The 57,671-nt window shown below is 25.3% G+C and carries 50 protein-coding genes and 3 pseudogenes (2 of these 53 only partly in view); 26 read left to right on the forward strand and 27 right to left on the reverse strand.

Annotated features, from left to right (window positions below; translation table 4 throughout):
• A pseudogene (locus tag AACK89_RS05775) lies at positions 1-50 on the forward strand (class II fructose-bisphosphate aldolase) (it extends 684 nt beyond the left edge of the window).
• 257 nt (positions 51-307) lie between these two features.
• On the opposite strand, the gene AACK89_RS05780 reads toward AACK89_RS05775, so the two are convergent.
• The 7 genes from AACK89_RS05780 to AACK89_RS05810 form a co-directional block, all read right to left on the reverse strand.
• On the reverse strand, positions 308-1,429 hold the full coding sequence (locus tag AACK89_RS05780; RefSeq protein WP_338977875.1) for a site-2 protease family protein: 1,122 nt from the start codon (positions 1,427-1,429) through the stop codon (positions 308-310).
• Positions 1,430-1,453: 24 nt separating this feature from the next.
• Positions 1,454-2,467: a phosphatidate cytidylyltransferase gene (locus AACK89_RS05785; protein WP_338973363.1), complete on the reverse strand. Its 1,014-nt coding sequence runs from the start codon at positions 2,465-2,467 to the stop codon at positions 1,454-1,456.
• 42 nt (positions 2,468-2,509) lie between these two features.
• Positions 2,510-3,052: a ribosome-recycling factor gene (locus AACK89_RS05790; protein WP_338960208.1), complete on the reverse strand. Its 543-nt coding sequence runs from the start codon at positions 3,050-3,052 to the stop codon at positions 2,510-2,512.
• Positions 3,053-3,187: 135 nt separating this feature from the next.
• Complete coding sequence (locus AACK89_RS05795; protein ID WP_338976266.1) at positions 3,188-3,436, reverse strand: hypothetical protein; 249 nt, start codon at positions 3,434-3,436, stop codon at positions 3,188-3,190.
• Positions 3,437-3,666: 230 nt separating this feature from the next.
• Positions 3,667-4,545 (reverse strand): hypothetical protein, encoded by an 879-nt coding sequence (locus AACK89_RS05800; protein ID WP_338977878.1) that lies wholly within the window; start codon positions 4,543-4,545, stop codon positions 3,667-3,669.
• A 181-nt stretch (positions 4,546-4,726) separates the two neighbouring features.
• Complete coding sequence (locus AACK89_RS05805) at positions 4,727-5,620, reverse strand: hypothetical protein (protein WP_338977880.1); 894 nt, start codon at positions 5,618-5,620, stop codon at positions 4,727-4,729.
• Between the two features lie 385 nt (positions 5,621-6,005).
• On the reverse strand, positions 6,006-6,953 hold the full coding sequence (locus AACK89_RS05810) for a nuclease-related domain-containing protein (RefSeq protein ID WP_338977883.1): 948 nt from the start codon (positions 6,951-6,953) through the stop codon (positions 6,006-6,008).
• Positions 6,954-7,508: 555 nt separating this feature from the next.
• On the opposite strand from AACK89_RS05810, the gene nusA reads away from it, so the two are divergent.
• The 6 genes and pseudogenes from nusA to AACK89_RS05840 all read left to right on the forward strand — a co-directional run bounded on the left by nusA (position 7,509) and on the right by AACK89_RS05840 (position 13,615).
• Positions 7,509-8,684, forward strand: a complete 1,176-nt coding sequence (gene nusA, locus AACK89_RS05815; protein WP_338977886.1) for a transcription termination factor NusA — start codon at positions 7,509-7,511, stop codon at positions 8,682-8,684.
• Positions 8,685-8,702: 18 nt separating this feature from the next.
• On the forward strand, positions 8,703-8,993 hold the full coding sequence (rnpM, locus tag AACK89_RS05820) for an RNase P modulator RnpM (protein WP_338977889.1): 291 nt from the start codon (positions 8,703-8,705) through the stop codon (positions 8,991-8,993).
• A 21-nt stretch (positions 8,994-9,014) separates the two neighbouring features.
• Positions 9,015-10,850, forward strand: coding sequence for a translation initiation factor IF-2 (infB, locus tag AACK89_RS05825; RefSeq protein WP_338977892.1), 1,836 nt, complete (start codon positions 9,015-9,017; stop codon positions 10,848-10,850).
• Between the two features lies 1 nt (position 10,851).
• Positions 10,852-11,211 carry a 30S ribosome-binding factor RbfA gene (gene rbfA / locus AACK89_RS05830; protein ID WP_281747920.1) on the forward strand — a complete coding sequence of 120 codons (360 nt, stop codon included), beginning with the start codon at positions 10,852-10,854 and terminating at the stop codon, positions 11,209-11,211.
• Between the two features lie 96 nt (positions 11,212-11,307).
• Entirely contained in the window at positions 11,308-12,318 is a 1,011-nt protein-coding gene (locus tag AACK89_RS05835) for an agmatine deiminase family protein (protein ID WP_338977895.1), read from the forward strand.
• Between the two features lie 57 nt (positions 12,319-12,375).
• A pseudogene (locus AACK89_RS05840) lies at positions 12,376-13,615 on the forward strand (IS256 family transposase).
• A 163-nt stretch (positions 13,616-13,778) separates the two neighbouring features.
• Here AACK89_RS05840 and AACK89_RS05845 read toward each other — a convergent pair.
• The 3 genes from AACK89_RS05845 to AACK89_RS05855 form a co-directional block, all read right to left on the reverse strand.
• Positions 13,779-14,228, reverse strand: coding sequence for a DxFTY motif-containing membrane protein (locus AACK89_RS05845; RefSeq protein WP_338977897.1), 450 nt, complete (start codon positions 14,226-14,228; stop codon positions 13,779-13,781).
• A gap of 162 nt (positions 14,229-14,390) precedes the next feature.
• Positions 14,391-14,915 (reverse strand): hypothetical protein, encoded by a 525-nt coding sequence (locus tag AACK89_RS05850; protein ID WP_338977898.1) that lies wholly within the window; start codon positions 14,913-14,915, stop codon positions 14,391-14,393.
• Positions 14,916-15,140: 225 nt separating this feature from the next.
• Positions 15,141-16,709, reverse strand: coding sequence for a hypothetical protein (locus AACK89_RS05855; RefSeq protein WP_338976120.1), 1,569 nt, complete (start codon positions 16,707-16,709; stop codon positions 15,141-15,143).
• Positions 16,710-17,036: 327 nt separating this feature from the next.
• Between AACK89_RS05855 and AACK89_RS05860 the strand changes: the two genes are divergently transcribed.
• The 5 genes from AACK89_RS05860 to AACK89_RS05880 all read left to right on the forward strand — a co-directional run bounded on the left by AACK89_RS05860 (position 17,037) and on the right by AACK89_RS05880 (position 23,921).
• Positions 17,037-19,178 carry an ATP-dependent Clp protease ATP-binding subunit gene (locus AACK89_RS05860; RefSeq protein WP_338977901.1) on the forward strand — a complete coding sequence of 714 codons (2,142 nt, stop codon included), beginning with the start codon at positions 17,037-17,039 and terminating at the stop codon, positions 19,176-19,178.
• Between the two features lie 83 nt (positions 19,179-19,261).
• Positions 19,262-20,275 carry a heat-inducible transcriptional repressor HrcA gene (hrcA, locus tag AACK89_RS05865; RefSeq protein WP_338977904.1) on the forward strand — a complete coding sequence of 338 codons (1,014 nt, stop codon included), beginning with the start codon at positions 19,262-19,264 and terminating at the stop codon, positions 20,273-20,275.
• A 15-nt stretch (positions 20,276-20,290) separates the two neighbouring features.
• Positions 20,291-20,935, forward strand: a complete 645-nt coding sequence (locus AACK89_RS05870) for a nucleotide exchange factor GrpE (RefSeq protein WP_281748893.1) — start codon at positions 20,291-20,293, stop codon at positions 20,933-20,935.
• A gap of 14 nt (positions 20,936-20,949) precedes the next feature.
• Positions 20,950-22,797 (forward strand): molecular chaperone DnaK, encoded by a 1,848-nt coding sequence (dnaK, locus tag AACK89_RS05875; RefSeq protein ID WP_338977906.1) that lies wholly within the window; start codon positions 20,950-20,952, stop codon positions 22,795-22,797.
• A gap of 20 nt (positions 22,798-22,817) precedes the next feature.
• Positions 22,818-23,921: a DnaJ C-terminal domain-containing protein gene (locus tag AACK89_RS05880; protein WP_338977908.1), complete on the forward strand. Its 1,104-nt coding sequence runs from the start codon at positions 22,818-22,820 to the stop codon at positions 23,919-23,921.
• Positions 23,922-23,955: 34 nt separating this feature from the next.
• Here AACK89_RS05880 and AACK89_RS05885 read toward each other — a convergent pair whose 3' ends face one another.
• Positions 23,956-24,231, reverse strand: coding sequence for a hypothetical protein (locus AACK89_RS05885; protein ID WP_338977910.1), 276 nt, complete (start codon positions 24,229-24,231; stop codon positions 23,956-23,958).
• Positions 24,232-24,646: 415 nt separating this feature from the next.
• Positions 24,647-25,768 (reverse strand): Mbov_0401 family ICE element transposase-like protein, encoded by a 1,122-nt coding sequence (locus AACK89_RS05890; RefSeq protein WP_338977913.1) that lies wholly within the window; start codon positions 25,766-25,768, stop codon positions 24,647-24,649.
• Between the two features lie 303 nt (positions 25,769-26,071).
• Here AACK89_RS05890 and AACK89_RS05895 point away from each other — a divergent pair, with 303 nt between their 5' ends.
• Positions 26,072-26,437, forward strand: a complete 366-nt coding sequence (locus tag AACK89_RS05895; RefSeq protein ID WP_338977916.1) for a hypothetical protein — start codon at positions 26,072-26,074, stop codon at positions 26,435-26,437.
• 321 nt (positions 26,438-26,758) lie between these two features.
• Entirely contained in the window at positions 26,759-26,929 is a 171-nt protein-coding gene (locus AACK89_RS05900) for a hypothetical protein (protein WP_338977919.1), read from the forward strand.
• Positions 26,930-27,158: 229 nt separating this feature from the next.
• Here the strand turns inward: AACK89_RS05900 and AACK89_RS05905 are convergent, their stop codons facing one another.
• From AACK89_RS05905 to AACK89_RS05925, 5 genes are all read right to left on the reverse strand, one after another.
• Complete coding sequence (locus AACK89_RS05905) at positions 27,159-29,846, reverse strand: Mbov_0397 family ICE element conjugal transfer ATPase (RefSeq protein WP_338960440.1); 2,688 nt, start codon at positions 29,844-29,846, stop codon at positions 27,159-27,161.
• The gene (locus AACK89_RS05910) at positions 29,827-30,078 is read right to left on the reverse strand and encodes a hypothetical protein (protein ID WP_174480064.1); all 252 of its coding nucleotides are present in this window, start codon (positions 30,076-30,078) and stop codon (positions 29,827-29,829) included. The genes AACK89_RS05905 and AACK89_RS05910 overlap by 20 nt, the downstream gene beginning before the upstream one ends.
• A 331-nt stretch (positions 30,079-30,409) precedes the next feature.
• Positions 30,410-31,765: a signal recognition particle protein gene (gene ffh, locus AACK89_RS05915; RefSeq protein WP_338977922.1), complete on the reverse strand. Its 1,356-nt coding sequence runs from the start codon at positions 31,763-31,765 to the stop codon at positions 30,410-30,412.
• Positions 31,766-31,928: 163 nt separating this feature from the next.
• The gene (locus AACK89_RS05920) at positions 31,929-32,432 is read right to left on the reverse strand and encodes an HDIG domain-containing metalloprotein (protein ID WP_338977925.1); all 504 of its coding nucleotides are present in this window, start codon (positions 32,430-32,432) and stop codon (positions 31,929-31,931) included.
• The gene (locus AACK89_RS05925; RefSeq protein WP_338977927.1) at positions 32,423-33,043 is read right to left on the reverse strand and encodes a KH domain-containing protein; all 621 of its coding nucleotides are present in this window, start codon (positions 33,041-33,043) and stop codon (positions 32,423-32,425) included. The genes AACK89_RS05920 and AACK89_RS05925 overlap by 10 nt, the downstream gene beginning before the upstream one ends.
• Between AACK89_RS05925 and AACK89_RS07700 the strand changes: the two are divergent.
• Positions 33,044-33,374, forward strand: a pseudogene (locus AACK89_RS07700) (transposase); the annotation flags it as partial. It abuts the gene before it with no gap.
• A 45-nt stretch (positions 33,375-33,419) separates the two neighbouring features.
• On the opposite strand, the gene AACK89_RS05940 reads toward AACK89_RS07700, so the two are convergent.
• The 5 genes from AACK89_RS05940 to glpO all read right to left on the reverse strand — a co-directional run bounded on the left by AACK89_RS05940 (position 33,420) and on the right by glpO (position 38,805).
• Positions 33,420-33,842 (reverse strand): hypothetical protein, encoded by a 423-nt coding sequence (locus tag AACK89_RS05940; RefSeq protein WP_338977932.1) that lies wholly within the window; start codon positions 33,840-33,842, stop codon positions 33,420-33,422.
• Between the two features lie 100 nt (positions 33,843-33,942).
• On the reverse strand, positions 33,943-35,181 hold the full coding sequence (locus AACK89_RS05945; RefSeq protein WP_338979306.1) for an IS256 family transposase: 1,239 nt from the start codon (positions 35,179-35,181) through the stop codon (positions 33,943-33,945).
• 125 nt (positions 35,182-35,306) lie between these two features.
• A complete protein-coding gene (glpK, locus tag AACK89_RS05950) occupies positions 35,307-36,875 on the reverse strand; it encodes a glycerol kinase GlpK (RefSeq protein WP_338977935.1) in 1,569 nt (522 codons plus the stop codon).
• A 25-nt stretch (positions 36,876-36,900) separates the two neighbouring features.
• Positions 36,901-37,674 carry an MIP/aquaporin family protein gene (locus AACK89_RS05955; protein ID WP_338975066.1) on the reverse strand — a complete coding sequence of 258 codons (774 nt, stop codon included), beginning with the start codon at positions 37,672-37,674 and terminating at the stop codon, positions 36,901-36,903.
• A gap of 18 nt (positions 37,675-37,692) precedes the next feature.
• Positions 37,693-38,805: a type 2 glycerol-3-phosphate oxidase gene (gene glpO, locus AACK89_RS05960; protein ID WP_338977938.1), complete on the reverse strand. Its 1,113-nt coding sequence runs from the start codon at positions 38,803-38,805 to the stop codon at positions 37,693-37,695.
• 284 nt (positions 38,806-39,089) lie between these two features.
• Here glpO and AACK89_RS05965 point away from each other — a divergent pair.
• A protein-coding gene (locus tag AACK89_RS05965; RefSeq protein WP_338977941.1) for an IS3 family transposase occupies positions 39,090-40,210 on the forward strand; the annotation gives its coding sequence in 2 pieces (ribosomal slippage) (positions 39,090-39,333 and positions 39,333-40,210; 1,122 coding nt in all).
• A 265-nt stretch (positions 40,211-40,475) separates the two neighbouring features.
• On the opposite strand, the gene AACK89_RS05970 is transcribed toward AACK89_RS05965, so the two are convergent.
• Positions 40,476-41,300 (reverse strand): HAD family hydrolase, encoded by an 825-nt coding sequence (locus AACK89_RS05970; protein ID WP_338975427.1) that lies wholly within the window; start codon positions 41,298-41,300, stop codon positions 40,476-40,478.
• Between the two features lie 10 nt (positions 41,301-41,310).
• The gene (gene trxA, locus AACK89_RS05975) at positions 41,311-41,652 is read right to left on the reverse strand and encodes a thioredoxin (RefSeq protein WP_338962978.1); all 342 of its coding nucleotides are present in this window, start codon (positions 41,650-41,652) and stop codon (positions 41,311-41,313) included.
• Between the two features lie 522 nt (positions 41,653-42,174).
• On the opposite strand from trxA, the gene AACK89_RS05980 reads away from it, so the two are divergent.
• The 7 genes from AACK89_RS05980 to AACK89_RS06010 all read left to right on the forward strand — a co-directional run bounded on the left by AACK89_RS05980 (position 42,175) and on the right by AACK89_RS06010 (position 48,734).
• On the forward strand, positions 42,175-43,557 hold the full coding sequence (locus AACK89_RS05980) for an MFS transporter (protein ID WP_338977943.1): 1,383 nt from the start codon (positions 42,175-42,177) through the stop codon (positions 43,555-43,557).
• 229 nt (positions 43,558-43,786) lie between these two features.
• Positions 43,787-44,728, forward strand: a complete 942-nt coding sequence (locus tag AACK89_RS05985; RefSeq protein ID WP_338977946.1) for a rolling circle replication-associated protein — start codon at positions 43,787-43,789, stop codon at positions 44,726-44,728.
• A 217-nt stretch (positions 44,729-44,945) separates the two neighbouring features.
• Entirely contained in the window at positions 44,946-45,221 is a 276-nt protein-coding gene (locus tag AACK89_RS05990) for a hypothetical protein (RefSeq protein WP_281748721.1), read from the forward strand.
• A gap of 60 nt (positions 45,222-45,281) precedes the next feature.
• Positions 45,282-45,485, forward strand: coding sequence for a hypothetical protein (locus AACK89_RS05995; protein WP_338977949.1), 204 nt, complete (start codon positions 45,282-45,284; stop codon positions 45,483-45,485).
• A 150-nt stretch (positions 45,486-45,635) separates the two neighbouring features.
• The gene (locus tag AACK89_RS06000) at positions 45,636-46,418 is read left to right on the forward strand and encodes a hypothetical protein (protein WP_338977952.1); all 783 of its coding nucleotides are present in this window, start codon (positions 45,636-45,638) and stop codon (positions 46,416-46,418) included.
• Between the two features lie 69 nt (positions 46,419-46,487).
• A protein-coding gene (locus AACK89_RS06005) for an IS3 family transposase (RefSeq protein WP_338977955.1) occupies positions 46,488-47,587 on the forward strand; the annotation gives its coding sequence in 2 pieces (ribosomal slippage) (positions 46,488-46,731 and positions 46,731-47,587; 1,101 coding nt in all).
• Positions 47,588-47,634: 47 nt separating this feature from the next.
• Positions 47,635-48,734, forward strand: a protein-coding gene (locus AACK89_RS06010; protein ID WP_338977958.1) for an IS3 family transposase whose coding sequence is annotated in 2 segments (ribosomal slippage) — positions 47,635-47,878 and positions 47,878-48,734 — 1,101 coding nt in all. Because the reading frame shifts where the segments join, the coding sequence is not laid out codon by codon here.
• 92 nt (positions 48,735-48,826) lie between these two features.
• Here the strand turns inward: AACK89_RS06010 and AACK89_RS06015 are convergent.
• From AACK89_RS06015 to AACK89_RS06025, 3 genes are all read right to left on the reverse strand, one after another.
• Positions 48,827-50,065 (reverse strand): IS256 family transposase, encoded by a 1,239-nt coding sequence (locus AACK89_RS06015; protein WP_281749630.1) that lies wholly within the window; start codon positions 50,063-50,065, stop codon positions 48,827-48,829.
• 210 nt (positions 50,066-50,275) lie between these two features.
• Complete coding sequence (locus tag AACK89_RS06020) at positions 50,276-53,233, reverse strand: AAA family ATPase (RefSeq protein WP_338977961.1); 2,958 nt, start codon at positions 53,231-53,233, stop codon at positions 50,276-50,278.
• Positions 53,234-53,315: 82 nt separating this feature from the next.
• Positions 53,316-53,639 (reverse strand): hypothetical protein, encoded by a 324-nt coding sequence (locus AACK89_RS06025; RefSeq protein ID WP_338977964.1) that lies wholly within the window; start codon positions 53,637-53,639, stop codon positions 53,316-53,318.
• A gap of 404 nt (positions 53,640-54,043) precedes the next feature.
• On the opposite strand from AACK89_RS06025, the gene AACK89_RS06030 reads away from it, so the two are divergent.
• The 3 genes from AACK89_RS06030 to AACK89_RS06040 form a co-directional block, all read left to right on the forward strand.
• Entirely contained in the window at positions 54,044-55,282 is a 1,239-nt protein-coding gene (locus AACK89_RS06030; RefSeq protein WP_281749630.1) for an IS256 family transposase, read from the forward strand.
• Positions 55,283-55,325: 43 nt separating this feature from the next.
• A complete protein-coding gene (locus AACK89_RS06035; RefSeq protein WP_338977967.1) occupies positions 55,326-57,080 on the forward strand; it encodes an ABC transporter ATP-binding protein in 1,755 nt (584 codons plus the stop codon).
• Between the two features lie 84 nt (positions 57,081-57,164).
• Positions 57,165-57,671, forward strand: the 5' portion of a protein-coding gene (locus tag AACK89_RS06040) for a hypothetical protein (RefSeq protein ID WP_338977970.1). The gene runs 459 nt beyond the window's last position; 507 of the gene's 966 nt are visible here — the first part of the coding sequence; it begins with the start codon at positions 57,165-57,167; its stop codon lies off the right edge, out of view.

Genomic DNA, 57,671 nt, shown 5'->3' on the forward strand with positions numbered 1-57,671 from the left:
TAAAAAAAGTTTGCAAACTAATTCTAATTTGTCTAATCTTAATACATTAACAGAAAATGCAATGATAGCTATTCAGAAATTTGTTGAAGAAAAAATAATTCTCTTAGGAGCAAATAATCGATATAAATTTTAGTTTTTATACTTATAAAGTATATTTCAAAATAAAATAAAAAGTGAACAATATTGTTCACTTAAAATAGTAACTATTTTATTTTTTTAAAATATAAATAATTAAGAAAATTACTCAAAACTTTTTCATTCAAATTTATTATCCTATTTATAATAAGATTTTATTATAAAGTAAAGATTAAAAAAATATATCTTTAATAGTAATAGCAATAAAGATAACTAAAAATAATATAGCTCCAGCAATACTGACAATAATTTTATATTTTTCATTTAATTTTTTTCTTGTTACCGCTTCAACTGCATTTTCAACAAATTTATAACCATCCAATGGCGGAATTGGTAACATATTTAATAAAAATAAATTAGATGATAATAATGCTGCTCAACGAAAATATGTACTTGCTGCTTGTGTTGATGATAAATCAGGATTTAAAAAACTATTAGTTGATTTAACAATACCAACAGGTCCTGATAAATTTTGTCAATGAAAAGTAACTAATTGTCCTAATGCTTGTAAAAGACTGTAACTATCTTTAAAAGTATCAATGATACCATTACTAATAACTTGCCCTGCATTTAAATAATAACTACCTTGACTAACACCAATGAATAGTACACCTTTTTGTTCTACTGGTTTAAAAGTAACAGTTTTATCATTTTTATTATCAAAAGTAATTTCGTAATCAGCAATAACTGTACCATTAGTAGTCTTTTTATTATATTTACTTAATCATGCTTCTAAATCATAATATGATTTAATTGATTGTTTAGATTCAATATCACCAGTATTATAAATACTAGTAATAGCATCAGTATCTAAAATTTTAAAAGTTGGATTATGTTCATTATATTCTTTAACTGCTTCATATAATGGTCCTGTTGTTGCATAAGTTGGTGGCAAGTTAGGATCATATTTATGTGGATAAATTCCATATCCAATCATTAATAAAATAAAAGCTAATAATAAATTCATTAGTGCACCTGCACTAATGAAAGCTGCTTTTTTACCACGTTGCAAGTTTTCCATCATTCGTTTACCATCAATTACTTCATCTTCTCGTCCTTTAGGAGCATCAGCAATTTCTGAAGCAATAGAAACATAACCACCCAATGGTAATAGTCTTAAAGTATAACGTGTTTCTTTTTTACCTCACTGCAAAAGTTTTGGTCCCATACCAATAGCAAATTCATATACATATGCTCCTGATAATTTAGCAATTACAAAATGAGCAAATTCATGCAATGTAATTAAAAATAATATTGTAAATAAACCAATTAAAATGGCTAAAAATATATACATAACTTCATCCTTAAATTTTATATATTAAGCAATAGCTGCTAGAGTAATTAGAGAACCAAAAATAACTACTGTTGAAAATGAATCTAAACGATCTAATAATCCTCCATGTCCAGGTAAAATATTTGAAAAATCCTTAACATGATAATTACGTTTCAAATAAGAAAATAATAAATCACCCATTTGACTAACGATTGAAAGAATAAAACTAGTAGCAAAATAAGCAATATAGATTGGTGCTTTACTATTAACTTCTAAAAAAGGCAATGGATTATAATTACTTGTTTCTAAAAAAACAGTTACTGTTATCATACTTAAAATAACTGCTGTTATTAAACCAGTAATAGCACCTTCTCAAGTTTTATTTGGTGATATACTTGGTGCCATTTTTGTTTTACCATAAATTATACCACCAATAAAAGCACCAACATCATTAGACATAACAATAATGAATAAAAACAATAATGTTGGTCATCCTAGTTTTGAAAGTTTAATTTCTGATAACATTAAAAAATTAACAGCTTTAACAACAAATACTAAATAAATAATTCAAGTAAAAATAAAAATAACATCACTTAATTGAAAATTTTTACTTCGTCAAGCAATTAAAATAAAAATACAAATGAAAAATAATAAAGTTAATAAAGTCATTCAAGTTTCAAATCAATAATGATTATAAATATATGGACCAAAAGTTTCTTTACCAAGCGGAACTCATAAAAGTATGACTCCTGTTAAAATTATAGAAATTTTAAGTACAATTGATCAATTTGATTCTTTTTTTAAATTAATAATTTCTCATAAACAACCAATAAAAATTAAAGTATTAATTATCATAAATGTATAGGCTGATCACTGTGGTTTATTACCAAAAATTGGTTCTAAATAAACTGCCCCAATAAACATTCATAATACACCACAAGCAATTAACATAAAGCTTGTAAGAATACGATTTCGATAGGTTCTAAAAAAATTACTAAGTTTTGCAAAAAAAGAAATTTTAGATTTTATATTTTCTTTATTTATTATCTTTTTTTTCACAATATTTAACCCCTAACTTTTTATTGCTTTATTGCTTTATTGCTAAATTTTCATTAAATCGGCTTTTTTATTGTTTTCTATTAATACAAGTTCTTTAATTTTACTATCAGTTAAATCTTGAATTGTAGTTTCTGCATGCTTTTCTTGATCTTCTGGTAATTTTATTTTTTTCAGATTTTGAACAGCATCACGTCGACAATTACGGATTTTAACTTTATATTCTTCAGTTTTTTTACTCAAATCTTTAACTAAAGATTTACGAACGTCTTCTGTTAATTGTGGGAAAATTAAACGTATATTCTCTGCTTCGCTTTTAATTTGTAATTTCAAATCAGCTTTTGTAACAGCTTCTGTAATGTCTTTAATTAAACTGCGATCATATGGTTTAATTAATAATTGATGTGCTTCTGCTACTTTAACTTGCGCAATATTACTTAAACTATCAACACCACCATAACATTTAACATTAACTCCTTCTAAGATATTAGGATTAGCTCTTCCGGTGCGAATTTTGTTAATTTCATTTTTATAACGTAAAATTATTTCATTCATCAGATTTGTGGCTTCTAAAATAATAACTTCCATATTTGTTTTCCTCCTAGTTAATAATTTTAATTTGTTTTTAAATCAAACTATAAAAATTATATAATAATTTTTATTAAAACCAATGGAAAACTATTTAAAAAAATAAAAAACATCATTAATTAATGATGTTTTTTATTAATATCTTTGGATTTTATTTTCATCATTGTTTAAATCAACTAATATAAAAATACCACCAATAATACCTAATGCAGCACCAAAGATAATTCCTAATATTGCTAAAGCAATTTTTTGATCAGTAGTCGCTTCACCTTTACTTACTTTTTTGTATAAAATAAAAGCGGGTATTGTTCATAATAAAGGAATTATAAATATTGATTCTAAAATAAAAACAATAAATATTAATATACTTCCTGCTTTTAACATATTTTTTCTCCTTCTTTAATTTTTATAATTAATAATATCACTTAATAAAATTGAAAGATACAATTGTGTCCTCATTTAAAGTTTATTTTTTTAACTTATCAATGTTATAAATTTAATTTCTTCTGATTTCAAATGTCTAATTATTAATAATTTTCATTTGTATTAATAGTAACAAAAAAATATGATAATTAACAATAACTGTCATTATATCTTTTAAAATATTTAATGATTTAAACAGTTGGTGGTATACCACAATCTATTCTAGGTAAAAGATGCACATCACCAAAATATATTGCTAAATAAACTTTTAAATTTCTAAAATTTCCTGTTACTAATGGACCATCATCAACTCTAGCATGGAACTGAGTACTAACATTTGTATTCAATATTTGAACTAGAGAATCAAATTGTTTTTGTTTACTTTCTGAATTTATTACTAATTTAAAATCAGCAACAGACTCACCTTGTTTAAATCCTTGCGCAGCAGTTAATTTTAAACTATTTTTATCACTAATAAGTTTAGTAATAACTATCTTTGAAATATTTAATCCATCATTTTTAGCAGTATTGATAGTATAAGATTTTACTACACTATCATCATCTTTGCTTATAATATCAATTTGACAAGTACCAGCAAGAACTTTAAAATCAGTTCCTGTATTATTTTCTTCAGTTTTACCCGCTTCAGTACTTGTAATTTTTGCAGATAAGGTAGTAATTTTTTTAACATCATCAGATAAATATTCTTCATTTTCACTACCACTTGTAATCCCTAATTCTTTCAAAAATGCTGCAGCATCAGCATCTTTTGCTTGATTTGGATTTCTAATTTCGTTTGCGTTTAATAAACTGTTTTTAAAATTAGTCATCATAATTTTTCTGTCATCAGCCTCAATTGAATACTTCTCTTTACCAGTAGTTTTATCCCTCTTTAATTCTTGATTAATTAAACTTGTATTTTCATCACTATATCATCCTAATAATTTTGCATATTTACCATTTAATATTGGTCCTTTTGTTTCAAAATCACAGGCAACAATTGAACTTGCTACAGTTGTAATTAAAGTAGTAGCAGCCATTAATCGTAATAATGTTTTTATATTTCTCATATAATATTTTCTCCCCTTTTAGATAATTTTCTAAAAAATATAAATTATTTTCTGCTATTTATTATATATTCTTCTTGATTTGAAACTATTTTTATAATTTTAATTATTAATAATATTTTTTAAATGATAAAAAAAGAATATAAATTAAAAAAGATTGCAATTGCAATCTTTTAAAATATATTTAAGCTTGTGGAGTTCCAAAATCTAGAGTATTTGTAACTTTTACTTCTCCAAATTTTACGGTTAAGTATACTTTTTGAGCTGTATACTTAGGTATCACTGTTTGACCTTGATCATCAGAAGTTCAAACTAATGATACTTTATCTTTGCTAAATAAGTTAACTAAAGAATTATATAGATTTTTTTCTTTAGAATTCTCAGTTTTTCAAGGTAAAGACTTAAGTACATCTTTGCCTTGTTCAAATCCATTAGCTTTAGTTAAATCCAATTTTGCTGATTGTACAAGCGTATCTACTTGAGCAGGAACACCTAATGTATCTTTCTTAAGAGTACTAATAGTATATTTTTTTACAGATTTGGCATCATCTCCAGTTGCCTTATCCATAATATTAATTTGACAAGTACCAGCTGCAACTTTAAAATCAGTTGTACCAACAGCTTCAATTTTACCTGCTTCAGTACTTTCAACTTTTGCAGATAAAGCAGTAATAGATGTAACTTCTTCAGCTTTATAAAAAGCAGTAGTGCTACCAGATGTAAATCCTAAATCTTTTAAAAACGCTGCAGCATCAGCATCTTTTGCTTTAAATTTGTCAACATCAGCACCGTCACCTGCTTTTAATAATTTTTTGTTAAATTTAGTTGCTGTAATTTTTGTACTATCAGCAGCAGGAACAGAAATTGAATAACTTTCTTTACCAGCAGTATAATCCTTTTTTAGTTCTTGATTAATTGTACTTGTATTTTCATCACTATATCATCCTAGTAATGCTGCATATTTGCCATCTAATGTTGGCGCTTTTGTTTGAGTTCCACATGCAACAACTGAACTTGCTGCAACTGTTGTTAAAGCAGCAGCACCCATTAGTCGTAGTAATGTTTTCATGTTTCTCATATTGTTTTTCCCCCTTAGATAATTTTTCTGAAAAATATAAACTATTTTCTGTTCATAATTATACATTCTTTTTTATTTGGTGTTCTTTTTATAATATTTTTCATTATTAAGTGTTATTTTGATTTTTTTAAAAAAATAATTTCAAAAATGTTAGGATTAAATTGTTCATTAACTGAACATTCTTATTATTTTTTATATATACTCTACAGTACTTCCAAGATTATTGAGTAATATAATGTAAAAAGACCTGAAAATTTTTCAGGTTTTTTTATATTTAAAAATTAAGAACAGAAAATAAAAATACATTTTTTTAATTAAAATTTCAAGGACAGAAGATTATTAGAAAAATTAATTTATTAAATTTTGTTCGCTTATAACTGTGTTTTTAATAGTCTAATTGTTCTTTATGAATTTGAATGTTTTCTGGATTATTATTATTTAAAATAATTTGATTCATTATATTTCTTTGAATATTAGAAGAAGAAGTACATTTTCCTGAATTTTCTTCAATTTTATTTTTAATATATTCAGATAATTCAAATAAATTTAATGCTTTCTCATTTATTTTTAAGTTACTATTTTCAGTAATTTGTAAATTATTTTGAACAAATACTACAAGACTAAAAAATTTAAATTGTTTTAAATTAATGTTTTCTTTTTTTAAAAGATACAGAATAGTTCTAACATGACTTCTATTTTGATAAAGAGGTGATGGAATAAATTCTTGTCTTTCACCATGATATTGGATTCAATTTTTTTTAAAATAATCTCCATAAGTTTTTAAAGATCAATTTTTAGTCTCAATTATAAAAATACAACTATTTAAAATTAATAAATGATCAATTTGATTAATTTTTCCTTCAATAGATGGTAAATATAAATTGTTAAATAATTGTAAATCTTCTTCATTAAACATACTTATTATTTTTTCTTTAACAATTAATTCACCTTTAATACCTAACGTATTATTTAAATTATCATTATATTGATAAGGATGTTCAAAATTTTTTAAATTTGGATAAATTTTTTCATAATTTTTAATTCGATTTTCTAATTCTATTATTTGATAAGAATATTCTATTTCTTTACTTTTTTCTAAATTAAAATAATTTTTTTTATATTTTAAATATTTATTTGCCAATATAATAGTAGTTAAAATTGAAACAATAATTATAGAAAATATAATAATTATAGTTATTCAAACATTATTAACAATTCATTTTTCTAAACCTTTAAATAATGACTTAATCAAAAATATAATAGTGATAATAATTATTAATGAAATAAAAACTACAATACTAATATTTTCATTCTTTTTCTTATTTTTACTCATAATATTTACTCCAAATTTTTATTATTTAATAAAATTTAATAAATAAATCTTAACATTTTTACTAATGTTTGAAAATATTTTAAAAAAATGTCTAATCTTTGATAAGCAGAATATATAGGAAATTAATATCAATATAAGAACAAATTAGTATTGAAAATCGATTTAGTTCCCCTTGATTTTAAAAAAATAGAAACTTTAAAATGAATGTTATATCTTTCAATGATAATAGAACAAAAACAATTACGACTATATAAATAATTATATTTAATCAATTTAAAACTTGAAAATTACCATTAATATAATGAAAGATATTTCTACAATATAATCTACGATAATAAAACTCTATCCTTTAATAAATTTCTATTGTTTTCAAATTAATAATATTGTATAATGAACAATGAATTAGAATTATAGCAAGACAGCTACCAGCTGTCTTTATTATTTCTAGTGTAATATATTTTTTTATTTAAGTATATTTTCATTTTGAAATAAATCTATTTCAAATACTATTAAATAATAAACAACAATGTTTATAAAAAACAAGGAGGAGAAAAAGTGGACAAAGAAATTAGTCAAATCATTTTAAATGCCATAAATGAAATTGCTGAAGAAAAACAAATAGCAAAAGAAGATATCATTGAAGCTTTAAAAGAAGGACTAAAAAAAGCATATGAATATCAAAGTCATCGTGATGATAGTACAAATATCAGAATTGAAATTGATCAAAATAAAGGTACTATTAAAATTTTAAAGGATTTAATTGTTGTTCCAAAAGTTGAAGATCCTGAATTAGAAATTGCACTTTCAACTATTAAAACAAAGAATCCCGGCTTAACAATTGGTGATACATATACGCAAATAATTCCTAGTGATCAATTCTCTCGTTTATCAATTTTTAAAGCCATTCAAGTAGTTAAACAATCAATTCGTGAAGCAGAAAAAACATCAATTTATGATGAATTTATTGATAAAAAAGATCACATATTAATTGGTACTATTGAAAGCGTTGAAGAAACTTATATGTTAATTAAAATTGGTAGAGCCTATGCTTTCTTACCAAAACAAAATCAAATCCCTAGTGAGATCTTACCAAAAAATAAACCAATCGCTAATAATACTTATATCAAATTTTATGTTGAAGATATTATTAAAAATAAAAACTATGGTCAAATTTTAGCATCAAGAACTCACGTTAATTTTTTACGTTGTTTACTAGAATTAGAAGTTCCTGAAATCGCACAAGGTGTAATCGAAGTTAAAGATATTGCTCGTATTCCTGGAATTAGAGCTAAGGTTGCAATTGTTAGTCATGATCCAAGCATTGATGGGATTGGTGCATGTATTGGCCCAAAAGGCGAAAGAACAAAACTAATTACGCAAGAATTAAGTGGCGAAAAAATTGACATTATTGCCTGAAATCCTAATATAAAAGAATATATAATTAACGCTTTAACACCAGCTAAAGTTATTTCAATTGATATTAATGAAGAAGAAAAACAAGCAAATATTATTGTTCCTACTGAACAATTATCATTAGCTATTGGTAAAAATGGTATGGCTGCTAAATTAGTTGCCGGTGTAACTCACTGAAATATTAATATTACTTCATTAGAACAAGCAAAAGAAAATAATATTAAATTTACTTGAAATGGTAATATTAAAGAAAGTGAATATGAAAAGTTTATATCTGAATTATTAAAAAAAACACAATGAAAAAATAAAAATCAATAAACAATAAAGTAGGTCGTTATGAATAAAATACCTTTAATTCAACGTAAAAAAATACCAATGCGTAAATGTATAGTTACAAATACTATTTTACCTAAACGTGAATTAATTAGAATTGTTATTAATAAAGAAGGACAATTATTCATTGATAAAACTGGCAAACAAAATGGTCGAGGTGCCTACATCCAACCTAAACTTGAATTAATACCTTTGCTTATTAAAAAGCAGGCATTAGAACGAGCATTAAAAACAAAAATTCCAAATGAATTTTATGAACAATTAATTAATGAAATTAAAAAAAATTGAGATTAATTTTCCCAAGCGAAAGGCGGGATGCAAATGGCAAAAAAACGAATATCTCAACAAACACAAAATATTAATCAACAACTAAAACAAAAAACATCTCAAATTAATGAAAAAGGAGTATTTTTATATAACGAACCATTAACTATTTCAGAATTTGCTAAAGCATTGCATCATCCAGTAACTGACATTATTAAATACTTCATGAAACAAGGCAAACTATTTAATCAAAATCAAATATTAACTCAAGAATTAATGCTTGAACTTTGTTTGGAATGAAATATTGATTTTGAAAAAGCTAAAGTGGTAACATATGAAAACTTATTAGAAAATATTAATCTCGAAGATGATAAAAAAAATTTAGTAACTCGACCACCTGTTGTTACAATTATGGGCCACGTTGATCATGGAAAAACAACACTATTAGATACTATCCGTAATTCTAAAGTTACTAATCAAGAACACGGTGGTATTACTCAACATATTGGTGCTTATCAAATTAAAACTAATAATAAATTAATTACTTTTATTGATACCCCAGGTCACGAAGCATTTACTGAAATGCGTTCACGTGGTTCTAAAATTACTGATATTGTTGTTTTAGTAGTTGCTGGTGATGATGGTGTGATGCCACAAACTCGTGAAGCAATTGACCATGCAAAAGTAGCTGGTGTTTCAATTATTGTTTTTGTTAATAAAATGGATAAACCAAATGTTAATACTGATCGCATTATGAATGAACTAGCTAATTGTGATTTAACTAGTGAAGAATGAGGTGGCGATACTATTTTTGTTTATGGTAGTGCTTTAAAAAATCAAGGAATTGATGAATTATTAGAAGCAATATTAGTAATTGCTGAATTAAAAGAACTAAATGCTAATCCAAATCGATTTGCTAATGGAACTGTTATCGAATCTCATCATGATAAAAATGTTGGTTCAATTTGTACTTTATTAATACAAGGTGGAACACTAAAAGTTACTGATATTGTAGTTGCGGGTAGTGTTAAAGGAAAAATTAAACGCCTTATTAATGATACTGGTAAAATAATTACTAAAGCCGGACCTTCAATGCCTGTTCAAGTTTTAGGATTTGAAACAGCCCCTACTCCTGGTGAATCTTTTATTGTTTTTAATGATGATAAATTAGCAAGAAAAGTAGCACTAGTACGCCAAACAGAAGAAACAAATAAAATTAGAAATAATCGACAAATTAGTTTAGGTAATTTAACACAAGATGTTGCTACAGGTGAATTAAAACAAATTAATGTTATTTTACGAGCAGATACTCAAGGTTCAGTGCAAGCAATCGTTCAAGCAGTAAATAAAATTAATGTTAATGATATTACTGTTAAGTTTATTAGAGCAACTATTGGTGGTATTAGTGAATCAGATATTAAACTTGCTCAAACTTCACGAAGTATTATTTATGGTTTCAATGTTCGCCCCAATCATGTTATTCGTGAAGCTGCTAACAATGCCGGTGTTGAAATTAGATTACATAATATCATTTATAAAATAACTGAAGAATTAGAATTGGCTGCTAAAGGTTTATTAGAACCAACTTATGAAGATAAAATTCTTGGTCAAGCACGAGTTATTAAAACTTTTCATTTTTCAAAAGTAGGAACAATTGCTGGTTGTGTTGTCATTAATGGTTTCATTCAACGTAATAGCAAAGTTCATATCATTCGTGATGATGTTGTTATTTATAACGGTGAAATCAGTGGTTTAAAACATGAAAAAAATGATTTAAAAATTGCTAAAAAAGAAACTCAATGCGGTATTACTATTAAAAATTTTAATGACTTAAAAGAAAATGATATTATTGAATCATATTTAGTAGAAGAAGTGGAGACAAAATAGGATGTCTATCATTAAATTTGAACAACAAGAAAGTTTCTTAAAAAAAGAAATTACTAATATATTAAAAAAAGAATCAAAAAATATTCTTTTCAAAGATATCACTATTACTAATGTAAAAATAACAAAAGATAACAGTTATGCTACCATTTATTGAACAGTTTACTTAGATAATTTAGATATTAAAACCATTAGTACTGCTTTAGAAAAAGCGAAAGGTTTTTGTCGAAGCGCACTTGCTAAAACAAGTAATAAATATAAAGTTCCAGAATTACGCTTTAAATATGATAATACCAACACTAGAGTTAAAAACATTGAAGAAATATTAAAAAATATCAAAAATAATAATTCTTCAAATGAATAAAAAAAATAAAATTATTAGTATAATAAAAAAAGGAATCATCAATAAAATAAGGGAATTATTCAGTAGCTACTAAGTAAGAAAGGAAAGCTACTATTAATGGCACAAAAAATTTATTCAACACCAAATAGTGATGATTTTTATGTTATTCCTGAATTTTTAGAACATCAACAATGTTGAATGGTATGACCAGAAAGAACCGATAATTGAAGATTAGGCGCTAAACCAGCACAAGAAAAAATAAGTAAACTTGCTAATATTATTAGTGAACATGAACATGTAAATATGATTGTTAGTAAAAATCAATTTAATAATGCTAGAAATTTATTAAATAAAAATATTACAATTATCGAAATGTCTACTAATGATTGCTTTATTCGTGATTATGGTCCAATCTTTCTTCAAAATAAAGAAACAAAGAATATTAGAGGCTTAAAATTTAATTTTAATGCTTGAGGTGGAGAAATAGCAGGTATTTATTCACCTTGAAATGATGATGATATGGTAGCATACAAAATATTTGAACTACAAAAAATTGATTACTATTTTCTACCAATCATTTTAGAATCTAGCATGATTATGTTAGATGGTGAAGGTACTTGTTTTGCTAGTTATGAAGGTATTTTATGCCAAGAACGTAATCCTAATTTATCACAAGAGCAAATAGAAATGTATTTAAAAGACTATCTAAATGTTGTAAATATTATTTGAATACCTTATGGATTACCATATGATGAAACCAAAGGAAGATTAGATAATATCATGTGTATACTTGATAGTAATACTATTTTATTAAGTTGAACAGAAAATACTATTGATGATCGTTATCTTGCTGTTAAAAATTGTTGAGATGTATTATCAAAATCAATAAATGCTCATGGCAAAAAATATAAAATTATAAAAATTCCTTTACCAAAAAATGACGTTCGTAATAGTGATGATATTAAAATGATTGATTTTAACATTTATCATAATCGTATCCTAGCAAATCAAAAACTTGTCACTAGTTATCTTAACTTATATATAAGTAACAAAGTTGTTATTATTCCTACTTTCAATGATGAAGAAAGTGAGGAAATGTTTAGTAATCTGTGTAACTTACAAAAATAACTATGTTTAATTAATTCTAGTAAATATAATTAAATGACTAGAAAGAGTGAGTTACAGATGGCTAAAAAAGATAACTTTAATAATAATGATCCAATATCAAAAGCAGTAGATTTATTACTAGAAAATACTGAAGATTTAACAACAGTTTTTAAACCTGGCGGTTTATATAAAGAATTAACAAAAAGATTAGTTGAAAAAATGTTGAATTCTGAAATGCAAAATTATTTAGGATATGAAAAAAATCAACATAGTACTACTGAAAATGCTCGTAATGGTACAAGTTCAAAAAAATTAATAACTCAACAAGGTAAAATTGAAATTGATGTACCAAGAGATCGCAATAGTAATTTTACTCCTGTAATAGTTCCTAAAAGGCAAAGAAGATTTGATGGTTTTGATCAACAAGTTCTTTCCTTGTATGCAAAAGGAATGACATTATCTGACATTAGAATGCAGTTGCAAGAGTTATATCATGGTGCTGATATTAGTGAAAGTGTTATTAGTCAAATTACTGATGATGTTATTGATGATGTTAAAGCATGACAAAATCGACCATTAGAAAGTATTTATCCTATTGTTTATTTTGATTGTATAGTAGTTAAAGTACGACAAGATAAACGGATTATTAACAAATCAGTTTATATAGCATTAGGAGTTGATTTAGAAGGCAAAAAAGATGTTTTAGGATTATGAATTAGTGAAAATGAAGGTTCTAAGTTTTGATTATCTAATTTCACAGAAATGAAAAATCGTGGCTTAAATGATATTCTTATTGCTTGTAGTGATAATTTAACAGGCATGTCAGAAGCAATACAATCAGTTTATCCTAAAACAGAACATCAATTATGCATTGTTCATCAAATTAGAAATAGTTTAAAATATGTTTCATACAAACATCGAAAAGGTCTAGTTGCAGATTTAAAACCAATTTATAGTGCATGTAGTGAAGAACAAGCAATGCAAGCTTTAGAATCGTTTGAAAGTAAATGAAATAAACAATATCCTCAAATTACTAAATCTTGATATAAAAATTGAGATAATTTAATGGTTTTTATTAGTTATCCAGTAGAAATCAAAAGAGTGATTTATACTACAAATGCTATTGAATCTGTTAATAGTCAATTACGAAAAATCATCAGAAATAAAAAAAGTTTTTCCTAATGATATGGCAGTTTTCAAAATATTTTACTTGGCAATTGAAAATATAACAAAAAAATGAACATTGCCTATTCAAAATTGAAATACAGCAATTGCTCATTTTATGATAAAATTTGAAGACAGAATTAATCTAAATTAGTAACTTTGTAAAACAAAGATACACAGATTATTAAAAAGCCTCGTATGAGAATTAGATATTGAATAATTTTTATACAGTAAATAAAAAACATATATTTAAAAAGGTGCGTAACATATATTACGCGCCTTTTTTTCGTTTTATTTTTTTAGATTTATATCACTTATTATAACTTAATATATGATTTTTTTTGTTTTTTTCTTAATACTAATAATAAAATAATACTCGTTAAAAAAATACCAATAACAGCACCAGTGATTGAAATAATAAAACGTATTAAAATTTGTTGAGGAGTTAAAAAGTATCCTGACAAATAAAATAATGATAAAACAAAAGCAAATGGAATACTATATGTAAATTGATCTAATTGATGTAATTTTAACTTATATGTAATAAAGGTTATAATAAAAGTAAATATAATTAAACTTAAACTAGAAAGTACCATTATTCAAAAAGGCAATTTAAAAGTAAAATCAGTACTAGTAGTAAAAAAAAGAATAATTCCTGGAATTAATACTTGTATTATTAAATAACCAACACTTAGAAAAAACTTAGTTCTTGGAAATGTATTTTCACTATTATTTTCAAAATTAACTTCTTGGTTTTTATTTTCCATACTTATCCTCTTCTATAATATAATTCTTTACAATTTTAACATGCTTTTATCAATAATTAAATAAGATTTATATTTATTAAATAACACTTATTTTAATACAAAAATTTAAAATAAAAATAAAAATAGTTTTCCACAATTTAATGAAATTAAAAATTACCTATCCTATAAATTAATTGATTTTTTTGATTTAGTTTTTGTTTTATTTTGTAAATCTGTATTAGAATTTATTGCGTGTTTTTGTGCTTCTTCTAAATCTTGTTTTTGTACTTTTTTCTTTTCATCAAATTTTTTTGCTGCTACTTTTCCTTTTATAATAGCTACATGACTACCTTTAACAACTGCATAAGTAACACCACCAGCAACAGCAGCTCCTGCAACAATAATGCCGGCAGGTGGAGATACAAAAAAAGTTGTAACCAAAACACCACCAGCACCAATAATAGTACCTCTAACAGCACCTTCAGGAATACCTTCATAACCCCCCTTAACAAGTCCTTTAGTAGATGCAGAAATAATTTTTAATGTTTTTGCTGCTGTTGAATGTTTTGTTTTAAATTTTTTTCAGTATTTGTATTTTTTCTTAGTCATTTCTGGATGATAATTACTATCAACTAATATAAAATTAGTTTCATCTTTTTGTCTTTCATCTAAATCTGCAATTGCCTTTTCTACTTCTAATCAAGTCATTATTAACTTCTCCTTTTTTAAAAAAATAAAAAAACTCATTTACTTTTGAATAAGTAATGAATTTAAAACTTATATTAAGTTTTAAAAAAATAATATCATATTTTCTATATTTAGTATCGAAAATTTAATTATTTTTATCAATATTACATAAATTTTTATACTATCTATATGATTAAAATTTAATAAACTATATCTATAATGACTAGGCTTACTTCAATTAACCACTTACTTTTTAATTTTTATTCTTCTTAATATTGCTATAACTACTGGAATAGCAATAATAACTAATAAAAAAGTACTACCAATAATTATAATATTTCAATTATTAATTAAAGTTGTTGTCTTTGGTTTTATTTCTGCTAAAGCAAAAGGGTTATTTTTATTTTTTTCATCATGTTTAACATTAGCATATAAATGAGTAATTAAATCGTGCTCATAAAATAATAATCAATAATGTAATTGACCTGGATTTAGTACATCAATTGCACAATCTATATTAGTAGTTTCTTGTAAATACTGATTAAATTCAATACCAGATTGACTATTAGCAAAATTAGTAAAACCAGAAAACTTAGTTGATAAAGGATTAATATTATAAATATTTAAATATTGTCTTGAAGAATTATCAACTTTATCATTTACTATTCTTTGTAATAAATAAATAGTATGATCTTCAGATTGATATGTTTTTAATGGTTGATTTGAAATAGGTGTTACCTTTTCTTCTTGCGGAACAAGATTATCATCAACACGCTGATATGTTCATTTATCTTCACTAACATTAGCAGTAATAACAGCTTCTGATTTAATTTGACTAAAAGCAATCATTTGTAAATTACTATTTTTTTCATCATTAATAAAATATTGATGAATTAATGATGATTTATCTTCTTTTTCATTAATAACTTGAATGTCTGGCATAGAACTATTAATAGTAAGTGTTTCTTGTCTTAAAACAGTACTACCATCACTATCATTTCATTTAACATTATATATAGTGGGCTTATTTTTACTATAATCTTGGTTTAAAATAGCATAGTCAAAAGTTTTATTACTATTAGTTTTAACAATTTTTTTTATTTCTCTGTTTTCATTATTAATAGAAATTTCTAATCCTAATTTTTTAAAAGGAGGATGCACATAAAAAACAAACATTTCATTACTAAAACTATCCTTAGTATTTGCAAATGGTCCAATTGGAAATATTTTAGCACGCGTTTCAAAATTAGATTTTTGAAAATTAGTAGTTGGTTGTAAATTATATGGAACTTCCATTAAAGTATTAATGTCACTTGCTTCATATATTGTTGCAAAAAGTCCTGCATCAATACTTTCTTTAATTGTTTGATGATATTGTAAAATTAAATTATTACTTTTTTCATTAAAAGTATGACCAAAAACACCTGCAGTAAGAAAACCTTCTGCATTTTTAAAATAACTACTATTATCATTAATAATATTTTTTAATTGACTATAACCTTGATCATTAATAATATCATTGGTTTCAATATTACTATGTGTTCAATCATTATTAATAATTTGATCATAACTATCAAAATTAACATTTAATGGTGTATTTTTAACATTATTATATAAATATTGTGAATCATTATTTCAAGATTTAATACTATTAACTAAGTTACGATTTGATGACTTAACAGTAATATGAAAGCCGCTAACTTTACTATTACTAGTTTGATGATTTTTATTATTAAAACTAATACTTAATACTGAGGTTACTAATAAACTGCTAGCACTAAGTAATAAAATTAATTTTTGTTTAAATTGTTTCATAATATTTCCTTATAAATTTAATATTTAAAAGTTATTAAATTACTATTATTTATTTTTATCTAGCAATTATGTAATTAGTATATCAATTCTTTTAAAAATATGATATATATTATTTACACGAGAAATATATATTTAAGATCTAAAATACCTACAAGATCTATCACAAATATTAATATTATATTAAGTTTCTTTAATTGAAAATACTTATCCCTAAGTCAATTAAATATAAAATTAGCAGTTACTACTTGAAACTGCTAATTTTATTTGTTAGTATATTAATATGATTAGCAATCAAGTAATTATAGTGCTAAAAAGAGGAGTGACATTATGCAATTAAATGAAATCCCTAACTATAGTAATGATCCTAAAATTATTGATAAATTCGCTCGTAATCTAATTGTACAAGCTAAAACAGGAAAAATGGATCCTATTATTGGACGTGATGAAGATATTCGTAAAGTAGAAGAAATACTCTCACGAAAAACTAAAAACAACCCCGTCTTAATCGGTTTACCTGGTATTGGTAAAACTGCTATTATTGAAGGTTTAGCCCAACGTATTGTTCGTGGTGATGTTCCTAGTAACTTAAAAGATAAAATTATTTATGAACTAGATATGGGAGCACTAATTGCTGGCGCTAAATTCCAAGGTGAGTTTGAAGAACGATTAAAAGCGGTTATTAACCAAATTAAAAATTCTAATGGAAAAATTATTTTATTTATTGATGAACTACATTTAATTGTTGGTGCTGGTAGAACACAAGGTTCAATGGATGCTTCTAATTTACTAAAACCAATGTTAGCGCGTGGTGAGCTACGTTGTATTGGTGCCACAACGCTTGACGAATATCGTCAATACATTGAAAAAGATGCAGCCCTTGAACGAAGATTTCGTAAGATGATTATTAAAGAACCAACAACAGAAGATACAACTGCTATCTTACGTGGTTTAAAAGAACGTTTTGAAGCTTATCATGGTGTAAAAATTCATGATAGTGCATTACGAGAAGCTGTTTATCTATCTAATAAATATATTAATGATCGTTACTTACCTGATAAAGCAATTGACTTAATTGATGAAGCTTGTGCTAGTATTAAAACTGAAATTGCTTCGGTTCCTAGTGATTTAGATGATATAAGAAGAAAAGTCTTACAATTAAAAATTGAACAAGCAGCCTTAAGCAAAGAAAAAGATGAAAACTCGCAAACAAGACTAATTGAAGTCGATAAACAATTAAAAACTAAAAAAAATACTTTACAACAATTAGAAGATAAATGAATCAAAGAAAAGTCAGCATTAGACCATATTACTAGTTTAAAAAATAAATTAGAAAATGCTAAATCAGAACTAGAATTGTATCAATTATCAGGTAATTTTACAAAAGCTGGTGAACTACAATATAGTATTATTCCCAACTTAGAAAAAGAACTTAAAGATAGTGAAAATATAAAAAAAGATAATCCTTTACTACGCGAAGATGTTACTAGTGAAGATATTGCAAAAGTTGTTGCAAAATGAACCGGCATTCCTGTTACTCGTTTATTAGCAACCGAAAAAGAAAAATTATTAAAATTACCCTTAACTTTAAATACAAGAATTAAAGGTCAAAGTAATGCCCTACAGTTGGTAAGTGATGCTTTAATTAGAGCTCGTGCTGGTATTAAAGATCCCAATCGTCCAATTGGTTCATTTATTTTCTTGGGTCCAACCGGTGTTGGAAAAACTGAAGTTGCCAGAACCTTAGCTGATATTTTATTTGATAGCGAAAAAAATATGGTTCGTATTGATATGTCAGAATTTATGGAAAAACACGCAGTTAGCAAATTACTAGGTTCACCTCCTGGCTATGTTGGTTATGAAAATGGTGGACAATTAACCGAAAAAGTAAGAAGAAATCCTTACAGTATCATTCTTTTTGATGAAATCGAAAAAGCCCATCCTGAAGTATTAAATATTTTATTACAAATTCTTGATGAAGGTAGAATTACAGACAGTCACGGTCTCTTAATTGACTTTAAAAACACAATAATTATTATGACTTCAAATCTTGGTTCACAAGAACTATTAAGTGGTAAAGATAACAGTAAAGAACAATCATTAAATATCTTAAAAAAATCATTTCGACCAGAATTTATTAATCGAATTGATGAAATTATTATCTTCAATCCATTAAGTAAAAAAGTAATAACAGAAATTATTATTAAAGAATTAGATACTTTATTATTACGATTAAGACAAGAAAAAAATTTACAATTATCTTATGAATCAGAAGTAGTTAATAAAATACTAAAAGATGCTTATGATGAAGAATATGGCGCACGACCGATTAAACGCTATATTCAACACTATATTGAAACTATTATCGCACAAGCTATTATTAAAGAAGAACTAATACCCCACAAACGAATGGTAATTACTATCAATAAAGATAATATGTTTATTCTCAGTAAAAAAATAAAATTCAATTAAGTCTTGATATTATTACACTCTCAGTTATAATTATATAAGTATTGGCATTCAATGTTAATGAATGCTAAAAAAGGTGGTGAACAATGTTAAGTAACAGACAATCACAAATTTTAAAAATCATTGTTGAAAAATATATTAAAACAGGATTACCAATTGGTAGCAAAACTATTTTAGAAAATAATAACAATATTAATTTTTCTAGTGCTACTATTCGTAATGAATGTGTTGAATTAGAAACATTAGGATTATTAGAAAAAGCACATAGTTCTAGTGGTCGTATTCCTTCAACAAAAGGTTATCGCTATTATGTTGATAATTTAATGAATATGGGTGAACACCAAGAACTAGAAATCTTGAAGAAAAAAATAGCAGAAGTATTTAATAACCGTAACTTAGTAATTACCGAAGTATTAAATAAAACTAGTAGTATTTTAAGTGAAATGACTAATTTGATTAGTATTGTTACTGGTCCTAATCTTAATGAAGATACTTTAAAGAAAATTGAATTAATACCGATTAGTAATGATAATGCTTTAACAATTTGTATTACTAGTAATGGTCATGTTCAAAACAAAATGTTTAATATTCAAGAAACATCATTAACCGATTTATCAATTGCTATTGATATTTTTAACACCAGATTAATTGGTACTAAAATTAGTGAAATTAGTGAGAAAGTAAATTTATTAAAACCAATTCTTGAACAACAAGTACAAAAATCAGAATATATTATTCAAGGATTTGTTAACACTTTAATTAATTTCTCACGACCACTATCAACAACACATGGTGTTCAATATATGTTAGAAAATCCTGAATTTAATGATATTAATAAGGTTAAAACAATTATTAAATTCATTGAATCACAATCACCATGAATGTATTTTGATGAATTAAATAATAATCAACTACAAATTAAAATTGGTGAAGAACTGGGCAATGAAAATAACGATATGGCAATGATTACTACTACTTTTAAAATTCATGATGGTGAACAAGGACAAATTGCAATTGTTGGACCAAAACGTTTAGAATATGAAAAACTAACCGAAATTCTAAATTGGATTAATCAAACATTGATTAAAAACTTTAAATAGAAATGAGATGATAAAATGACAAAAGCTAAAAAAGATAACATTGATAACGTATCAGCAACAGAAACTAAAGATACAACTATTTCAACTCCTGTTACTGAAACACCAGTAAGTGTCGAAGAAGAAAAAATATCATTAAATAAAGAAATCGAATTAGAAACAAAAATTAAAGAATTAACAACAGAACTTAATAAAATTAATTCACAGCAAAAGCAATTAATGCTAGCTACTAGATTAAATACCATTAAAGAATTAGAAATTCAAAATAAAGAACACATTAAATATGCTAACCAAAAAATTATTAAAGATTTAGTTCATACTTTATTAAATTTCCAACGAGCACTAAACTTTAAAACTGATAATGCAGCAGTTCAAAATTTCCTAGTTGGTTTTAAATTTATCTATGAAGAATTAATTAAAGCACTTGGTAAAGAAGGTTTAAAAGAAATTACTGCTAAAGTTGGAGATCAATTTAATTCTCACCAACATGAGGCAGTAGAAATTATTAATGATAATACAAACAATGCTTATCAAAATGTAAAAAATAATACTATTGTTGAAGTTATAGCTAATGGTTATGAATTGCATAATCGTGTCATTAGCACTACTAAAGTTAAAGTTTTTCAAACTAAAGAAGAAAAAACAGAAACAAAGAAAAATTAAGGAGTGAAAATATTATGTCTACAAATAAAACAACAAATAAAGAAATCATTTTAGGAATCGATCTAGGAACAACTAATTCATGTGTTGCCGTAATGGAAGGTGATAAGCCAAAAGTTATTGAAAATGCCGAAGGTGGAAGAACAACACCATCAGTTGTTGCTTACAAAGATGGTCAAATTATGGTTGGTGAAGTTGCTAAACGTCAAGCTATTACTGATCCAGATAATACTGTTAGTTCAATTAAAAGAATTATGGGAACTAAAGAAACAGTTAAAGCCGCTAATAAAACACGTAAACCAGAAGAAGTGTCTGCAGAAATTTTACGCACTATTAAAACCTTTGCTGAATCAAAACTAGGTAAAAAAATATCAAAAGCAGTTATTACTGTTCCTGCTTACTTTAACAATGAACAACGTGAAGCTACTAAAAATGCAGGAATTATTGCGGGATTAAAAGTAGAAAGAATTATTAACGAACCAACTGCTGCTGCCATTGCTTATGGTTTAGATAAACAAGATAAAGATCACAAAATTTTAGTATTTGACTTAGGTGGTGGAACATTTGACGTTTCAGTTCTAGAATTAGCGGGTGGAACATTTGAAGTATTATCAACTAGTGGTGATAACAAACTTGGTGGTGATGACTTTGATGACTTAATTGTTCAACATTTAGTTAGTGAATTCAAAAAAAGTAATGGTGTTGACTTATCAAAAGATAAAATGGCAATGCAACGTTTAAAAGATGCTGCTGAAAAAGCGAAAAAAGACTTATCAGGAGTAGTACAAGCTGATATTTCATTACCGTTTATTTCAATGAATGCCTCAGGTCCATTACATTTAAATGAAAAATTAACACGTGCCAAATTTAATGAACTAACAAAATCACTAGTTGAAAGAACTATTGCTCCTGTTCGTGATGCCTTAAAAGAAGCTAAATTAAGCAAAAATGAAATTGATGAAGTTATTTTAGTTGGTGGTTCAACAAGAATCCCAGCTGTGCAAGAAGTTATTAAAAACGAAATTGGTAAAGAACCACATCGTGGTGTTAACCCTGATGAAGTAGTAGCTTTAGGTGCTGCTATTCAAGGAGGAGTATTATCGGGTGATGTTACTGACGTTTTACTATTAGATGTAACTCCTTTATCATTAGGTATTGAAACTTTAGGAGGAGTAATGACACCATTAATTTCTCGTAATACTACTGTTCCTACTAAAAAGTCACAAGTATTTTCAACTGCTGAAGACAATCAACCCGCTGTTGATATTAGTGTTTTACAAGGAGAACGTCCACTAGCTAAAGATAATCATTCACTAGGTCGTTTCCAATTAAGTGGCATCGAACCAGCACCAAGAGGTGTTCCACAAATTGAAGTTACTTTTGATATAGATGTTAATGGTATTGTATCTGTTAGTGCTAAAGATCTAAAAACTAATAAAGAACAAAAAATTACTATCAGCAATAGTGGTACTTTAAGTAAAGACGAAATTGAAAAAATGGTACAAGATGCTGAAAAGAATCGTGAAAACGATGAAAAACATAAAGAAGAAATTGAATTATCTAATCAAGCACAAGCCTATATTTATGATATTGATAAAATGACTGCTGAAGTTACTAAATCAGCAAAAGAAGGTGAAGCAGAAAATCCACAAATTGCTGAAATGAAAAAACTACGTGATGACTTACAAAAATCACTAGATGAAAAAAAATATGATGATTTAAAAGAAAAACTAGAACAATTAAAACAAGCGTTTGCTGCTGCACAACAATTTATGAACCAACAAAAACAAGAACCAACAGATCATATTAAAAAAGATGATAATAAAAGTGATGATGTTATTGATGTTGACGCAGCAACTAAATAAAATAATTAGAGGTGGACAAAATGGCAAGTAAAAAACGTGATTATTATGAAATTCTAGGAGTTTCACGTAATGCTACTCCAGATGAAATTAAGAAAGCGTTTCGTACGCTTGCAAAAAAATATCATCCTGATTCACCAAGTGGTGGTGATGAAGCTCGATTTAAAGAAATAAGTGAAGCTTATCAAGTTTTATCTGATACTAATGAAAGAGCAAAATATGATCAATTTGGTCATGATATGCCTGGAGTTGGCAGTTCTTCTGGTTTCGGTGACTTTAGTTCAGCATTTGGTGACTTATTTGGTGACTTATTTGGTGGTAATAGAAGACAACAACAACGCTATAATGGTAAAACACCAGGTGATAATATCCTAACAAAAGTTGAAATTAGTTATCGTGATGTATTCTTTGGCAAAAAAATGACCATTAGTATTAACATTGATGTTGCTTGTAAGGATTGTAAAGAAACTGGTGCTAGAACTCCTAATGATATTAGTACATGTGATAAATGTAAAGGTAAAGGAGTTCTTGAATATGTTCAACAATCACCATTAGGTATGTTTAGACATCAAGGTGTTTGCAACCAATGTCAAGGACTTGGTAAAATTATTCGTCAAAAATGTTTAAAATGCAAAGGACATCGCTATTATATTGAAAATCAAAAATTAGAATTTGATATTCCTCGCAGTATTTTTGATGGTCAACAAATTAGAATTAAAGGTAAAGGTAAAATTGGTCATAATGGTGGCACTCAAGGCGATTTATTTGTTGGTATTAATATTAAGCGACACGCTTTCTTAGATCGTCAAGGTAGTGATATGTATATTAAATTACCAGTATCTTACTTAGATATTATTTTGGGAAATATTATTATGATTCCTACCTTTGAAGGAATAATTAAACATAAATTACCATTAGGACTACAATACGGTGACAAAATTACTTTAAAAAATCAAGGATTCTATTACCCTAATAGTAGTAAACATGGTGATTTACATGTTATTCTTGATATACAAATGCCTAATAAAGTTACTAAAACAGAGCAAGAAAAATTATGAAATATTAATAACGAAACTAAATTTGATCCAAATGAAGATTTTGTTAATAGTGCAATAAAAAGAATTTAATAAATTAATATATAAAAAATAAGAACATATGTTCTTATTTTTTATATATTAATTTTTTCACTTTATTAATTGGACCTTTTTTACCAATATAACACATTACACAACTAGTTTCATTTAAATATTTGTAATAATCTTCATTAGAGTGGAACCTTTGTCATTGTTTTACTTCTCATATTGGTATGTCGGTAATATTAATTACTACAACATTAAAATACAACGGACTTAATAATCATAATAAATGATATAAATTATTTATATCACTATTAATATTTTTAAATAATAAATCACAAATAAACAATGCTGTCATCATATATCAAAACCCAATTTCTGCTAAATAATTAGGGTGACGACAATCTTTTCATAAACCATAATTAATAAAATAAATGGGAGATTGTCAAAAATCCGGAATAAATTAATTCATATAGTCTTATTATAAATTTAGACAAGAAATAATTTGGAATATTAAGTACAACCAGTATAATCCATATTTTAGGTTGTTCTCCCAAATCTGTATGTTGAATAACTAATTGTAATGGAAATTATTGTAGTTGAATTCAATTACAAATTGGAGTGATTTTTTGTCTAATTTTAGTACCAATTTTAATAATTATAATTTTATCATTAACTTTTTTCATTATTGGTTTAAAAGTAAAAATAAAAAATAATAATTTTTGAGATGCTATTCAAAATTGTGAAATAATAAGTAACTATTACATACATTAAAGCTATGTTTCTAAATTTATCTTATTACATTTAAAAATAACCATTTTAATATAAATTAAAATATTATATGTTCTATTTCCAAGCATTTCTTTTAAAACATGTCAAATATTAGTTTCAGTAAAACAACCTATATTTCACTTTGCACCTTGATTTTCAATACCTTCTTTATTATTTTTAAAGTATTGTTTTTTTAATTTTTTATGATTATCTAATTGATTATATAAATAGTTAATTAATTGTTCATATTGACCATTATTAATTAAATATTTACAATGATTATATTCTTCTAAATATTTTTCTTTATTTCCAGCCATTATTCCAATATATAATGTTCTAATTAAATGAAATTTATCTAAAACAAACTGTGCACCTAAATAATCAGCAACTTCTTTAATTCATCCTGCACTATCACCACAAATAATAATTTTTGCTTGTTCAATGTTTTCATAAAATTTTTGACAATGTTTTTTAACAAATTCAGCAGTTTTTTTAACACCAATTGCTGTTCTTGTTGGTCTTATAATTGCTTTTACTCTTTTATTTTGTACTTTGTGATTAATATTATCTGTATATGTTACTATTAAACGCATAGAGTGTTTTATACCTTTACGTTTAAAATTTCAAAATTTTCGATGTCCATCATCAATTGCTACAAAAATAGGTTGATTTTTTTCTAATTTTACTTTTACTGGATTTGCTTCAATTACTTCTAAATTTTTAAAAACTCTATGAATAGAACTAAGACTAATATTTGCCTTTTTTATAATAGCTCAAATATCTCTGTATCTTTTTCCATCAGCAAAATATTCAATAATCGTTTGTTCAATATCTTCGCCTATTCTTTTATATTTTGGCAGTTCTAGTATTTCATCAACTAAACATATTCGAGTTAATTTTTGTAATTTTTCATCAAAATATTCATAAATTCTTCTTTTATAAGTTACCATTCCATATATAGTTTTTCTTGTTCGATATTGAAAATCAACAATTTTATATTTCTTTTTATCCCTTGTATTTTTTATTCTTCAATCTATTTTTTCTCATTTATTTGTTATATGTTCTAATGCTAATTTATCAATTTTTGCGTTTTGCTCTCTAAAATTTCATTTATAATTAAAATTCAAATTTATCTCTCCTAACTATTTTTAAAATTTCTAAATTTATTGTAAATATTTTTAAAAAATTAATTTACTTGTTTATTATATACATATATAAGTGTAATTTTAAATAAAATAAAAAATATTTAAAAAAACACTTTCATATTTAGCATATAATTAATAATTTCAATACAATTAATAGTATAGGTCTCATAAAATAAACGCCTTTAATTTAGGCGTTATTTTGTATTTAAAAGCATACTTGTAAAAATAATGAAAAATAGTACAATTTATAAATAAAATTAAAGAAAAAAGGAGTAATTAATAAAGATGAAAATAATAGTTAATAATAATCAATTAATAAATATTGTAAATGATGATTGGCAAAAAAATATTATTAAATTGGCAACTTATAAAATTTTATTAAATGAAAATATTAATTATGAAAAAGAATTAATTCAACATATACAATTTCTTACTGTTTTAAAAGATGAATTAAATACAAATATTTTAAAATTTGATTTTGAAGAACTTAATTATATTATTGCACAAAAATGCTGACGAAAATATATTAGTCATTTTCATTGAAGTTTAGATTTTTGATATTTTGATTTAGATTTACAAGAAAGAATAATTAATAATTATAATTTATTTATTAAACATTCAAATCAAAAACAAAAACAACCAAATCATTAATAATAATTTTAATTCTAATAATAAAAAAAGAGAATATAACAATTGAAAACATAATTATTTTAAGAATATAGATGAAAAAATTTTAAAAAATAATACAGAAAAAGGAATTGATGTTTTTGAATATTTTAAATATGAAATAAATTCAAATGATTTACAAAATCAAACATCAACTACTCAGTATAAATTAAATGTTCAAAAAGGAGTAATTTAAAGTGAAAACATGAATAAAAACAAATTTAAGTAAAATAACATTAGCATTAGCACTAACTGGTGCTACAACTGGAACAATTGGTTTAATCATGGGGGGTGCTTACCCATAATATGGAAAATTCCTACTTAAAGCCAAATGGAGAAAGAGTATATGGAACAACAACTATTTGATGAAATAAATGAAGTAGTCCAAATAAAACAAATTTATATTTTGCAAAAGTTAAAAATCATGATGAAGATATAAAATGAGATGGTAATTATACAAATAATTATTTTGAATAATTTAAATTTCGGAAATATTTAGTAATCTGTGTAACTTACAAAAATAACTATGTTTAATTAATTCTAGTAAATATAATTAAATGACTAGAAAGAGTGAGTTACACAGATTACTAAACATTTCCAAATAAATTAATAAAACTTATAAGTTTTATTAATATGAAAGTATCTTTATTTAATTTAAAAATAAATTAACAATTATTGATGAAATCGATAATGTATAAAAAATATACTAATTTTCAATTTCTTTATTTTTTATATTTTTAATTGCTTGTTTTTCAGCATCACTAACATTAATATTTAAACACATACGATATAAACTAGAAATAGCAAAAAGACATTCACCAACTTTAGCACGAGCAATAAAATCAGTTTCATTAGCAGAAATGCCACCATATGAAGAATACAATTCATTTAATGCTGCTAAATCATGAGGTTGTAAGTTTAATACTTTTAAATATTGACTTGAGTTAATAATAGCAGTAGTATATTTTTTAATTTCTTCAGAACCAAGAAAATCGTTAATATTTTGTGTAATAATATTTATCATACCTGTATACTTACGAATTCTCTTAACAATTTGATACATAAATAATAATGCTGCTGGAAATTCTTTATCAATAAGTAAATGGGCTTCATCAATAGTAATTGAAATTCATTGTTGTTTATTATTAATTTCATTATCATTTTTATTCTTTCGTACTTCATTTTCAATATATTTCAAAATTAAAAACATTTGAGCGTTAACTAAGCGTTTATTCCCTGATTGCGTTAAAGTATATAAATCATAAACTTGTAATAAACTACTGCTATTAATATTAGTATGAGCATTTCATAAATTAGCATCAGTACCACCAGTTGCAAATCTTGATAATATAATTAGTAAATTTTTTAATTCATTTTTACTTCTAATCTCTTCTTCTTTAACCATATCAGATTCAATAATATCATATAAATCTTGAAAAATTGGAAATTGATTTGGTTTTAATAAATGAATTTTTGTTCGAGAAGTAATACCAAATTTTTCATACATTAAATTTACATAAATCATTAATAAACTTGATTCATTTCTCGTTAATCCACCAGTAGCAACGTTTAAAAATTGTTCTAAGAATTGCATATGTGGTGCTAAAATATCACGAGTATTATTATCATTAGTATTATCATCACTCAGTGCCAATGTAATTTGAAATGGATTAATATTGCCAGAAGAACCATCACCAACATCAATTCAACTTCCATCATGATAATTACATAAATCGCGATATTCACGTTCAGGATCAATAACAATTACTTTATGACCAAGCATAATTTGATAATTTACTTCTTTTTTAGAAGTATAAGATTTTCCTGAACCACTAGTACCAATAATTAGTTGATTATGATTTTTACGAGTACTACTTTTAGTTCTTTGATCAAAAAATACTTTATTACCACTTTCATTAAATCCAAGAAATAATCCTTGTTTATCATTTAATTCTTGATTTAAAAAAGGAAAACTAGCACCTATTGTTAAACATGGCATTTCGTGACCTGTTTCTTTAAATCAATCAGCACTATCTGGCATTACTGATAAAAAAGCTTCTAATTGACGATAATATAATTTATCAAACTTCATATTATTATTTTTTATTTCGTATTCGGCAGTACTAATATTTTGTTTAAGTTGCTTACGATCAGCACCATTAATTAACAAATACATATTAGTATTAAATATTTTTTCACCACCACCAGCAATTTGATCTAATAATTCATTTAATGATTGATAATGATAATCATAATCTCTTCGTTCTGATAATGATTTTGTCATAAAATTTAAAGTTGCTAAATTTTGCATAGCTTTATTCAATTGTTTTTTAGCACTTTCTTCACTGATACTATTAAAAGTAAAGATTAAACTAGTATTAGGAATATTTACTAAATTTGCTAATCAGACTGCTGAAACTTCAAATGGATAATCATATATGTTATAAACAGTTTGAAAACAATTAGCAAATTCTAAATTATTCTTATGAACTAATAATTCTTTAATCGCCAAATCATTAGTTAAATCTTTACTTTTAACAGTTTCTTCTTTTTTTGTAGTAAACATTTCTTCTAAGGAAGCATTTTCATTAGAATTTATTAATTTACTATAAACAACCATCATTTCAAAACAATTAATATCACTAGCTTTAACACCACTACGACTGATATAATTTTTAAAAGCATTTACTTCTTCTTTTAATTTTTCTTGATTTGATGAATAAAAAAATAAGTAAAAAAATGGTTGCGTCATTTCATTTTGATTTTGAATTTCATTATTAGCATTAATTGCTGATATCATTTGAAATTTTCTTGCTAATTTTGCTTTTTCACTAATATTTTCTAAATCAATTTTTTCGAGTTGTTCTTTATAAAAATTAGTTTGTACAGTTATATCTAAAGGCATATCAATCTTTATTAAAGACATAGAAATATTAATAATTTTAAAAGCTGCAGCTAAATCTTTAATTTTATTTGAGGCTTCTTCATTAGATAATAATGTAATATTAAAACCCTCCAATAATAAAGCTCTAGTATAATTTGTATTTTTCACATTTAATTGCATCACATTCTTACTAATAATTTTTTTAAATGGTACTAATATTTGTGAATTTTTTTCAGATTTATAATAACGATTTTTACTATGAAATTTAAATCATAATAAAATAATTTCTCATCCTTTTTTTCTTGGCTGTCAATAAAAAGTAAGCGGAATAGTAGCACAACCAACTAAAATAACAGCTAATATTTTAAAAATAATATCAATTTGCAACAATAAAATAATAATTGAAGCAAATCCAACTACCATTAAAATAATTAATAAATCAATTAAACCAACACTTCTCCAAATTTGTAATTTTACAAATTTAATAGTTTTAGGAATTAAAAATTTCATTTATCTTTTCTTTTGAAATTTCATTAGAATTTAGCGCTGAATTTGGTTTACTGTTTATTTTCTCTATCTTTATACTATTAACACGCTTCTTAAAGCCACAACGACTGCAATTAACTTGAATATTTATTCCTTCTAAGTAATCAGCTATCAAAATTACTCTACCACATCGATAGCAAGCAAAAGAATTTTGTGGCTTTTGAGCTAATCGAACAGATGTATACGTATCTTTCATAATCATTGTCTCCTAACTGAATTTAATTTGTTTACTAAACACAATTCAAAGTTATCTTGTTCCCTAAATATTATTAAGCAACTGAAAAAGAAAAAATAAATTTTTGTTATATTTTTAATTTAAAATAACCCACTATTTAAACACTATTTTCTTTTTAAAATCTAGTTTTACTTTAAAAAATAAATTAAATTTTTAAAAACAAAGAAGAAAATTTAAAAAAATTTTAATAAAATAATATCTATAAAAACTCAAGAAATCAAAGTTTTATACATTTCTTGAGTTAAATAAATTTTAACAAATTAACAAAAAATAACAAATTTTTTTTATTTTTCTAACTTTTTATTAACTTATCTAATCCTGGAATATTTGGCATTTCTCCTTTTTTAATCTGACCAGCAATTTGATCCATAACTTTTTTAGTTTTTTCAAATTGGTTTAAAACTTTATTTAATTCTTTTTCTGAACGACCTGAGCCTTTTAATACTCTTGCTTTTCTAGTTGGATAACGTAAAATTTGTGGCTTTTCACGTTCTTGAGCAGTTGTTGAAGCAATAATATATTCTGCTATTTTTAAATCAGTTTCAGCATCACTAATTTTAGCATCACTAATTTTAGCAGACATACCAGGAATCATTTTTACAAGTGATCCCAATTTACCCATTTTTTGAATTTGCTTCATTTGATTAACAAGGTCATTCAAATCAAATTGACCTAACATCATTCTATTCATAGTTTCTTCAACATCACGAGTTGAAACTATACTTTCGGCCTTCTCCATTAATGTAGTAAGATCACCCATTCCTAAAATACGTTCTGCCATTCTTTCTGGATAAAAAACCTCTAAATCAGTTACCTTTTCACCCATTCCTAAGAACTTAACAGGAATCTTTGTTAAATAAGAAATTGAAAGAGCTGAACCACCCTTAGCAGTACCATCTAATTTAGTGATTATGCTTCCAGTAATAGGAATAGTATTATTAAACTCAATAGCAACATTAATTATATCTTGTCCTGCCATACCATCACAAACAAGTAAAACTTCTTCTGGTGAAGTAATTTTTCTTATTTCTGCTAGTTCTTGCATTAATTTTTCATCAATGTGTAATCTTCCAGCTGTATCAATTAATATTACATCAAACTTATTTTTATTAGCATATATTTGAGCATTTTTAACAATATTAGTAGGGGTTTCATTTTTTTGGGAAAAAACTTCAATATTCAATTGTTTTCCTAAAACTTTTAATTGTTCAACAGCAGCTGGACGATAAATATCTCCTGCAACTAGTAAACATTTTTTTTGATATTTATCTGTTAACAACTTTGCTAGTTTAGATATTGTTGTTGTTTTACCAGAACCTTGTAAACCAACTATCATAATAACAGTAGGATTAGTAGATAAATCTAATTCAACATTCTTAGTACCCATAATCTTTGTTAATTCATCATGAATAATTTTAATTAACATTTCTTTTTGATCTAAGCCTTCTTTAATAAATTCACCTTTTGCTTTATTAATAATTTCATTAGTTAAAGTTTTAACCACCCTAAAATTAACATCAGCCTCTAACAAAATTAATCTGAATTCTTTAATTGTTGCTTCCATATTTTCCATGGTTAAAGTTTTTTTACTTAAATTTTTTTCTAATGTTTTTTGTACTTTTTTTGACATAATGTCAGCAAAACTCATATTTATATTCTCCTCTATTTTTAAGACTATATTATTTTAACACTAAAATAATAATGAAAAAATAAATTAAGCATAAAAAATAAATATTTGAATTAACAAATTATATATTTTATAAAGTTAAAAGAGAACCTAAGGGTTCTCTAAAAAACAATTAATTAATTTTTTAATTAATTAATTCTGTTGCTCTTACTTCACGAATAACAGTAATATGAATATCGCCTGGTATTGTAATCATTTGTTCTAATTTTTGTTTTAAGTTTCTTGCTAATATATGAGCATCAAAATCATTAATAACTTTAGGATCAACAATAACTCTAATTTGTCTTCCGGCCTGAACAGCATATGCTTTTTCTACACCTTTAACAGATTTACACAAATCTTCAATTTCTTTAATTCTAGTTATAAATTCTTCTAATGAATTATTTCTTGAACCAGGTCTAGCTGCTGATAATGTATCAGCAGCTGAAACTAAAGAAGAATAAACATTATCTTTTGCAACATCACCATGATGAGAATGAATAGCATTAATAATAATATCACTTTCACCATATTTTTTTGCTAAAATCACACCATTATAAACATGTGAACCTTCTAATTCATAATCAGCGGCTTTACCAATATCATGTAATAAACCAGCACGTTTTGCAATATTAACATCTAAACCCAATTCAGCTGCATTGCTCCTGCAAGTTTGGCAACTTCAAAGGAATGCAATAAAACATTTTGACCATAACTTGTACGATATTTTAATCTTCCAATATAAGATACTAACTCTGGTTCAAAACCAGTTAATTTTAACTCATCAATAATTTTTTTACCATCAACTTTAAAACCTTCATTTAATTCCTGCTCATGAAATCTCAAGATTTCTTCAATTCTAATTGGATGAATTCTTCCATCTTTAACTAAATCTTCTAAAGCTCTAGTTGCAATTTCTCTTCTGATCGGATTAAATGAAGAAATTTGAATTGTTTCTGGCGTATCATCAATGATAATATCTACACCTGCTGTTAACTCAAAAGATTTAATATTTCTACCCTCTTTACCAATAATTCTGCCTTTCATTTCTTCATTAGGCAACTTAACGTATGATACTGACTTATCAACAATAAAATTACTTGCATAACGTTCTATTGCTTCACTAACAATATTATTGGCTAACTCTTTAGATTGAAGTTTATTATTATATTCATGATTTTTAATAATTTTATTAAATTCTAATGATAATTTTTCTTTTAATTTACTAAACAATTCATCTTTTGCTTCATTTCGACTCATATCAGAAATTTTGAAAGTAAATGAAATAAACAATATCCTCAAATTACTAAATCTTGATATAAAAATTGAGATAATTTAATGGTTTTTATTAGTTATCCAGTAGAAATCAAAAGAGTGATTTATACTACAAATGCTATTGAATCTGTTAATAGTCAATTACGAAAAATCATCAGAAATAAAAAAAGTTTTTCCTAATGATATGGCAGTTTTCAAAATATTTTACTTGGCAATTGAAAATATAACAAAAAAATGAACATTGCCTATTCAAAATTGAAATACAGCAATTGCTCATTTTATGATAAAATTTGAAGACAGAATTAATCTAAATTAGTAACTTTGTAAAACAAAGATACACAGATTATTAAAAAGCCTCAAATTAAACTTGAATATAATATTGTCGTTTTTTGTCATTATCATAATCGTCATATTGATTATTAAATTGAATATTTCCAACTCCATATAAATATAAACTAGAATATCAATCTTTTACTGCTTTTTTAGAAATACGACATTTAATACCTGAATCATTTAAATATTTTTCAATAACAAAGAATAATTTATTAAAATAAGTATTATTTAATTCAGAAAGAATTTTAACATTTTTTATCTTATTAGTATCATCTGAACTAGGTATAGTAGTATATTGAGGTCAATAACCATTATCAGCATTTACTCATAATCCTCAAAATTGTGTATGATAATTAGTTCAATAACTAGCTGCAAATGTTTCAACTATAATTTTACTTGCAAAATGAGGTTCGCTTAATAATATAGGTAATGGTCTAACATTTTGAATCATTGATGCTACTGCTGCATATCGACCTTCAGCACGTCAAATTGCAAGATATTTATATTTTGAGGCTTTTTAATAATCTGTGTATCTTTGTTTTACAAAGTTACTAATTTAGATTAATTCTGTCTTCAAATTTTATCATAAAATGAGCAATTGCTGTATTTCAATTTTGAATAGGCAATGTTCATTTTTTTGTTATATTTTCAATTGCCAAGTAAAATATTTTGAAAACTGCCATATCATTAGGAAAAACTTTTTTATTTCTGATGATTTTTCGTAATTGACTATTAACAGATTCAATAGCATTTGTAGTATAAATCACTCTTTTGATTTCTACTGGATAACTAATAAAAACCATTAAATTATCTCAATTTTTATATCAAGATTTAGTAATTTGAGGATATTGTTTATTTCATTTACTTTCAAACGATTCTAAAGCTTGCATTGCTTGTTCTTCACTACATGCACTATAAATTGGTTTTAAATCTGCAACTAGACCTTTTCGATGTTTGTATGAAACATATTTTAAACTATTTCTAATTTGATGAACAATGCATAATTGATGTTCTGTTTTAGGATAAACTGATTGTATTGCTTCTGACATGCCTGTTAAATTATCACTACAAGCAATAAGAATATCATTTAAGCCACGATTTTTCATTTCTGTGAAATTAAATAATCAAAACTTAGAACCTTCATTTTCACTAATTCATAATCCTAAAACATCTTTTTTGCCTTCTAAATCAACTCCTAATGCTATATAAACTGATTTGTTAATAATCCGTTTATCTTGTCGTACTTTAACTACTATACAATCAAAATAAACAATAGGATAAATACTTTCTAATGGTCGATTTTGTCATGCTTTAACATCATCAATAACATCATCAGTAATTTGACTAATAACACTTTCACTAATATCAGCACCATGATATAACTCTTGCAACTGCATTCTAATGTCAGATAATGTCATTCCTTTTGCATACAAGGAAAGAACTTGTTGATCAAAACCATCAAATCTTCTTTGCCTTTTAGGAACTATTACAGGAGTAAAATTACTATTGCGATCTCTTGGTACATCAATTTCAATTTTACCTTGTTGAGTTATTAATTTTTTTGAACTTGTACCATTACGAGCATTTTCAGTAGTACTATGTTGATTTTTTTCATATCCTAAATAATTTTGCATTTCAGAATTCAACATTTTTTCAACTAATCTTTTTGTTAATTCTTTATATAAACCGCCAGGTTTAAAAACTGTTGTTAAATCTTCAGTATTTTCTAGTAATAAATCTACTGCTTTTGATATTGGATCATTATTATTAAAGTTATCTTTTTTAGCCATCTGTAACTCACTCTTTCTAGTCATTTAATTATATTTACTAGAATTAATTAAACATAGTTATTTTTGTAAGTTACACAGATTACTAAACATTTCCCTTAATTTTTATACTGTCAATTCAGTTATTTTTATTTAATAGAAGTAGTTCAACCACGTGTTCTTTTAACTGCTTCTTGTCAACCCTTATAAAAAGTTTCTGCTTTTTTTTCTGTCATAATTGGTTTATATTCTTTTTCAATTTTATTTATTTTTTTAATATCATTAATATTTCAAAATCCAATTGCAAGTCCTGCTAAGTAAGCAGTACCCATTGCTGTAGTCTCAGTATTTTTAGGTTTAATTAAATTAGTACGACTAATGTCACTTTGGAATTGCATAATATATGAATTATTACTTGCTCCACCATCAACTTTAATCTTAATTTTTAAATCTTTTAAATCTTTATTTAATTTAACATCTGCTTGCATTGCCAGAATAACATCTTGTGACTGATAAGCTAATGATTCAATGGTACCTTTAACAATATGTTCACGTTTCGTACCAAGTTCTAAACCAAATATAGCACCACGTGCTGTTGAATCTCAATAAGGGGCACCCAAACCAACAAAAGCAGGTACTACATAAATACGCTGTTCTTCTTTAGGATCAACAATTTGTGAATATCATAGACTTTCATCGGAACGATATAACATTCGTAATTGATCACGTAAAAACTGAACAGCAGCTCCTGCAATAAAAACTGAACCTTCTAAAGCAAAAACTGGTTCTTCGCCTGATATTTGATAAGCAATAGTGGTTAGTAAACCTTGTTTTGAAAAAAGAGGAGTATTTCCAATGTTCATTAAAATAAAACAACCAGTACCATAAGTATTTTTGATTTCACCAGGTGTTAAACATAATTGACCAAATAATGCAGCTTGTTGATCACCAATTGCAGCAGTAATAGGAATTTCTTGCTCATCATTTTGGAATAACATTCCTTTATAAGTAGTTCCAATTTTACCTGAACTGGGAACTACTTCTGGTAGCATATTTTTAGGAATATCAAATAATTCTAGTAATTCTTCATCTCATTTTTTAGTATTAATGTTGAATAACATTGTTCGTGAAGCATTTGTAATATCAATAACATGTTTAGTTTTTTCAACATTATTTTCAATACCATTTGTCATTTTATAAATTAATCAACTATCAATAGTACCAAAAGCTAGTTTTCCTTTTTTTGCTAATTCACGTGCATTTTTAACATTATCTAAAATTCATTTTATTTTAGTAGCAGAAAAATAAGAATCAATTAGTAAGCCGGTTTTTTTATGAATTTTTTCTTTTCATCCTTTTTTTGTTAACTCTTTACAGTAATCTGCTGTTCTGCGATCTTGTCAAACAATAGCGTTATAAATTGGTAAACCTGTATCACGATTTCATACTACTGTTGTTTCACGTTGATTAGTAATACCAATTGCTTCAATTTGATTAGATTTAATATTACTTTTATTTAAAGCTTGTTGCATTGTTGTTAATTGATTATTTCAAATTCCAAGTGCATCATGTTCAACTCAACCTGATTGAGGGGGGTAGTGCTGAGGTATATCAATTTGATGGATAGCAGTAATTTTTCCTTCTTTATCAATAATTAAAGTACGACAACTAGATGTACCTTCATCTAATGCCATAATATATTTTTTTTCTTCTGACATATTATTTATCCTTTCTGTACTTTTATTAAAGTATTTCAATTACTTGAATTAAACCACCAGCAATAATTGCTCCTAAAATTGGTCCAATAACAGGCACTGGAGCATATTTTCAATCAGAACTTCCTTTATTTGCTATTGGTAAAATAGCATGAATAATTCTTGGTCCTAAATCTCGAGCTGGATTAATAGCAAAACCTGTTGGTCCACCAATAGCAAGTCCAATAACCATAACACCAATACCAACAGTCGCAGGTCCAGTAATAAACGCAGAACCACTATTAAATATTTTATAATTAATAACTAAATTTTTAATACCAATAGTAGCACAAACAATCATAACTAGCATAAATGTTCCAATAATTTCTGTTATAGTATTTCAAATATAACTACGTTCGGCTGGGGCTGTTGCAAAAGTTGCTAAAATTTTATTATTATCTTCAGTAATGTTATATTGTTTAAAATATGCTAAGTAAACAACTAATTGTCCTAACATTGCACCTAAAAATTGAAATAAAATATAAAATGGAATATAAAGGAAGTTTTCCCCAATAAAAGCTGTTTTTTTATTAGCAACTCATAATCCAATAGTAACAGCTGGATTTAAATGTGCTCCTGAAATTCCACTTAACATTGCAGCAATAGCAACAGCAAATCCTCATCCAGTACAAATAACAAGCCAACCACTATTTTCTCCCTTTGTTTTTTTTAATAAAACGTTGGCAACAACACAATTTCCTAGTAAAATTAGGATAAATGTGCCAAATAGTTCACCAATAATTACTTGTGAGACTTCTGGCATAATATTTTCCTCCTTAAATTAAATATTTTTTATCATATTTGCTACTAGTAAAGCAATTGCTGGTGCTGAACTTAGACCTGGTGATTTAATACCAGCAACATTAATAAAGTTAGGATTATTACTAGCAAATTTTATGAAAAAATCATCAGTTTCAACACAAATTGCTCGTGAACCACTAATTACTTTACAAGTTTTATTAATATTTAAAGTTGGAATAATTTTTAGACCAATTTTATTAATAAGTTCAATATCTTCAATTGTAATTAATCTAGTATCACTTTTCGGTACATTTTCATAAGAAGTAGGACCCACCAAGATATGACCATCAAGCATTGGGGCAACTATTACTCCTTTACCATGAATAGTAGGTATCATAAATAGAATGTGATTATTTATAATATGATTTTCGGTTTTTTCAAGAATACAATACTGTCCTCTTCTAGTTTTTAAAGTGAAATCTTGACAATTTATTAACTTTGCAATATCATCAGCATAATGACCAGCAGCATTAATAATATATTTTGAAGTAAAAGTTACTTTTTTTTGATTATTTAAACAAGTAACTCGAAAACCTGAATTTAATGTTTCAATATTAATTACTTGATGATCAACTTTTAGTTGTCCTTTATTTTTAATCATGCGATTAATTAAAGATTGTGTTAATAATACTGGATCAACAGCATATGAAGCAGAACAAAGTAGTGCACTAGTAACTTTTGGATTAACATTAGGTTCTAATGAAATTACTTCTTCTCTTGTTAATATTGATAATTCTTTTTTAGCAAGACCATTAGTAATACCGCGTGCATATAATTTTTGTATTTCTGAGTTTTCTTCTTTGCTAAAAGCAAGTATTAAAGAATCAATTTTTTTTCATGGAAAATCTAAATTTTTAAATCAATCATTTTCATATAATTTTCTGCCCTCTAGATTTAATTTAGCATTTAGTTTTCCTGGTGTTGGATCAAATCCACCATGAATGACTCCAGAATTTCCTTCTGATGTTTCTTGGGCAATTCTTAAATTTTTTTCTAAAATAACTACTTTTAAGTTTCTTTTTGATAATTCATCACTAATAGCAGCACCAATAACACCAGCACCAATAGTAATAACATCAAAATCAAATTCCATTACTTTCACCTCTCTCTAAACATCATTAAGAACAAAAGTTCTATCTGTGTATAGTTTAATTATAATATATTTTTTTATTATTAACTTAATTCCAAATATTAGGTTAATTTGTAGACATTTTTAAATGAGATTTTATTAAAAAAAATAAGAAAAATTTGTGTTATATTATAAATAACGATATAAGTTCAATATCGTTATAATTTTAATGTGGATGGGTTACACTTTATTGGACACTAATTACGTAGACAAGTGAACAAATTAGTGAAAAGAAAGGAACTATAATTATGGCCAATATTAACTCATATACCGATGAATTTAAAAAACAAATAGTAGCTTTATATCAAAGTGGTAAGTCAGTGTCTTGTCTTGCTAAAGAGTACAATGTTACAAGAGCAGCTACTTATAATTGAATTAAGCAATTTACTAATTCAGGCAGTTTTAAAACTAAAGATAATCGTTCTGTTGAAGAAAATGAATTAATTAAATTAAGAAAAGAATTAAAACAGTTACGAATGGAAAATGATATTTTAAAGCAAGCAGCACTAATAATAGGCAGAAAATAGAAATTATTGCTAAAAATAAAGTTAAATATAAAATTCGTAAAATGTGTCATTTTTTAAAACTTTCTAAATCAACATATTATTTTAATTTAAATAAAAAAGAAGATAAAATTAAAAATAATATGTATGATGAAGCTGTTATTAGTGCTTTTAAAGAAAATAAAGAAGTTTATGGAACAAGAAGATTAAAAGTTGTTCTAGAAAATAAAGGAATTTATTTATCAAGACGAAAAATTAAAAAAATTATGAATAAACATAATTTAATATCAAAATACACTAAATTATCATTCAAAAATCATAATAACAGAGTTAATAATAGTCAAGTAACAAATCTTGTTAATAGAAATTTTAATAATAGGGTTAAAAATGAAGTTATTGTCAGTGATTTAACTTATGTTCAAGTTAATGGCAAATGAAACTATATTTGCCTATTAATAGACTTATTTAACCGCGAAATTATTGGACATAGTGTTGGATTTAAAAAAGATGCATCATTAGTATATCAAGCATTTATGCACTCAAATCGCTGTTTAAAAAATATACAAATATTTCATAGTGATCGCGGTAATGAATTTAATAATAAAATTATTAATAATCTTTTATTAGCATTCAACATTAATCGTTCTTTAAGCAAAAAAGGTTGTCCTTATGACAATGCTGTTGCTGAAGCAACTTTCAAAACTTTTAAGACCGAATTTATCAATGATAAAAATTTTACATCATTAATCCAATTAAAATTAGAATTATTTGATTATATCAATTGATACAACAACATAAGAATCCACAGCACTTTAAACTACTTAACCCCCATTAAATATCAAACACAAATGTCCACCAAAAAATAGTCCTAAAAAGGGTTGCCATTCCAAAAGTGCTAGTGGAGGAACTAAAACTTTAACTTCTAATATAAATATAAACGATGTGTCTTTTATTTCTACAATGAAATAATTGATGTGTTTAACAGTTAAATAAATAAGTTTAATTAAGAAAAATTAAAAATAAAAATATTTAGTTAAGTATAAAGGATATTGAATTAAAAATGCTGGACAATTACCAGCATTTTTAAAGTTATATTTGATAATAAACTATATTAGAAAATTAAACTATTATTTATTCAAACTCTGATTTAGGAAATACATATTTATCGATAGCTTTTGCAACACCACCACAAGTATTTTTACTAGTAACATCATATGCTATTTCTTTTAAATTAGGATGAGCATTTTGCATTGCAATACCATATTTAGCCCACTTTATTAATTTATAATCATTCATACCATCACCACAAGCTAGTACTTGGTCAGGAGTAATATTTCATTTTTTGCATAAAAATTGTACAGCAGCAGCTTTATTAATACCAATTGGATTAATTTCGATAACACTATGAGAAGAAGTAGCAAGTTCTAAATCTTTTATAGTATTTAATTGTTCTAAAATTGGATTAACTTGTTTTTTCTTTTTACAAAATAATAAAATTTTATACATACCCTCATCGGTATTCTCATCAATTTGTTTAGTTGGTAGGTTATTAAAATTTTCCATAATTTTAACTTTTAGTGATCTGCGATTAATTAAGCCTGTTTTATTATCGGTACTATATCCTCACATTGCTAAATTATTTTTATTAGCAAATTTAACTATTGTTTGTATTTGCTCTTTTGTTAATGATTTTTCATATAATATATCTAATCTATTATCATTAGTAATATCAAGGATGTTACCACCATTATAACAAATAATATGACCGGTTTTTTCGTGCATTAAACATGCTTTTGCAATATCAATGGTTGAACTTGGTGCTCTTCCTGTTGCAATAATAACTTTAATATTTTTTTGATATGCTTTTTGAATTGCAATTAGATTTTTAGGATGAATTTTTCATCTACTTTTTAGTAAAGTTCCATCTAGATCAAGAACAATTAATTTAATAGCCATTATAAATACCTTATTTTCCCATTTCTTCGATAATATTAGTCATATCTTTTTCAGAAACTAAACCAAAAGTTTTTTTAACTTCTTTTCCTTCTTTATTAAAATAAATTAATGTTGGAATTGATTGGATTTCATACTCTTTTGCTAGTTCTTTAGCTTTGTCAACATCAACTTTAATAAAATTAATATTTTTGTGTTTTTCGTCATTAGCAACATTTTCAAATCTTGGCCCTAACATTTTACAAGGACCACATCATTCTGCTGAAAAATCAATTACTGTTATTTTTTTTGATTGTAAAAGTTGCTCAACTTCTTTTATAGAATTAATATGTTGTATTTTGCTTTCATTATGCATGTGTTCACTACCTTTTCTTTTAATTTATTTTATGGTTTAATTTTATCATTAGTTTTAATTTTTAAAACATTAAACGATAAAATATTTTTTTTAATTTTAGTTATTACTATATAAATATTTATAATTTTTTTAGAATAAATTTATAAGAAAATTATAAATTATTTTGTTTAAAATTAAAGAAATATCTTTTCAATTTTAGAATATATCTGTTATAATCTGAAATATATAGGTTAGGACTAAACAATTTGAGAAGGGGATAAATAAATTATTAGTATATTTTATAAAACTGTTTAATAAATAGATGTAAATGAATTTTAAAAGGTGTAGAGTTAATATTTATTTATGGTATTTCAAAAAAATAGTTTGGTAGAGAGTTATTTTTTAATTTTTAATATTATTTATTTTTCCACAAAAACAAAAATTGTAAAAACCTATGTGTTAAAGTATGTTTATATTAAGTTTTTAAGAGCAGGTTATTTGGGTTACTATAATTTATGCATCCTTTTAGAAGGAGAGTAAAAAATGTCTGTTTTTAATAGACTTGCATGTGTTTTTAAGCCACCTGCAAAAAAAGAAATTTTTAGTGAAGACTTAAAGCAAGTTAATAAAAAATTTATTATTTTACGTAATCAAGTTTTTGGTTTTAGCATTTTATCATATATTCTTTACTACTTTACTCGTCAAGCGTATACAGTAGCGGGTTCTGCTTTAGAAAGCAATGGTAGCATAACTAAAATGGAGTATGCTTTAATGGGAACAATTTTTGCGGTTGTTTATGGTGGTGCTAAATTTATTGTTGGAAATGTCGCTGACCGTAGTTCAGGAAGAGTAATCATGATTGTTGGATTATTTGTTTCTTCTATTTTAAATATTATTATGGGTGGTGTAGTTGCTTTTGCTGGAACTAAAATTAGTGTTGGCCCATTTGTAATGATGTTGAGTTTGATTGCGATGTTGGCTGTTTTCCAAGGTATGGGTTGACCAGCTACAGCTAGACTATTTTCTCATTGATTTACTGATAAAGAACGTTCAGGACGTATTGGAATTTGAAACTCAGGACAAAATATTGGTGCTGCTTTATTACCAGTTGTTGTTATTTCTTTAGTAACAGTACTTGATCCGGGTGGAACAATTTATGGTTTATATTTTTGAATTCCTAGTATTTTTGCTTTAGCTATGATTCCATTATGTTTATGAGGATTACGTGATCGCCCCGAAGCAGAAGGGTTACCTACTGTTGAAAAATGAAAAGGTGTTCTAGAACATAAAGAAGAAAAAGCAGAACTTAATTGAAAAGAAATTTTTGTAAAGTATATTTTAAAAAATAAATTTTTATGAATATTAGCATTTGCTAATATTTGAGTATATGTTATACGACAAGGACTGGCAGGATGAACATTAATTTTAATGAAAGATGTTCATGGTTTAGATTTAAAACATAGTAAATGATTTGCTGCCTGTTTTGAATTATCTGGTTTATTTGGTGGTATTTCTGCAGCATATTTTGCTAAGTGATTTTTTAATAATCGTAAAGCACCATTAATGATATTTGGATTATTAATTGCACTTTGTGGACTGGTTTTATTGCAAGTTGCTCCTCGTGGTAATATGCCTATGCTTATTACTGCTTTAATGATTGCTGGTTTTGGTGTTTATATGCCACAAGCAATGATTGGTGCTACTGCTATTGAACTAACAAATAAGAAAGCAGCTGCTACTGCTTCAGGATTTACAGGATTATCTGGTTATTTTCTTGGTGATGCTCTTTTTTCAAAAGTAGTAATTGCTGTTATTGGTAATGAAAACTGAGATTATGTATTTTATTACTTTTATGGTTGTATTGCTGCTGCTATTATTTCATTAGCTTTACTATGAACAAAAAATCAAGATAATAAAATATTATAAAAATATTATTAAATTAGCACCCTTATTATGGTGCTAATTTTTTTATTTAAAATGATATTTTAATAATAAAATTAATAAAATTTTATTGATTTTCAAAGTTGCGGTGTTATAATAAATTAAGTAACGTTTTTCTTTTATTGTTTGTTTTTATAATTTTTTATGTTAAGATTTGTTTGTTATTAAAATATATAAAAATAAAATCTTATGATTGTCTGCGAGTGTTTTATATATGCAACAAGATTTTTATATTAAAAAGGTTTTTTATGCTTGTTATGTAAAAAATATAGTATTGCCTATTTCATTTTTGACTAATATTGGAAATAAAAAAGGTAAATGTTATGTTGGTAATAAGCAAAAATTAAGAAATAGTACTGTTCGTACTAAAACTAATTTAATTCAAAAAGCATTACATAATTTTTATAATAGTAAAATGTTAAGTTTTGTTACTTTAACTTATAAAGATAATATGCAAGATGTTAAAAAAGCAAAAAAAGATATTGGTTTATTTTTTATTAAGTTACAAAAGTGATGAAATGACCCTAAACGTTTTCAACATTTAGGAGAATTAAAATATTTTTATGTTTATGAGTATCAATCTCGTGGTGCTATACATTTTCATATAATTTTTAATAGAAAGATACATAAAAGTATGTTAGCAGAATGATGAACTCATGGTTTTAATGATTTAAGAGTAGTTAAAAAAGGTACTAATGAATTTGTTATTAAATATTTAGGAAAGTATGTTACAAAAGCAATAGATGATGTTAAGTCTTTAAATCAAGCAGATGTAGGTGTAAAGGCTTATGCTTTTAGTCGTAATTGTAAAAATCCTATTGTAGTTCGTGGAATTAAAAAATTAACAATTGCAGATATAATTAAAGCAAGTTTTAATGCAACAAATGTATTTTATTTTAAAACTCAAAGAGATAGTAATGGTGATACTGTTATGATTGGTGGTATTATTGAAAGTACTGTTGTAAATGATTATTTTAAAGATTATGAAGATTATGAAAAATATGTATATTTAAGTGCTTTATCGTATAAGCATTATTTACGGACTAGCCAGATTGGTTATTTAATTCATAGGGATAAAGATGTTTTGACTTGGGTTGATAAAGTTTTTGGTAATAAAGTTGAAAAAATAGAATTTAAGAAAAAAGTTTTACATTAGAAAAAAAAGTAATTTTTTCTATAATTTTACTTGTATATATATATATATATATATATAATGCTTAATGTAAACTATATTTTAAATTTCTCGCAGAGTTTATAATTATAGTTTACATTTTTTATTTTTTTGTTAAACTAATTATAAGTAAGAATTTTACCCTATCTTACTTAATTCAAACTATAATAAAATATAGTTTTCTGCGAGGAGTTGATTTTTTATGTTTAAAGTTCAATTAGTTAATATTGAAAAGGGTCGTGTTATTCCCGATAAAAATAATAAAGGTCAAACATTGAAGTTTGATGTTTTGAAGTTTGTAGAAATAAATAAACAAACGAGTGTACCAACTGGTCAAACACGTGATAAATGATATAATCCGGAATTTGCTAGTGATTTTAATAATTGTTTATCTACTGTTGATTTAAAAGTTGGTAATTTTTATTCACTTGAACTTGATTTAAGCGGTAATATTAAAAAACTTTCTAATTGAAAATAGTTATTTATTAAAAGGGTAATTTTAAATAGTTATTAATATGTTAGGAGTTAATTTTAAATTATGGCTAAGAATGATAATTGTTCATGTGAGCAAGCATTTCATTTAGCAATTTATATATGTAAACTTTGTGACCAAGTTATTTGTCCTAAAAAAGTTTTACAAAACTTATATACTAGAAAATATTATTGTCCAAATTGTATATTAGATATTGCTTTAAATAAGACAATGAGACAACAAGAGAGTAAGTTTAATTATGAGACATAAGTGTAGTGATTGAACTTATGAACGAGTATATGGTTGTGAAATGTGTTACAGAGTTGCTAATGAAATGGAACGAATAAGAAAAGAGAATAAAAGAAAAAAGTAAAAATTAAATAAGCTCCTTATTAGTATATAAAGTAAGGAGTTTTATTTATGCCTAATGAATTAGAGCAAACTAGTAATTATACTTTAACTAAAATTTTAAGAACTGGATTAAGTCCATTAAGTGCTATGGTAGGTGTTAGTGCTTATTATGGTCAATATTTAAAAGAGTCAATTTTAGGTTCTATTAATTCTTTGTTATTTAGTAAAAAGTTAGGAATTGATATATGGAATATTAATCAAAGACCAACTACTAAAAATAAAGTTATTAATAGTTATAAAAAGATATTTTTAGGTTTAGGAACAATTGGTTTAATTAATTATGCTAAGTTTGTTCAGTATGTAGATAAGTCTGTGTCTTTATTTAGAGATGAGCCTTGTTTTTGGCCACCTTGCCCTACTGAACCACCTAAACCAACGTATCCACCATTTACAACTGTTAAACCGATAATTAATGTTCCTTTTATAGATTGAGATACTTATATATCTTTAAATAGTTTTGGTATAGCGAATGTTATTAGTGGTTTAACTGAGTTAATACCTAATAGATTTGAAACTATACGTAAAATAGCAAATATGGGTACTGGTGGATGTTTGATTAGTAGTGGTGTTGCTATGGGTATTAATAATAATTTTAATAATTATTTTGCTATTCCTACGATTATTGCTGGTGCAAGTGAGATTATTAATACTTTATTATTGCCATTGGGAAGTACACATAATAATACTGAATTACAAGAAGTATTTACAGATGAAAGAGCAAGATTGATTAATGGCAGTGTTAATGATTATCAAAGTACAGATGACGGTATGGTTGATGTTGATTTTGGATAGGTTACACTTTATTGGACACTAATTACGTAGACAAGTGAACAAATTAGTTAAAAGAAAGGAACTATAATTATGGCCAATATTAACTCATATACCGATGAATTTAAAAAACAAATAGTAGCTTTATATCAAAGCGGTAAGTCAGTGTCTTGTCTTGCTAAAGAGTACAATGTTACAAGAGCAGCTACTTATAATTGAATTAAGCAATTTACTAATTCAGGCAGTTTTAAAACTAAAGATAATCGTTCTATTGAAGAAAATGAATTAATTAAATTAAGAAAAGAATTAAAACAGTTACGAATGGAAAATGATATTTTAAAGCAAGCAGCACTAATAATAGGCAGAAAATAGAAATTATTGCTAAAAATAAAGTTAAATATAAAATTCGCACAATGTGTCGTTTTTTAAAACTTTCTAAATCAACATATTATTTTAATTTAAAGGAAAAAGAAAAAAAACAAAATAATATTTATGATGAAGCTGTTATTAGTGCTTTTAAAGAAAATAAAGAAGTTTATGGAACAAGAAGATTAAAAGTTGTTCTAAAAGAAAAGAATATTTATTTGTCACGCAGAAAAATTAAAGAAATTATGAATAAACATAATTTAATATCAAAATACACTAAATTATCATTCAAAAATCATCATAATAAAGTCAACGATAGTCAAATAACCAATATCGTTAATAGAAACTTTAATAATAGGCTTAAAAATGAAGTTATTGTTAGTGATTTAACTTATGTTCAAGTTAATGGTAAATGAAACTATATTTGCCTATTAATTGACCTATTTAACCGCGAAATTATTGGACATAGTGTAGGTACTAAAAAAGATGCATCATTAGTACATCAAGCATTTATGCACTCAAATCGTTGTTTAAAAGATATTCAAATATTTCATAGTGATCGCGGTAATGAATTTAATAATAAAATTATTGATAAACTTTTACTAGCATTCAATATTAATCTCTCTTTAAGCAAAAAAGGTTGTCCTTATGATAATGCTGTTGCTGAAGCAACTTTTAAAACTTTCAAAATTGAATTTATTAATGATAAAAATTTTACATCATTAATCCAATTAAAATTAGAATTATTTGATTACATCAACTGATATAACAACATAAGAATTCACAGCACTTTAAACTACTTAACTCCAGTTAATTATCAAAAATAAATGTCTACCAAAAAATAGTCCTAAAAAGGGTTGCCATTCCAATAATTATGGCCAATATTAACTCATATACCGATGAATTTAAAAAACAAATAGTAGCTTTATATCAAAGCGGTAAGTCAGTGTCTTGTCTTGCTAAAGAGTACAATGTTACAAGAGCAGCTACTTATAATTGAATTAAGCAATTTACTAATTCAGGCAGTTTTAAAACTAAAGATAATCGTTCTATTGAAGAAAATGAATTAATTAAATTAAGAAAAGAATTAAAACAGTTACGAATGGAAAATGATATTTTAAAGCAAGCAGCACTAATAATAGGCAGAAAATAGAAATTATTGCTAAAAATAAAGTTAAATATAAAATTCGCACAATGTGTCGTTTTTTAAAACTTTCTAAATCAACATATTATTTTAATTTAAAGGAAAAAGAAAAAAAACAAAATAATATTTATGATGAAGCTGTTATTAGTGCTTTTAAAGAAAATAAAGAAGTTTATGAAACAAGAAGATTAAAAGTTGTTCTAAAAGAAAAGAATATTTATTTGTCATGCAGAAAAATTAAAGAAATTATGAATAAACATAATTTAATATCAAAATACACTAAATTATCATTCAAAAATCATCATAATAAAGTCAACGATAGTCAAATAACCAATATCGTTAATAGAAACTTTAATAATAGGCTTAAAAATGAAGTTATTGTTAGTGATTTAACTTATGTTCAAGTTAATGGTAAATGAAACTATATTTGCCTATTAATTGACCTATTTAACCGCGAAATTATTGGACATAGTGTAGGTACTAAAAAAGATGCATCATTAGTACATCAAGCATTTATGCACTCAAATCGTTGTTTAAAAGATATTCAAATATTTCATAGTGATCTCGGTAATGAATTTAATAATAAAATTATTGATAAACTTTTACTAGCATTCAATATTAATCGCTCTTTAAGCAAAAAAGGTTGTCCTTATGATAACGCTGTTGCTGAAGCAACTTTTAAAACTTTCAAAATTGAATTTATTAATGATAAAAATTTTACATCATTAATCCAATTAAAATTAGAATTATTTGATTACATCAACTGATATAACAACATAAGAATTCACAGCACTTTAAACTACTTAACTCCAGTTAATTATCAAAAATAAATGTCTACCAAAAAATAGTCCTAAAAAGGGTTGCCATTCCAGTTTTCTTCGAGGCTTTTTAATAATCTGTGTATCTTTGTTTTACAAAGTTACTAATTTAGATTAATTCTGTCTTCAAATTTTATCATAAAATGAGCAATTGCTGTATTTCAATTTTGAATAGGCAATGTTCATTTTTTTGTTATATTTTCAATTGCCAAGTAAAATATTTTGAAAACTGCCATATCATTAGGAAAAACTTTTTTATTTCTGATGATTTTTCGTAATTGACTATTAACAGATTCAATAGCATTTGTAGTATAAATCACTCTTTTGATTTCTACTGGATAACTAATAAAAACCATTAAATTATCTCAATTTTTATATCAAGATTTAGTAATTTGAGGATATTGTTTATTTCATTTACTTTCAAACGATTCTAAAGCTTGCATTGCTTGTTCTTCACTACATGCACTATAAATTGGTTTTAAATCTGCAACTAGACCTTTTCGATGTTTGTATGAAACATATTTTAAACTATTTCTAATTTGATGAACAATGCATAATTGATGTTCTGTTTTAGGATAAACTGATTGTATTGCTTCTGACATGCCTGTTAAATTATCACTACAAGCAATAAGAATATCATTTAAGCCACGATTTTTCATTTCTGTGAAATTAGATAATCAAAACTTAGAACCTTCATTTTCACTAATTCATAATCCTAAAACATCTTTTTTGCCTTCTAAATCAACTCCTAATGCTATATAAACTGATTTGTTAATAATCCGTTTATCTTGTCGTACTTTAACTACTATACAATCAAAATAAACAATAGGATAAATACTTTCTAATGGTCGATTTTGTCATGCTTTAACATCATCAATAACATCATCAGTAATTTGACTAATAACACTTTCACTAATATCAGCACCATGATATAACTCTTGCAACTGCATTCTAATGTCAGATAATGTCATTCCTTTTGCATACAAGGAAAGAACTTGTTGATCAAAACCATCAAATCTTCTTTGCCTTTTAGGAACTATTACAGGAGTAAAATTACTATTGCGATCTCTTGGTACATCAATTTCAATTTTACCTTGTTGAGTTATTAATTTTTTTGAACTTGTACCATTACGAGCATTTTCAGTAGTACTATGTTGATTTTTTTCATATCCTAAATAATTTTGCATTTCAGAATTCAACATTTTTTCAACTAATCTTTTTGTTAATTCTTTATATAAACCGCCAGGTTTAAAAACTGTTGTTAAATCTTCAGTATTTTCTAGTAATAAATCTACTGCTTTTGATATTGGATCATTATTATTAAAGTTATCTTTTTTAGCCATCTGTAACTCACTCTTTCTAGTCATTTAATTATATTTACTAGAATTAATTAAACATAGTTATTTTTGTAAGTTACACAGATTACTAAACATTTCCTTTTCTTCTACATTTTTGTCTAAACAATCTTTTGAATCTGCCATTTAATTTTGCATCTTTCTATTATAGATTAATTTAAATTTAACATAAAAAGGTAGTTATTACTACCTTTTTAATTAAACAACATAATTAACATTTTTCACTGATTTATCGCTTTCAATAATTTTTTTAGCATCTGCTAATTTAATGGCTACCATTTTCGTAATTCCTTGATTTTGCATAGTTGTCCCATATAATACATCACAATTTTCCATTGTGCCTGGACGATGAGTAACAATAATAAATTGCGTATATTGTGAAAAACTACGAACATATCTAGCAAAACGTTCTAAATTAGCTGGATCCAATGGCGCTTCAACCTCATCTAATATTGTCAATGGCAATGGCTTGACTTTTAAAATAGCAAATAATACTGCTAATGCAACTAATGATTTTTCACCACCTGATAATAAGTTTAAATTACTAATTCTTTTACCAGGAGGATTAGCAAGCACTTCCACACCTGTATTTAAAATATCATCAGGTGATGTATATCGTAAACTACAAGTTCCTCCACCAAATAAAGTTTGAAATGTTTCTGGCAATACCATATTAATAGCTTTTATTGTTTCATCAAATTGCGTTACCATAACATTATCCATTTCATCAATAGCTGTTAACAACGATTGTGATGCTAATTGCAATTCATCATGTTTAGTTTTTAAACGTAAATAACGTTCATTTTCATTTTCAAATTCTTCAATAGCATTAATATTTACAAATCCTAAATCTTCAATCTTACTACGTAATTGTTGTACCAAATTACGTGCTTGTTGTTCATCTGCTAATGGTTCACTATAATGTTCTCTAGCATATTCATAAGTTAAATTATAAGTTTCAACTAAACGTCTTAAATGTTGTTCTACTTTTGACTCCATTTTTACTTGCTCAAGTTTTTGATTATTTAATTTATCACTAGTCATAAAATGTTCTTGATTTAAACTATATAATTCATTTTCTAAAGTTTGCATTTGTTCTAATAATTGATGTTTCTGTTTACGAATTAATTGTAATTGACTTTTTATTGTCGCTTGATCATATTTAGAATTTTCATATTGAATAAAAATATCATTTAATTGATTTGTAGTATCAATATCTAATTTTTTACCAGTCAATGTTTGATATTGAGTAGTTAATAATTGTGATTGATTAGTGATATCACTAATTTCACTAATCAATTTATTTATTGTTAAAGTAATTGTCAACTTTTGACCTTGATAATTATTTAATTCGCTTTCAATACTTGTTCTTTGGACATTTATATTAACTAATTGTTGTTCTAATGATTTAATTTCTTCTTTTAATTCAGAAACTATTAACTTTTCTTTAAAAACATTAATACTATTTTGATGTTGATAACCTCCAACAATAGCACCTCCAGCTTTAATTAATTGACCATCTAAAGTTACACATTGATATTTAGCAGCAATTAATTGTGAAATAACTCTTGCGCTTTCTAAGTCTTCACAAATAATAGTACGACCTAAAAGAAAATTAATAATCGGCTGAATTCTATTATCAACTGCTGTAACTAAATGATGAGCAAAACTTAAATAACCCGATTTGCTATTAACAATAATTTCATCTTCTTTAGTCGCTGTTCGAACTTGAATTGAATTTAAAGGTAAAAAAGTGGCAATTCCCGCTTTATTTTGTTTTAAAAATTCAACAGCCTTGGTTGCATCTTTGTTAGTCGCCGTAACAATGTTTTTTAAAGTATTACCCAATACTTTAACAATCGCTTCACTATAAAGATCGGGCACCGAAATTAAATCACTCACTACTCCAATGATGCCATATAGTTTATCTTTATTATTTAAAATTGTTTGAACACCCAAATATTTTTGATTTTGTCGTTGTTGATAATTAATTACCGATTCTAATTGTGCTTTTTTTTCGCCTAAACCACGATGAATATTATTTTGTCCTAAAATTAAATCTTGATGTTGAACATTTAGTTCTTCAAATAAATTATTAATTTTATCAAAATTTTCTTGTTCTTTTTTTTGTAAAAAAGTTTTTTGTTCAATAATAGTAAGCAAAGTTTCAATTTCATTTTTTAATTTTTCAACTTCTGTTTGATCTTTTATTTCACTTTGTTTTGTTTTCATTAATGATTTTTGTTGTTCTAAAACTTGCAATAAACTATTAACATTAGATAAATTCATTTCTAAACTATTAATGTTTTTATCTAAATCATAACTTTTGTTTTTTAAAAATTTTAATTGTTGTTCATTCTTACTAATATTTAAATTAAGTTGTTGTTGTAAAATTTCATTATCATTTATACTGACTGTTGTAAGTTTTAATTGATTATGATATGTCTCCAAATCTTTAACAATAATAGTAATTTCATATTTTTTTAAATTATCACGTAATTCAACATAAGTTTTAGCTTTCTGTGCTTGTTTTGCTAATGGTTCAATTTTTCTACTTATTTCACTAATAATATCATTAACTCGAACTAAATTTTCATTAGTACGCTCTAATTTACGTAATGACTCTTCTTTCCTCTTTTTGTATTTTGAAACACCCGCAGCCTCTTCAAATAAAGTTCTTCTTTCTTCTGGTTTAGAATCAGCAAATTTTGAAACATTACCTTGACTAATAATTGCAAGTGAACCTTTAGCTAAACCTGTACCCATAATAATTTCTTGTACATCTTTTAAACGAACACGAGCTTTATTAATGTAATATTCATTTTCTGAACTATTACGAAAAGTTTTTCTAGTAATTTGTACTTCATTAAAATCAACTTTAAATATTTTATTAGTATTATCAAAAACTAAAGTAACTTGAGCACTATTTAATGGCTGTTTACCTTTAGCACCATTAAAAATTATATCTTCACTATTTTCACCACGTAATGATTTAACTGATTGTTCACCTAAAACTCAACGAATAGCATCATTAATATTAGACTTTCCAGAACCATTAGGACCAACAATACCTACAATATTAGTATCAAATTCTATTGTTAAAGGCTCTGCAAATGACTTAAAACCATATGCTTCAATTCTTTTTAAGAATGCCATCTTACCTCACCTATTTTAAAATATATATTTATATTTTACCATGAATCAGTTTAATATTTATTGCTAAGATTTAGCAGAAATATTACTTTATTTGCATTATTATTTGTTCTTTAATTGTTTTATAATAAAATTTATTAATTCACAAATAAAATAATGTAGTACTAATAATAGTACTAATAATTAACATTATAACTAAGATACTATTAATTCATAATGAAATTCCAATAATTGAATAATTAAAGTTGAGAATATTATAAGGATAAATAAAATTTTTAACATCATTTGTTTGTAAAATGCTGGCTCTAATATAAATATAAGTTAGATAAATAACTACTAATATAAATTGTTTTTTAATATTGATATTAAATTTATTTTTTTTAAAAGTTAAAATTAAAAAAGTAATCATCAATATTGGTGATACTAAATGATCTAAAAAGGAACAAAATAAAGATAAATTATTCAATTTTCAAAATCAATTAAGTTCTAAATCTAACTTTGAAACACTATCAATAAATATCCCCACTCAAAAAATAAGGGCAGTAATAGTTATGTATATTGTTAAATTAATTTGACTATAAATATTAGTGAATCTATTTGTCTGCTCTTTTTGATGATAAATTAAAGAAAATAAAAACCAAATATTAACAATAAATATTGTTTGAGAAGACCAAAATGATAACATTATATCAAAGTTTTGTAATACTATAGAATTATAAGGAAATGTTTAGTAATCTGTGTAACTTACAAAAATAACTATGTTTAATTAATTCTAGTAAATATAATTAAATGACTAGAAAGAGTGAGTTACAGATGGCTAAAAAAGATAACTTTAATAATAATGATCCAATATCAAAAGCAGTAGATTTATTACTAGAAAATACTGAAGATTTAACAACAGTTTTTAAACCTGGCGGTTTATATAAAGAATTAACAAAAAGATTAGTTGAAAAAATGTTGAATTCTGAAATGCAAAATTATTTAGGATATGAAAAAAATCAACATAGTACTACTGAAAATGCTCGTAATGGTACAAGTTCAAAAAAATTAATAACTCAACAAGGTAAAATTGAAATTGATGTACCAAGAGATCGCAATAGTAATTTTACTCCTGTAATAGTTCCTAAAAGGCAAAGAAGATTTGATGGTTTTGATCAACAAGTTCTTTCCTTGTATGCAAAAGGAATGACATTATCTGACATTAGAATGCAGTTGCAAGAGTTATATCATGGTGCTGATATTAGTGAAAGTGTTATTAGTCAAATTACTGATGATGTTATTGATGATGTTAAAGCATGACAAAATCGACCATTAGAAAGTATTTATCCTATTGTTTATTTTGATTGTATAGTAGTTAAAGTACGACAAGATAAACGGATTATTAACAAATCAGTTTATATAGCATTAGGAGTTGATTTAGAAGGCAAAAAAGATGTTTTAGGATTATGAATTAGTGAAAATGAAGGTTCTAAGTTTTGATTATCTAATTTCACAGAAATGAAAAATCGTGGCTTAAATGATATTCTTATTGCTTGTAGTGATAATTTAACAGGCATGTCAGAAGCAATACAATCAGTTTATCCTAAAACAGAACATCAATTATGCATTGTTCATCAAATTAGAAATAGTTTAAAATATGTTTCATACAAACATCGAAAAGGTCTAGTTGCAGATTTAAAACCAATTTATAGTGCATGTAGTGAAGAACAAGCAATGCAAGCTTTAGAATCGTTTGAAAGTAAATGAAATAAACAATATCCTCAAATTACTAAATCTTGATATAAAAATTGAGATAATTTAATGGTTTTTATTAGTTATCCAGTAGAAATCAAAAGAGTGATTTATACTACAAATGCTATTGAATCTGTTAATAGTCAATTACGAAAAATCATCAGAAATAAAAAAGTTTTTCCTAATGATATGGCAGTTTTCAAAATATTTTACTTGGCAATTGAAAATATAACAAAAAAATGAACATTGCCTATTCAAAATTGAAATACAGCAATTGCTCATTTTATGATAAAATTTGAAGACAGAATTAATCTAAATTAGTAACTTTGTAAAACAAAGATACACAGATTATTAAAAAGCCTCGATGATAATGAAATTAAAAATAAAAAAAAGTGGTTTCTTAAGCGCAGTTATTAAATACTTTAAAAAATATCCACTACTTTATCTAATTGCAATACTAACCACTATTGCTTCTTCAATAATTTCAGTAATTATTCCTAAAATTACTAATATTTTTTTAGCTACCCCCGATGGTTTTCAATGAGAAAAAATTACTACTTTAGCTTATATTTTAATTAGTTTACAAATTGCATCAGGATTATTTATGTACTTTCGTAATTTAACAGGAAGCATCATTGGTGTTAAAGTTGAAATTGAATATCGAAATAAAGTTTTAAAACATTTACTAGATTTAGATATGTCATATTATGAAGATCGCAAAATTGGTGACACTTTAACAAAACTAATTAGTGATACTAGTGTTATTGGTGAAAATATGCAATCTATTCCTTTAACTATGCTTAGTTCAATTGTGACTTTTTTTGGTTCAATTTACGTTATTTTTTCTTTAAATTGACAATTATCATTAATTGTTTTAGGTATTGTTTTATCAATTTTAATAATATCAGTATTAAATGTTCAAATTATTCGTTATTTAAACTATAAATGAAGAAAAGTTTACACTGAAGTTAATGCTGATATTACTGATCGACTAAATACTATTACTTTAATTAAAAGTAATGCTACAGAAAAAAGTGAAAATAAAAGATTTTCTAATGAACATCTTAAATATTATCAAGCAGCAAAAAAAACTATTACTTTTGAAAGTTTTACTAGAGCATTACTAATTACATTACTAACAGGAATTAACATTGTTGGTTTAGTTGCTGGTTTCATGTTTGTAAGTAAACACATCATTAGTGTTTCAACACTAATTGCTTTTTTATTAGCAGTCAACACTTTAATTTTCCCAGTTATTCAAAGTATTCAATTCTTAGGTAATTGAGCTAAAACATCAACTTCAATTTTAAGAGTTAATGAAATTCTTAATATTAAACCAAAAATAGTTAATAAAGAAAAAGCCTTACCAGTAAAACAAATTACTAGTGATATTATTTTTGAAAATGTTAATTTCCGCTATGATGAAAAAGAAGACTGAATTTTAAATAACTTCTCTTTCACTTTTGAAAAAGGTAAAAGTTATGCTATTGTTGGTGCAACTGGTGTCGGAAAAACTACTATTTCTAAGTTATTACTACGTTACTATGACCCTGCTGAAGGAAGAATTTTAATTAATAATAATACTGATTTACGTGATATTGACTTAGCACAATACTTACATCATATTGGCTATATTGAACAAGATCCACAAATTTTATTTGGCACATTTGCCGAAAACATTAGTTATACTAAGCAAGGAGCAACTTTAGAAGAAATCAAAATTGCTGCAAGTAAAGCTAACTTACATGATTACATTGAACAATTACCTAATGGTTATAATACAATTTTAGGTGAACGTGGGATTAACTTATCTGGTGGTCAAAAACAAAGAGTAGCTATTGCTCGTATCTTTTTAAAAAATCCAGAACTATTAATTTTAGATGAAGCTACTAGTGCTTTAGATAATATTGTCGAAAAGGAAATACAAGCACAATTTAATAAATTAATGATTGGTCGTACTAGTATTATTATTGCCCATCGTTTATCAACAATTAAAACTGTTGATAAGATTTTAGTTTTAGAAAAAGAAAAAGGTTTAGTTCAAGTTGGTACTTTTGATGAATTAAAAGTTAAAGAAGGTCACTTTAAACATTTATATGAAGCTGGAATTATGGGGTAAAATTTTTAATGAACCATTAATATTCCCATATTTAAATTAAAAAATAAAATTAATATTTTCAAATTTAGTAAGGAATATAATAATATGAAAAATAATAATTCCTATGAAGATAAACTTAATGCAATAGTTAAATTAGAAAGTTATATATTTGAATATATAGATTTTTTTGCTTCAGTTTTATTAAATGAGGCTTCTAAAGAAAAAAAGTGATCTTATGATCAAAAACAAATACAAAAATTACTAAATGCTAGAGTTAATATTACAAGTATTAGTAATGATTTAATTATATTAGAAAAATCTAAATGTAGTATTATCACTAATATTAGAACTTTAGTAAATTATTTATATGATGTGTATGAACTTGTTTATTTTTCTTTTGAAATTTTAAACATATATAAAAGTAAAAATTTAACTAAAAAAAATAAAAGTAAAATAAATAAAATTAAAAATAATTTTGAGAAATTAAATATTATTTTTTGATTAAAATTTATGCGTAATTTATTAACACATAGTATTTTTATGCAAGGTTACAATTCAGAAAAAAAGCAAGTATCATATGAAAATTTAAAAACAAAATTAAATTTTGCAGTT

Origin of the sequence: Spiroplasma endosymbiont of Panzeria rudis, from assembly GCF_964019705.1 — a bacterium.
Classification (GTDB): Bacteria; Bacillota_I; Bacilli_A; order Mycoplasmatales; family VBWQ01; genus Spiroplasma_E; species Spiroplasma_E ixodetis_A.